Origin of the sequence: Helicobacter sp. MIT 05-5293 (assembly GCF_000765665.2) — a bacterium.
Lineage (GTDB): Bacteria > Campylobacterota > Campylobacteria > Campylobacterales > Helicobacteraceae > Helicobacter_C.
The window spans coordinates 634,120-691,790 of record NZ_JROZ02000001.1; the positions used below are offsets into that span (position 1 = coordinate 634,120).

Sequence of the window (57,671 nt, forward strand, 5' to 3'; positions counted from 1 at the left end):
TCTGTTTTTAGCTCATCAAGCGCATTGTAGGCATCTCTAGTGGGTCCAAATATCATCTCTATTTCATAAGATTCAAAAAGGTTATATTGGATATTTTTCAGCACCCTATCTCCGCAGACTAGCACGACTTTTTTGTTTTCAAAAATTTGTCGCAACATCTTAAAATGTCGCTCAAAATCGTATTCTTTATATGCAGCATATACTTGAGAGACATTAGTTGAGCCATAGATTTTGCCCTTTGTCAAGTATCGAGTGATATTTGCGTATTCGCCCAAAGCCCAAGTGTATTTGTAGCTCCCCGCTCTAAAATTTTTATCGGGTACAGAAAACCAAAGATTGCCAATGCCGATGAGGAGATTCTCATCGTTTGATACGATGATTTCTTGTAGGTTTCGTGCCAAGTTTTCATTGTATTTTTGGAATCCAATATCTTCTCCATTCATTATCATATATTCTCCATCGCCAAAACGGATAAAGCTTTTTTGTGTGTCTATCAATTCTTGCAAAGTCTCAAATTCATTTTTTATCTTTGGTGGAGTGATAATATCCCAATCATTTTTGATTTCATCACGCAACATTGCCGCGAAATTTTCTGCTATTTGGGGTGAGAATTGATAATTGCGTTGATTGTGATACATTTCTTTTATGTCGTATCGTGCGAGATAACGGAGATTTTTAAAGAATCTCTTAGGAGAGTAGGGAGGTTTTTTGTGTGGATTATCTTTTGGTTGCATAGGAGGGATAATATGCGGGTTTTTGGTAGATTCTATCTTTATCCATTCTTTGGGAATGATTTGATAACTCCCCTCAACCGGTATCCAACTGCTTGGTGCAATCACAATATCCTTTTGTCTGCCTAGATAAGCACCCCACCAGCTATAAGTGCTATTTGCGATAATACCATATTTACACGCACTCATAAGAAACATATCGTGATGTTGATTATCTGCTGTGATGTGTGATTCTCCGAGATTCTCAAAATTCACACCCAAATCTAGCTTGTGGATAAAGTCATTATCCGTAGCACCAAAGACAAAAAATGTCGGATTCTCTACACGCTCTTGTATATAACGCACTGCTTTTTGATAATAATCCATTTCTAAGCACCATGAGAGTTTGCAATAATCACCTCTTCTTATATGGATAAAAACGCTGTTTGTAGCTTTTGTAATTTTTGCTAATCTTTCCTTGACAGAATCATCATTGGTATATGGGGGGGGGGGGTAAATATTTGTTTAATCTCTGCTTCAATGCCTTCTAGATATTTTGGGTGTTGGAAAAAACCGATAAAATATTTCCATGAATTAGGTTTAAGATACGCTTCATGGAATTCAAAAGCCCCGCTTGTTGTAATGGCATATTTTTCTTTTTTTAGCAATTTACGCAAGAATCGAGGCAATCTCGTTTGCCTTTTTGTTGCTTTTTGAATCTGTGAGGGTGTTGCAAACTCCAAATCAAGATTAAAAATCTCCAAAGCGTATTTGTCGGGATAATCTTTAAACCATGCTTTATCAAGCAAGATTGTAGAATCTAAATGTTTGCTTAGGCTTTTAGCAAAGGCGTATTGGAACATTTGATTGCCCAAGCCACAGGTTAATTGCACAATTTTATAATTATTCATTACTTTCTCCTATCATTTTTAAAAACTCTTCATAGCTTCTGATATACTCATTCTCATCATAGTAATCACTCGCCAAAACTACCAACCTACAATCACGAGAAAAATTTTTCATTTCTCTCCATATATTTTTACCGATGTATAGCCCCACTTTGGGAGAATCTAAAATCACTTTTTCCTTACATTTGCCATCGTCTAAAACAAACTCGCAAGAACCCGCCAAGCATAGCATAAGCTGCTCAAGATTCGTATGTGCGTGTCCGCCTCTGTCAAATTCTGGCGAAGTGTCAAAGATATAATACACACGCTTTATCTCAAAAGGCACATTTTTACACGATTCTAAGGCGACCAAACTCCCCCTTTTATCACTAAAGGCGTGCAAGGGTAAGATTCTGTAATCCATACTATGCCACCCTTAAGCCACAAGGGGCAAATAATAATCTATCCCCCCCCCCCGCAGCATTACCGCGCAAAATTCATCGTAATCATTGATATATTCTTGTTTGTTGTAATAGCAATCGCTAAGCACGAGCAAAACGCAATCTTTCGAGAAATCATACATTTGCTTCCACAGCATTTTACCCAAATAAAGCCCCTGTCTTGGGTTGTTGAGCGTGAAAGTCTCTTGTGTTGTGGCATCATCGACTTTGATTTTGCAGCTCCCATTTAAAGCGACAAGCAAAAATGCAGAATCTCTATTGGCGTGGTTGCCCCTTATGCCATTTTGGGGGACATCAAAGATATAAAAGACTCTTTTAATCTCAAAAGGGCAATTTGCATCTTTTTGCAACGCGACAAGCACAGAATCTTTATCATTAAAAAAATCAAAATTAATCAGCTTATAATTCACTTTATTTACTCCTCTTGGTTGATTTCCTTAATGATTTTTAGTCAGATTCTTTTTAAATTATTTTATTGTATTAAAGTTTATGAAACCTTTAGATTTGCCATTAATTTTACTATTCAAAATTTTGAAACCGCTGCTTTAAATTTGTTTTATAAAAACTCACTATTGATAATATCAAGTGAAAGTTTATCCAAAGTTTTATTAAAACTATCATTGCGACATAAAATAGGGCATTTTTGACAATCAATGCTTTGATACACCTCTTTGATTCTCGCACCCCTCCAAATCTCCTCTAGACTTTGCTCTTTTAAATCTCCTAAAAAATGTTTTGCACTTTGTCTGAAATGCAAACATGCCCAGACTTTAAAATCCGCACTAATCACGGTGCTAAAAAACATTCCATGACATTTATCATAGCCACGATGAGTAATGTTTGCCATTTCGTTGTATTTTTGAAAACTCGCGAGAATCTTAAAATCTTCCTCTTCATACTTTGCCTTTAGATTCTCTAAAATCGGTGAAATATCAAAAGTATCCCCGATAAAGGGACGAAACTGCACGAAATTAATCCCTTTATGCTTTTTTGCAATCTCTTTAATGATAAGCACAAATTTTTCCATATCTTCTTGCGTTTCTTTGCTTGTCAAAAAGCCTATGCCAAAGCTTGTCTGTGAATCTAGCTCTGTCTTTATTTTTGCAAACATTGCGATATTCTCTAGTGTTTTTTCAAAATGATGAGGTTTCATACCATGGATTTTCTCATACATTAGCGCACTTCCTGCATCAAGTGAGATTCTAAAATACTCTAGATTCTTTGCGATGATATGACATTTTTCTTCATTGAGTAATCCGCCATTGGAATTAAGCCCGATATTCATTCCTGCGCGTTTCAAACTTTCCACAGCATAGCCAAAATGAAGACTCAAAGTCGGTTCTCCACCACCAGATAGAATCACACCTTTATTATCCATAGCTTTAAGATTCTCTACAATGGTTGTGATTTGGTCTTTGCTTAGCTCGGCATTGTTTTCATTATGCCCACAGCAGCCCGGACAACGATGGTTGCATTTGTTGGTTAAATCAAGCTCGGTTACGATAAGTGTTTTGTGTGCGTTGAGAAAATAATCGATTTTGTTTGTGTAGCGCAAAATCTTTTCACTTGAATTAAAATGATTGACTTTCATCTGAACTCCTTTTGATGAGATTTGAAGGGCAAAAGGAGTGATAAAAGACAAGAAAAGATTATTCTATCCCCCCCCCCCGCAGTATTTAGTGATATAGAATTGAATCGTTTGTGTGAGATTGGTCGCAAAATCACTTGGCGCAAAGCCAAAGGTTTTGGTGAGTTTGCTCATATCTATCGCATAGCGTCTGTCATGTCCCGCGCGGTCTTGCACAAAGGCAATCTGCTCTGCATAACTTTTCTCTTTAGGCAGTTTTTTGTCTAAAATCTCGCAAATGAGCCTCGCAATCTCGATATTGTTTTTTTCGTTGTTTCCGCCGATATTGAAAGTCTCCCCAAAATAGCAAGAATGAAAAACCGCATCAATCGCGCGGCAATGATCTTTTACGAAAAGCCAATCGCGGATATTTTTGCCATCACCATAGATAGGAATCTCCTTGTTTTGTAGTGCATTCCTAATAATCGTGGGGATAAGCTTTTCATCGTGCTGCTTTGGACCATAATTATTCGAACAATTCGTGATAAAAGTCTTTAGCCCATAAGTGTGATGATAGCTCCGAACCAACATATCACTTGACGCTTTAGAAGCAGAATAGGGGGAGTTTGGCGCATAAGGAGTAGATTCACTAAAATACCCACTTTCACCGAGTGAGCCAAAGACTTCATCAGTGCTGATATGGTGAAAAACGCAATGTTCTTTGCCAATTTTAGGCTTACTTGGTGCGTCAAACCAGCTCAAATACGCGCTGTGGAGGAGGTTAAAAGTGCCATTGACATTAGTTTGGACAAAAGCAGAGGGATTAGCGATAGAATTATCCACATGGGATTCTGCGGCAAAGTGAATGACGCCCTCAATGCAGTATTTTGCGAAAATCTCACGCATAAGGGATTCATCACAAATATCCCCTTGCACAAAGGTATAATGCGGGTATTGCTCCACACCTTTAAGATTCTCTAAATCCCCAGCGTAAGTCAGAGAATCCACATTGATAAGGTGATAATGCGGGTATTTTTCCAAAAAATAAAGGATAAAGTTGCTCCCGATGAATCCTGCCCCGCCGGTGATTAAGATATTTTTCATCGGTAATATCCCCTAAAACTAGGCTCTTTAGAATCTAAAAGATTTTTGAGATACGCTCCATAGCCGCTTTTGCTTAGTTTATCTACCCTGTCTAAGAGCTGCGCTTCGCTAATCCAGCCGTTATGATAGGCAATCTCTTCCAAACACGCGATTTTATAGCCTTGCCGCAATTCAATCGTTTGCACAAAAGTCCCCGCATCAATGAGACTATCATGTGTGCCAGTATCAAGCCACGCAAAGCCTCTCCCTAGCATTTGGGCTTTGAGTTTGCCCATTTTGAGATAGGCGATATTCACATCGGTAATCTCATATTCTCCGCGTGGGCTAGGAGCGAGATTTTTTGCAATCTCAACGGCTTGATTGTCATAGAAATATAGCCCCGTGGCGATATAGTGGCTTTTGGGCTCTAAAGGCTTTTCTTCTAAGCTTAGCACATTGCCTTCTGTATCAATCTCTGCCACACCGAAATGTTGGGGTTCATTGACGCGATAGGTAAAGAGCGTGGCAAAGCCTTTTTGGGCATTGTCTTTTGCAGATTCTAGCATAGGCGTAAATCCTTGCCCATAGAAGATATTATCGCCCAAAATTAGGGCAATCTCATCATTTTGTACAAAAGATTCTGCTAAACTTAGCCCTTGCGCTAAGCCTTCGGGCTTCTCTTGGATACAATAATCAAGCTTGATTCCTAGCCAATCGCCATTGCCAAAAATTTCTTTGAATCTCGGTGTGTCTTTGGGTGTAGAAATCAATAGAATCTCGCGGATTTGAGCCAACATCAGCACAGACAAAGGATAATAAATCATCGGTTTATCATAGATAGGCAAAAGCTGTTTGCAAAGTGCAATCGTGCTTGGATAAAGTCGCGTCCCGCTTCCCCCTGCTAAAATAATGCCTTTCATTGATAATCCTTATAAAGTTTTCTTGAACTAAGTCTTTAGAGAATCTTAGGATTATACTCAAAATTTATTAAAATTCTTTTATGTTATGTTTTTGGAGGAATATTTGGAGTAGTAATGCTTTCTAAAAGTAGGGTTTTGATCTCTGGATAGGTTTGGAAAATGGCTTCAAGTTGAGGAGAATTTTGTGTGATATTTGTGTCCCAAAGGTTGGGCGTTTCTTCCCATGCTACCACTTGAAGTTTGGGGTGATAAGAGGCGTTTTTGACAAGGACTTTGGGAGTATGGTTTTTCACACTCATTGCAAAAAACCACAAATCATCACCAATAGGAGCGATTGATGTGAAAACCTCATGGAGAAAAATATCTGGGTGTAAAGAGTGTGGAGGATAGAGTATGCCTCCTACGCCGATAGGAATCCCTGCGAGAAATGGCAAATCTTCACGAAGCTCAATATAAGTGTGTAGTAGTTTGTTGAGTAATTTTGCGTCTGCACAATGACAATGAATAGCCTGTGGGTATTTATAATAAGAATCAAGCAATAAAGTAAGCATAGTAGCGTCATAGAATTGGTCATCATCTATGGTTACTAAAATCGCATCGGGATAATCAGCAAGGGCATAAATAAGCTTTTTGTAAGCTTTATAATTTGGCTCTACGAAGTGGATTTCAATCAAAGAGAGGGATTCAAAGATTCTTAAACTCAAAGGCAAGCTGGATTTTTGCTTAGGAAATTCTTGAGAAGAGAGATAAAGAAGAATCTTATCGGGCTTTGTGTCTTGATAAAACATTGATAAGAGTGTGTATTTGACGAAACGGATTCTTGCAGGAAATGAAGTCAGTGTAACAATCAGCGGTGGATTATGCCCCCCCCCCCGTTGTAATTATTTGTCTGGATTTAGTCAAGAGATTTGATAAATGCGTGAAGATGTGCCAACATATTGCGATATTCCATTTGTATCGTTGGCGTTTGATTGTCTTAAGTTTTTGCATTTTATTCCTCTGTATTTTAGGTATTTGTGGATAAAACTGGGATTGTATCATTAGTTTATTTAATCTCTCCTGATGATTTTGCTTGCATTTCCTTGACTTTAAAATTTGGTTTTATTATAATACTTTTTAAGGATAGTCATTTTTTATTACTATCCTTAAAAATGCTATTTAATTTTAAATGGCATCACGCAAAACTTGGAGTGGGCTTATCAGTCTAAAGAGCAACACTAGCATAAGGCTAAAAACAACTTGAGAGAGAACAATAAAGGAGTGAAGGCTCGCCTCAAGTCTTTGCGTAAATGTTCAATGCAAATTTTACAAGGAGCAAGGTCAAATGAAAAGCAAAAATTCGCAAGATGTGTCAATCAACCCTGATATTTGCGAGTGTATCGGATTTTTAGCAACACAAATGCGGGATTGGATTTCTTCGACTTTTGATGAGGGTATTCGCACTTACAATTTGAATTATCAACAAGCGGGGATTCTGTGGCGGTGCTATCAAGAGCCTTGTTGTCAAGTGCGTTTGTGTCGTCTTGTAAAAGTGGATAAAAATTATGTTCGCTTTTTGATTGATGATTTGGAGCAAAAGGGTCTCGTGTATCGATTTAAGAATCCTAAAAACCGCAAGGAAAATCTGATTTGTCTCACCCAAAGAGGCGCGGAAGTGTGTCAAAAAACTTTTGCCTTGATGTTAAAAACGCAAGAGGATTTGTTGCAAAGTGCGCTCAATCAAGATCAAATCAAGACTTTGCATAGCTTGCTATTAAGGGTTTTTGAATCTATTAAATCTAAAAAAGACTAATTAATAAGGAGTTTGTTATGATAAAAGTATCTGTAAAAATGATAATAGCGTTGTGCTTGTGTGTCGGGCTTGGCTTTGCTAAAGATTATACTTTAGATTCGCGTTCTCATATTGGATTCAAAGTGAAAAAATTTGGTGTGATGAGCGTAGAAGGTGTTTTTAAGCAATCTAGTGGGAATCTGACTTTAGAAGGTGATGTGATTAAGCGTTTAAAGGGTGAAATTATCATCAAATCTGTTTTTACTGATAGTCAAAAGCGTGATAAACACCTTTTGGAGAGTGATTTTCTCGATGAGGCGAGATTTGCTAAAGGTGAATTTATAATGACAGACTATCAAGAGCAAAGCCGCACACAAGAGAGTATTAAGGGACAAGTGATAGGGAATCTGACTTTGCATGGCATCAGCCAACCAATCGTGTTTGAAAGTATCATAGAGAATCTTCAGGCTAATCCCACTATCAATCTTACCAGTGAGATTAATATCAAGGATTTTGATATTCAAGGCTCAATGATGAATAGCGACAAGGTCTCAATCACGCTTAAGACTATTTGGAATCCTTAGATTTTAATGAGCTTAGACTAGAGAAGTCTAGGCTCAAACTTGAAATTTGATTCAAATCTTAATATTCATTTAGACTGCAAATCATTAAAAATTATAATAAATTATTAAAAAATAAAATTAAAAAATTAATTTAATTTTTAAACTAAGTCAAAGATTTTTTAAATAAAATAAGCATTTTTGATTTATTTTGTCTTTCAGGTATAAAAAGGAGGTGTTTAATCATGAAAGATTTGAAATTGCAAACTAAGCTGGTTATGGCAATCGGATTAATGTTTATTGCTGGTATTTTTATCCTTGCTATCATCATTACAAGTATGGTCAGAGAGAATATGGAACGCGATGCGAGAAGTATTATTTCAAAGGCGGCAGAAGGAGATGGCGAATATGTCCAAGGTATTTTAGAAGAGCTCATTACTATCACACAAGCAGGTGCATCGGTATTGAATTATGTTTTTGAGACCGTAGATCCTGAACAAATGAGTTTGGCAAGGACAGTAAGTGTATTGGAAGGCGTCTTTGATAGTTCATTGTATGCGGATTACGCATTTCTGTATCTTGTCAATCCTCCCGCACATTTTAAAAATGACTCTAAGAATCTAACGCCAAGCGGTAAATTTGTAACGCTACTTTATGACACTGATACACATACAAAGGGTGGTGTCGTGCATAAAAAACCTTCAGATTCTCTAGTGCAAGATCTTATGGCTGTGCAAAATGCACTCAAGGAAGGTAAATACGGAAGCAATGAAGTCTTTTTTGGAAAAGCGACTAAAATTAAAATAGAAGAAGATGAATTTATAGGTTTTTCACTCACACTTCCTTTATTTGATAGTCGCAAACAGCTTGTTGGGGTAGTGGGATTTATCCTTAATACTGAACATACTATATTAGATTTTATAAATAACAGAGCAGAAAGCGTTTTTGATGGTGAGTTGAAAGTATTTTTTGATTCTGAAGGAAATATCATCGCAAATAACAATAAAGATATTTTATTGAAACGTTTATCTGATATTAATAAACACCCCGGAGTTCGAGAATTGGACGAAACTATTAAGGCAAATAAATCAAGCGTGGTAAGATACAGAACTCTTGCGGGTGTAGATAGTTATGCTGCTGCAAATAGCTTTTCTACCTCAAGTGGCTCTGCAAACTTCTCCTTTGCAGTCATCGCTCCAGAAGATTCTGTGCTTGCGCCTTTGTATCGTTTAGAAATGATCATTGCGGGTATTTCTTTGATATTTGTCATTCTTGCTATGTTGTTGGTCTATGTGTATGTTAAAAGAAATATTGGGAATCGTCTGCCTGTGCTTGTCGGGACACTTGATTCGTTCTTTAAATTTCTCAATCATGAGAGTAAAGAAGTGCATTTTGTGAAAATCCGCGCTAACGATGAGTTAGGCATTATGGGTAAATTGATCAATGATAATATCAAGCGCACACAAGATTCTCTAAAAGTCGATGAAGAAGCAATTGAGCAATCTGCACAGACAGCCAAGTGTATTGAAAATGGCGATTTGACTGCAAGAATTGTCAAACAACCTGCTAATCCACAACTTGCAGAGCTTAAAGATGTATTAAATAATATGCTTGATGTATTGCAAAGAAAAATCGGAAGTGATATGAATGAGATTCACCGCGTTTTTGAATCTTACAAAGCATTAGACTTTACGACAGAAGTCAAAAATGCTCAAGGCAGTGTAGAAACAATTACTAATACTTTGGGAGAAGAGATTCGAGAAATGCTTACTTCTACTTCAAATTTTGCTCAAGATCTTTCCGCGCAATCTTCAGAGCTTGAAAAATCAATGCAAAAACTCCTTGAAGGCTCACAAACTCAAGCAAATTCACTTCAACAATCTGCTGTTGCAGTAGAAGAAATCACTTCATCTATGCAAAATGTCAGTAATAAAACAAGTGATACTACAAGACAAGCAGAAGATATTAAGGGTATTGTGGGTGTGATTAAAGACATTGCAGACCAAACAAATCTCCTTGCGCTTAATGCAGCCATTGAAGCGGCGCGTGCAGGGGAGCATGGACGAGGTTTTGCAGTCGTTGCTGATGAAGTGCGCAAACTCGCCGAACGCACAGGTAAATCACTTGGAGAGATTGAAGCAAATGTCAATGTGCTTGTCCAAAGTGTCAATGAGATGAGTGAATCTATCCGAGAACAAAGCCAAGGCATCTCTCAAATCAACGAAGCGATCGCCCAACTAGAAGAAGTTACAAATGAAAATGTCGAAGTGGCAAACGCAACAAATGGCATCAGTAAAAATGTCAATGATATTGCGAAAAATATTCTTGATGATGCCAATAAAAAGAAATTCGCTTAATTTTGATTATTTGTCAGATAGGTGGATAACCTTACACTAAAATAAGCCCTTGCGATTTTGCAAAGGCTTGTTCCCGCTAAGATTTCTTTAGATTCTTAAATCTTTTTGTGTTTTTATTTTTACTCCTTTTATCCTTTTTCAGATTATAGAGTTTGTGTTTCAAAATCGTTTTTTTTTTTTTTTGATAGAATGTTTGTGTTTGGAGGAGTGCTATGAAATTTTTAGAAGTTATTAAAAATATTTTTGCCAATAAAAATAATCAGAGCAATACAAGGGATTATGAATCTATTCGTTTTATTATGGATTTTTTGCAATGTCCTTGTGAAGTGATTAAAGGTGGCACATACACGAGTGAAAGCCTTATGAAACGAATGACAGAAGAGCTTGAAAAAGTAGCAAAAGCAAGAGAGGCAGGCGAGGATTATTCACTCCCGCTTTTGATTATCCCTAGCTCATACCTTGTCGAAAGCCTAGAATCTTTCCTTGAGGAACACAAAGTAAGCCTTGCAGATTCTCTTATAGCCGTGCGTAAAGAGGTAGCGCGTATTCAAAGCCTTGAAAATGAGGCGAGAGCATTTCTTGCTCAAGATTTGATAGAGATTTGGGGAGAGGAAGAGCGAGCATTTGTGCAAGAGCTAGAATCTGATTTGCAAAGCCCCGCGACAAACAATCAAAGCAAAGGTTTGCAGGAGTTAATCATTTTTCGTGAAGATGAGCATCAAGATTTGATTTTGGCACAAATCCCTGCCCGTGAGCCATACGAGCTTGCATGTTATGTGCCTATGGGTGATTTTAATGAATGTCCTGCGCCGAGTTTGCAAGCTGCGATTTTTAAGGAATGGAGTAAGAGATTCTATCCTGCGGTTGTGAGCTATTGTGAGTGGCAATGTATGATACTTCCCTCAAAAAAAGAGGACTTTATCTCTGATGAGCAGACTTTAAGTCAGTTAGCAAGAGAACATCTTATTTTTAACCCAGATATTTTGCAAAGTTGTGAGAATCTGCAAGAATACAAAACAATGCTCAAATACTCGTCAGTATGGTATTTTTGGTGGGATTAATTGCTACACGAAGCTTGTTTTGATACATTTCTCGCAAGGATTCAAAAAAAAAAAAACGATTGTAGGAGACACAATGAAAACAAGAGAAGAGATGAAAGCATTGAGCTTTAAAGAAGCAGACAAAATAGAAAATGAAGTGCTTGAAGCTATAGATGATAATGACTTAGCTAAGGTAAAGGATATTTTAAAAGATTATTCTGCAGAGATAAACTGCTACGGAGAGAAGATTTTCAAATATAAAAAATAAAGACAAGTTGATGAGAACAGCATAATAGTTAAGTCTCCATTGCTTGATCCTTATCCTATCATACTCAAGGCAGCTTTGATTTGAGGGGAAAATGATAATGACTTTTCTATACTGAATTATTTATTTAATGAGTATGGCTTAAGTCTAAAAGACCTTACGAGCAATTTTTCATTTCATGAAGCAGATAGAATCATAAAGGCTGATGAAAACATTCTTACTACAGAAGACATACTTAAATAGAATAACATCAATTTGTGGTATAAGTTCGGTAGAAGACCATGTAGAAGAAGCCAAATTTCTTATTGAATTGCCTTATCACGCCTAGACATACAATTTTTGATCTCGCTTATTATAGCAGAATGAAAGAGCTTCTTATAGATTCAGGAGTTTTAACTTATAAAGAGCTATGTGAGAAAAATAATCTAGAATCTGCTAAAATGAGTCAATCTATTGGTATAGAAGTGGTGGGGAAAGCAAATAACTTACAAAAATGCCTATTGATAAGAAATACCCACAAATTACTTCTTATACCGCTAGTTGGGACATTCCTACACGAGCACAAAAAGATTCTATTAAAAACCTGATAGAAATCCTCAAAAAAGAATATAATCTCACAAATAATGATATTTATGAGCACGATGATATTTCACCGCAAAAACTAGAGGAGAAGCAAAAGATTTGTATGAGAAAAATTAAATTAATTTGGCTTTTGTGTTGCAATATTATCTTTGCCAATCCGATTCCACCTTATGCGCATTTGTGGGAGATTCAACCTATAGAAGTGCTAGAAGTGGATACCGAAATAAATTGGAAAAATAGCGGTTTGAGCAATCAAGAAGCATTGGAATATTGCAAAAATACGCAATCTCTACCAAAAGACTCAAAACAAATGGAACAATATTTGAAAAAACATATTGTTGTGTGGAGTTTGCATTATTTTGGTGGTGCTGGTTGCACCTACAAAGGCAAGGTAAAATTTGCTGGTAAAATATGGAATTTCGTCAGTATTGGTGGCATCACTAGGCTTACAACAGAATCTGAATGGATAGAACTTGTTTGCATTTCTAAAGACTGCTATCCACAAGCTTGGAGTGATGGTGAATGAAATATATGGCGTAGAAATAGGCAATAATGGCAATATCATAGGAGAGAAAACAAAGCAATATGAATATTATAATCCAAATAACCTACCTACAAATAATCCTTATGCCTATATCTTAGAAAGAAATGGACATGATAGTATAGGAGGAGAAATTAAGCTTAGAATCCCAGAGGGAAGATATAATACAACTTGGCATAGAGGAAACATATTCACAAATGTTTTAAAACTTCATAATGGGTTTATAGGTAAAGGTAGGGAGATTTTAATTCATAATGGAAAATCTCCAAAGCATTCCGCTGGTTGTTTGTTGATTGGGGATAAAATTGCGTTAAATATCATAAACGGCGAGACAATGAGGGAAATTTTAGCAAATTTATTAAAGAATAACACTATTAATAACGATGAACAAGATATAAAAGAATTTATCGCAAGAGATGTAGAAGTAAGGATAATCAATAAGTTTAAGGAAGAAAGCAAAAAAATAGAGCAGAAGAACGAAAGGCTTTATACCTTAGATGATGCAAAAGAAGCTTTAAAGATTATTTATCATAAATATGGGGAAGAAATGGCAAGAATTATTGAAAAAATGTATAGAAGCGAAACAGCACATTTTGATTCAGGACAATATAAACATACAGGAACAGGTGGTATGGAAGCATTTGGCAATGCTCCCTATTATGGTTGGGATAGTAAATTCTTTGACCAAAATCCAAACTATAAACCAATAGGAATATGGTCGGCTTATGAAGGTAAGGGGATTAAGTGAGCAAGGAGGAAACGCTCAAGTTAAGGATAGAAAGAAGCAATTTATAGTAATGCCTTCAGTTTTAGCAGGAATGGCATATAAAGCTTATTATATCAATAAGCATAATGGAAATTGGGCAAGATGGCACTCAGTGCAAACGCAAGCACAAGAAGCATATAAAAAAGCTATTGAGCCGATTAAAGCCCGAATAGTTGATGAAATTGTAGGAGATAAAAAATGAAAAGAGTCTTTATTGTTTTTATATTATCTTTAATTTCGACTTTTGCTCAAAATCCCAAAGAAACAAGAATCTATTTTTCTGAAAATCTTACACAACCAAATCCGCAATGTGTAGAGATTTTTACTAAAATTGCAAAAACGAGCAATTATGAATTTGAAACTTATAGAGGGGATAAAAATATACAATGGGTAAAGGAATATATCTCATTTGAATTTGATACTTGGAATAATGATAAGATTCTAGTAAAACTATTTTTTGATTGGGGAGATAAAAATAACAAAGAATTTCAAGGCACAGGCACTATCACTTGGTTTGAATATGATATAAAGACGCAAACACTTAAAGATAGTATGCAAGAGAAAGAATTGGTTATAAATCAGAATCTAGCAAATAAATTCAATGACTGCTTGAAATATTGTAATTTTGCTCAAACTTCAGCTTTGCAAAATCAATATAAGTATTTAAATGTGGATTTTCTAATGCAAAATGAAATCATTGGTGCAAATTCAAAAGAAAGAGCTTACTTTTATTCTGCTCCCGATGAAAAGTGTAAAATCAATGATTTATTTTTAATTCCAAAAGATAAAATCAATCTCTTGCAAAATAAAGGAGAATTTAGCTTTGTTGCCTATAAGCGTCAAAATGGCGAATTTATTAAGCTATGGATTAAGAGCGATAGAGTAAGATGAAACAATACTTACTATTTTTCATTGCTTTAGCTTTTGCAAATGATTTTAATTTGAGTGATGAATTTTATAAAAATAAAGGGGGAACTATGCAGTCGTTATATCTAATTCCGGATACTGAAGAGAGCTATCTTGTTAAAGATTATAGAGAAAAATTAAGAGGCGACACTCTTAAACTCAAAGGCAACTTAGAATCTCTTGGGCTTTTGATATAAATTATAATAAAAACATTGATTTAATCTTTTTTCCAGAAGAGGGTAATTCTATGTATTATGCTATATTGTATGCTAAGGATTTTTCTAAAAAAATAGCCAAAAATGAATTAGATAGAGAATTAAAAGAAATCAATCCTCCTTATAATTTAACTATGACCTTGTAAAGGAAATCCTCTCTCAAAGTGATTTAAGTCAATCCCAACAAGAGAGATTCTTTAATTCACGATTTGGAAGTGTGTTTGTGCCTATGGAAATAGAGTTTGAATGGTATATTGCACATTGGTATCCATATCAAGGCATTTCGCAGACAAATTTTAGCAAAACAATTACCTTTCCCCATTATGATAAATATTTACAACCAAGCGAGGATACAGGGGGAATGATATTTATTGCGCTTTGTCTTGGTATTATTAAATCCTATCAAATTTTACCAACAAATACAGCTTTAAATATTATTGAAGAAGAACCACTTGGATATGACCTTGCTACTGACAGACTCATCACCTACAAAGACCTCTTCACCCCTCTCCCTACTGCTGCATTAGCAACTACAATGACAAACATTAATGATTTTATTGTAAATCTCCGTGATAAACCCGATACCAAAGAAGGAAAGATTATTGCACAACTCTTCTCACAAGAGTTTAGTTATGCCCTCCTTGAACCTAAATTCCAAAAACTCCAAGAAGAAAATGGTTGGGGAGATGAAACACCATTTAGCTTTGTATATGAAGAGTTAAGCACATATTATTTAGCTCAAAAATCCTATTATGAAAAAGAAAAACAAAATCTCATCTTAGTATGGAATATAGAATCCAATAATTGGGCTAAAGTATGGGTATTAAAAATGCCTGATAAAAAAAGTGTAGGCACAAATGAAAAAACATTCGAAGAATTAATGGAGTATTATGATATAAGAGATAGTGTCAGAGAGATTATCTCTACTTATTCCCAAACTTTCTTAGAATCTCCCTCACAACTTAAACTCTATGAAGGTTATATCCATTGTAGTGGCTTACAATATCTGTTACCTTTTACACAAAATTATATTAAACGATAATCTCATCTGCCAAAGGATTTTATGCTTCATATTTTTTTTAGAAATAATAGCTTAGAGCGCGTATCCTCAAGAGCAAGATTCTTTTATAATCTAGCACTAAAGACTTTTTGGGTATAAACAATGTAGGGGGTGATGGCACTTGAAGACTTAAATATCGCAAGGATTCTAGATTTCACCCTCATAATGTTGCAGGAGCTCCTACTTCTTGCACCGAAGTTGTAAGTATCCAAACTGATAAGGTTGTCTTATGCGAAACATTGAATGCAGGTTTAACAATAAAGGTTTTCCTTTATTTTTTGTAGGGTGAAGCGTTTTTAAAACAAAATAACAATCTAATCATAAAATTGGGCTAATCAAAATCCATTAATGCCACACTCAAAACTAACCCCAAAATCGCACAAAAAAGCACAACCACACTAAAGACAAAAGCGAGTTTTAGAAATTTAAAAAGTGGAATCTTCACCCCATATCGCCTAAGGTTTGCAAGCCACAAAAGTGTCGCAAGCGAACCAATGGGGGTAAGCTTTGCGCCAATATTACAACCCAGCAAATGCGCAAAAACGAACGACAAATCATGGTTATCTTTCAAAGCTAAATCACCCAACATGACCATAGGTAAGTTATTGATAAGGCTACTCCCTAGCGCACTTAAAAACCCAATACACAAAAGGCTCATTTCCTTTCCGAGTGTCGTTATATCTATAATCCAAATACGTATATCATCTAGCAAACCTGCATTCTTTAACCCAAACACAACCACAAATAATCCAACACTAAAAACCACCACACTAAAAGGAGAATCTTTAAGCAAAGAAAATAGCATAATTTTTTGGATTTTTACCCCATAGCCCAAAGCTAAAATCGCACAAACCCCGACAAAAAGAGAAAGTGGGATTTTAAAATATGCCCCAACAATCGCAAAAATTGGCAATAAAATTAACAGCAAAAAACAAAAGAAAATACCAAAATTGCTAATAGAATCTGCTTTAAAATTGCTTGTCATCATGAGTGTTTCAGGCAACTTTTTGCCCAAAACTACCCAAAAAATCAATAACGATGAGAGAATCGCAAAAAGCTGTGGCAAAGCCATAAAGCGCACAAAATCAACAAACGAAATCCCAAAAACAGAAGCGGTTAAAATATTGGTAAGATTTGAAAGCACAAAGAGATTTGAGGCAAAGTCGCTAATAAAACTCATAAAAAGCAAAAACAAGATTAAAGGTGTATAAATACTCTCGTTTTTATAGGGAAACAGAGCAAACATCAGCGGGGTTAGAACTAAAATTGCACCATCGTTTGCTAGAAATGTTGCCAAAAATGCTCCAAAAAATACTAAAAAGACAAAGAGTTTCGCGCTTTTACATGGGATTTGTAATAAGTCTTGCGTAGAATCTAAATCATATTGCCTAGAAAAACGATTCTTTTCCCTCTTTTCTGCTGCAAAAATTATAATCTTATGTGCCAAATAGGCAAAAAATCCAATGCGCTCCATTGCAAGCGTTAAAACAATAAGCCCGACTAAAACCAAAGTTGAATCCCAGACCATTCCCCACACAAACCAGACATCGCCCACACTTACGATTCCAAGCATAAGCGCAATACCCGCACCCAGTGTGCTAACAGCCCAAAGTGGGATATTAAAAGGTCGCCAATAAATCAAAAGCATTACAATCACAAATAAGCAATACGCCATGATTTGTCCTTTAGATTCTGAAATATAAAGTTTCTTTAAAGATTATCATTTTTAGCTCGAGATTGATTTACTAAAAAATTTGCAAAATTTTAATGAGATACTGCAGATTCTCGCACAGGAATGCGCAGAATAGTTTTAAGCTTTTGCGGGGCAGTTTTATTAGGATTGCTCAAATAAATTTCGTGATGTGCTCTTTGGAATCCATCTTTGATGTTGCCAATATCGTTCTGAAGAGAAAAAGAAGCAATAAATTCTTCCATTTGCGCAATACTTTTGGGTTCATCATCATAGCAACCAAGATGCAACATCTGCACACATAATCCTTCTTCAAAACTTATCAATTGTGCTTGATTGCAATCTAAATGCTTTTTATTCAAAACTTCTTCACATGCCCACTTAAAAACTTCTAAAGTTACAAATTTTGGTTGGGCAATCATTGCTTGCCATTGAAAATTATCTTTGTTTTTCACATCTTCATTATTCCACCATAGTGATTCTAAAGGAGGCACAACATATTCAAAATAATCTTGAATCTTTTTGCCCTTATCCATTTTTATTGTATAGGAAAGAGCATATAAAATCTCTAAAGCCTTTTGATATGCACCAGCACTATCATTTGGGTTGCCCTCGCCTTTTATAGCAATAAAAGACATTTGTGGCACAAAAACGCGCGTTGGAATCGGCTTTGGAGCATATAAATCTTTAAAGGCTTTTTTAAAATCAAATTTTTGCATTGTTTGGTTCATTTTTATCCTTTTGTGGCATATTATAAGACACATTCAAGCTGACAATCATAAGGTTCTGCGCGAATATGTTCTTGGTGGGCAAACTTTGCCTCGACACAACCCATTTTGCGATAAAAATTTTGTGTTTCAAAGGCTGAATGGGTTGAGAGATAGAGCTTTTTTGCTCCATTTTTCTTTGCCCATTCTTTTGCTGCACCAAAAAGAATGCTGCCAATACCATGATGCCGAAAATCTTTAGAAACATGCAGTTCAGTCATATCTAAATAAGCTTGCTCACCACCAAAAAAATTTGCAGCAACCGACACAAAACCTTTAAGTTGATTCTGATAAAAAGCCGCATAAACAAAGCCATTTGTTTTAATGATTTGTTTGAGGTGAGTAAGCAAATTTTGATAATCTTTTTGCGTCCAATCATCGATAAAAGGGTCATCTTTGAGAATCCATTGATTATTTTCTTTTCGCCAACATTTTGTAACTTCTTGGTGTCGCACAAAAGCCAAAAACAACCCACTATGAATTTCATCGGCACAAAGATTGCGGTATTGGATTGTTTTCATAGCATATCTTTTTATTTCTTGCTTGTTTTCTTTGCCTTTTTGGGCTTAGGCAGCGGCAAAGTTGGCGCAAGAACAAGCGTAACTTCTCGCAAAAGTTCTGCCGAATCGACATCAAGAATGTAAGATTCTTTAGCACCCTGATAAGGAAAACCTTTGGGGGAAGAATCTAAAAGAGGTTTCAAAACTGCATGCTGTTTGACAAAAAGTGTCTCATCACAAAGCAAAAAAATAGGCTTTGGCAGAGCTTCTAGACAAGAAGTCTCAAGCACATAAATGCAATACTCACCAAACATCTTTTTTGCACTAAAGCGATACTGCGTGTCGTGCAACGCGCTATCAAGAATCTCTAGCACAAAATCTTTAAAGCCCTCACTCGTTGCCATTTGCCCTCCTTGTCTTATCATTCATTATAACACAGAATCCCCGCTCAAAAATATATTAATCATAAATTTTTGCCCCTTACTTGCGAAATTATGTTTTTTTTTTTTTGATACAATACACTCCAAAAGTCTAGGGGGCTGGCAAATGAGCCTTGAAACCTTTCTTTCGTTTCTTATCTATTCAAGCATTACCGCCACGACACCGGGTCCAAATAATATCCTTGCCCTAAATAGTGTTGTGAATTATGGTTATAGAGAGAGCAAAAAGCTTATTTTAGGAATCTACGCGGGCTTTGCATCTATTATGATTTTGTGTGGGTTTGGGTGTAATGTTTTGATTGAACTTTTGCCCGATGTCTTGGGGGTTTTAAAGATTTTGGGTGTGGGGTATGTGCTTTATCTTGCCTACAAAGTCGGCATCAGCAAACCCCAAAACCTCGAAAAAACGCACAATCAGAGGCTCGGGTTTTTCAACGCCTTTTTCTTGCAGTTTGTGAATGTCAAAATCATTTTATATGGAATTACTATACATATTTCCTTTGTTTTACCCTATTATCAAAGCCTTTTTTATACAAGTGTGTTTATCTTGCTTTCTATTATCATTGGATTTATGGGAATCTTTTTGTGGGTGATAGCCGGCGCTATGCTCAAGGCTTTTTTAATCAAACATTATAAAGCCGCAAATTTGACAATGGCAGCTTTGCTTGTCTTAAGCGCGGTGCAGATTCTTTTAGGATAATCATTTGTGTGATTTTAAAGCTTTTTTAATTGTCTTTATTGCCCAATCATAATGGCTCGAGGTCGCACTCACACAATAGCTCCCAAGACTCGTTGTGCCACACCAAGCATAATGCTTTTTCACAAACAGCTCATTTTCTGCGAGATTTTCTATCATTTCTATACAATCACGATGACTTTTGTGCAACATTGTCTTTGCGTCATCTAAAGATGTCTTTTGGTGTTTGTGCCATATTTCTTGGTTCATTTTGGGATAAGTCCTAAAATTATAAGGTGCGGGCAAAAAAGGCACAAAATCAGTCGTTTTGCTAAGATTTGTTTGCACAAAATGAAGCAGCAACTTTTGCCATTCAACCAAATGCACAAGAATATCTCGCAAAGTCTTGTCGCGCTCATTATAATCAAACTTTGCAGTTTGCCGTGCATCAGGCATAGAATCAATGAGCGCAAAGAGCTGTTCAAAATGTGCTTGGCTTTGGCATAATAGGTCGGTTTTGGTATTGGGGCGGGGCATGGGTAGTCCTTTGTAAGCAACTAGGCATTTTCTGCTATTTCAAGTTTTTTAATACAATATTCATTTACTCTATCTATTTTTGGCTTTAAGGTTCCACATTCATATTTGATAAGACTTTGTTGATTAAATTCATGTATCCATTCTTGATTAATCTTAATTGCTTCCTTGCTTTCATCTATTCCTATAAATTTGCGTTCTAATAAAAATGCCTCTTTGAGGAATCCTCCACTACCACAAAAGCAATCCATTACCATAGAATCTCTATTGGAAGACATTTGGATAATTCTTCTTAGCATTGCGTTATTTTTTTGTGTGGGATAGATTGGATTTTGCATATCTTTAAACTCCCAAATATCTTGAATCTTCTTTCCCTTAGAATCTTGTGCATAAATCTTCTTTCTAGGAACTCCATTTTTACTCCATTCAATCAATCCTTCTTCATTTAGTCTATCTAATTCAGCCAAAGAGCAACGCCAATGCCTCCCTTGTGGAGGTTTTAAACCATTCCATTCTTGCCCACTTTCGCCATTTTGTGTAACACCCGGTGCGTGAAGAGGAATAGTCGTATAGAATCCTTTATTATCTTGTTTTTTAAATCGTTTATTGATTTCAAGTGGCGAAATCTCTTCATAAACTTCATTCCAAATATATTGACTAGTTTTTGCGTAAAATAAAATCATATCTTTAATGTTTCCATAGCCTCTTCTTGCAAAATTCTTTGGATTACATTTGATGCGTGTAATATCATTAATGAAGTTTTCTCTACCAAAAATCTCATCACATAAAATTTTGACATAATGTCCCATTTTTATATCAATATGGATATAAAAGCTTGCTTTTTCACTCATTAACTCTTTGATTAAAATCAAACGATAATAGAGAAATTCTAAATAAGATTCTAAACTAAACTTATCCTTATAAGCGATTTTTGAATCTAATCTCGCACTCATTGTGCTGCCCATTCTAAAAACATTATTTGTCCCAAAAGGAGGGTCAATGTAAATTAAATCAATGCTATTTTTAAAAGTCTTGCCTTGATTAAAATTTTGGTTTTGCAAAAGATTTTGCATAGCATTAAGATTATCATCAAAAACCAGAAAGTTTTCTTGATTAAAATCTCCCTGCAGCTCATTCTTAAAATGAAGTTGTAAAAAATCTTGTGGGGATTTGAAATGATTAAAAAAATCAAACATTCTCTACACCTGATAAAGAAAATCTCTTAAAAGCAAAGCGGATAAAATATTATCATCTTGATAGCTATTCGTTAGTGTCTCAAACATCTTATGTTTTCCTTGAATATAGCACACACCATCTAAAATCGCAATTTTTATAATATTTGAATCTAGGGGGCTATTAAGCAGACTTATTGCATCTTCGAGTTGGGCATTTTGATGTCCGCCAAAATCACTCAAAAACTTTGCTTCACCGATGATAATTTTTCCATTGAATTTTGCGATAAAATCCAAGCCTTTTAAGCGAGTATAGCCTAAATATTCCCTTGCAAATTCTTGCATAGCTAAATCAGAAGCATTTAAAATAGCATTATCGTTTGTATTTTTGAATATTTCTAGGCTAACAGGCTGGATTCCTAAAATACCACTATTCACCCACCGCTTGAAAAGTGGTCCAATTTGGCGATTAGTTTCTTTGGGTTGGGAAAGACTTTTGTAAATTTCATCTAATCCCATTTCTTGCAATCTACCGCAGATTCTTGCTATGGTTGCGGGATTTCGTTTGATAGCACTTCTGTCGCGCCTCAAATAGGCAATATAAGAATCTTTAATGGGAAATAAATCAAAATTAAGCAGAGATTCTATAATTTGTTCTTGCTGATTTGCACTAAAGGCTTGTTCAAAGATATTCCATTTGATAGAATCTATCTCCCTGATATTATCAGGACACATAGGATAAACTCTAAAAAGTTGGTCTAAATAATCCCTTTGGTTTGCTAGTTCTATGCTTTGGTTAAGAAAGTAATTCATTATGCCTCAATCTCCTCTAGAATCTCATCAAATTCATCAAAAATATTAGTGCCTTTTTTAAGTGTGATTAGATATTCTTCATCTCCATAAATAATTTTAGTTTCTATGCTATTACATAAAACTTTTTTGTTATTAAGAGTGAAGTGAGGTTCTGATTCATATGTCTTACCATATTGTCCATTATTATCCTCATAATCTGAAATATTTAATTCTTTTTTGGAGCAATATTTATAAAATCCATAATCTAGTAAATCTTTAGCATTTTTTGTGCTTTTAGTAGCTGGGAGCAACTCGACTTTATTAACGCTTTTGATATTGCTCAGTATTGGCTTCATTTTGCTATCAAAATATCGAATTCTAAGAAATTTTTCAAAAATAAATTCTTCTTTATTAATTAAAAGTTGCTCCCACCATTCCTTGGTAGATAAATTGCAACCATCAACAATCTCTTGCATTTTATCTTTTAAATTTTCTTTTTTAGATTCTAATAATAAATCTAAAAATTTTTTAAAATATGGAATTTTTTTGCTATTTTTTATACCGCTTAAAAGCCAATTGAGCATCTCTCTGTCTCTGATAGCATCTGTAGTGTAATTACCATAAAACCAATTAGTAGAATAAAAGCTGTAATCTCCCACGCATAGCAATGCTCTTTGAAACGAACCATTATCCCAAAATTCCTTTTTTTCTAGAATTTGCATTGTCAATTGAGCATATTGCTTGAATTTTTCAAGATTGGGTTTGTGATATAGTGAATTATACCCATATCTCTTGCTTTCGTAGTATCTGCTTTTAGAATAACTTTCATATTCAAATTCTTCATCGCTAAAATCAAGGAGGAAATCCACCCAACCTTTTAGGATTTTATGCTCACTTGTGTGATTGAGTATTTCTTCCCAATTTTCCCCACCATTGCGACTTTCTAAAATGAATTTTGCTTTTTTTGATTCTAAACTATAAATATTAGAGTGAAAGCTATAAGAGGAGTTATTTACTAGGAATTGATAAATATCATCACAACCTCGTGATAAATGTCTAAATAAGAAAAAAAATGATGGGATTTCTTCTGCGTTGTCCAAACGATGATTTTCAATCAAATGCCTACATACTCTTAACCAATCATTTAGAGTATTTTTATTTTTGTCATTAATGTCTATATTTTTAACAAAAAATAAAATGGAGAAAAAATAACAAATATCGGGATAGCTCAATGAGCTAGAAAAGAAGCTAGATTTTTGCGGTTTTAAAGTTTCACTGAGTCTATCTTTATCAAAAATCAAAAACAACTCAATAGTCCTATCAAGCAACTTGATATTTTCTAATTCCTGCAAAGGCTGATAAAACTCATCAATGGCATGATTTAAATTCTTTATGGCTTCTTCGATATTTTCACTAGTAAGTCTGTTTTCTTCCAATAAAAAGAATATATTAGCATAATGCAAAAAATTTTGCCCTCTAGTGTCAAACTCTTCTATTTTTTTATCTTCAAAGAAGTAATCTGTCCAATCATTATCTATTTTTGTTAGCAATTCTTTATCTGAAGAGATTTTCGAATCTTTTTGAATAAATGCTTTGAGATTTTCGTATCTACTGAGTTGTTTGCCTCTTGCATTCATTTTGATATACAGTTCTTCACCTAAGCCAAAATTTTCCATATCAAACAATTCAAAGGTAATCAAGCCTAATCGTTCAGCAAATTTTTGGCAATTATCTTGATTTTGTGTTTTTTCATAGATTAAATCAAGCATATGAAGCATCGCCTTGATAGTAGGGTCATTGTAGAGATTTTCTGCTTCTTCAAATTCTGACCCCATAGTTTCAATAGCTTTACTTGGTATTAAAGAAATATCAAAATCTTTTTTTAGCAAATTTTTACAAAAATTACGCGAACTTTTGCGAACGCTATATGAAAATCTTTGAAGCAGTGGTTTGATTTCTTCTAAATTCTCTGATTTTTTATACAAATAAAAGTGCAGTAGCCATAATGTAGTGATTCTTTGCTGTCCATCAATCAATAAAAATTTATTATTTTCTTGATAGCCAAATACAAAATCAATATGCAAAGATTTTTTATTTCCTTCCAACACTTCAAAGATAGAATCTAAAAATTCTCGCGCAACCTTTTCTTGGGACTTTCTACCCTGTGCATAATCCCTCTGTAACATAGGGATTTCTACTTGATATTTCTCCAATAATTCTAATAAAGTCATTGTTTATCCTTCATGTAGGGATTTAGCTTTTCACAGATAGCATTGAAATAGTCTTTTTGGTCTTGTGGCGTGAAAACATCGGGAGTATCTTTTTTATCTGAAAACACTTTATCAAAAACTTTTCCAGTGCAAATAGGAATCAGCTTATCTTCGTCGCCAAGTTTTTGAATTTCTTTGCGTTTTTGGCTAAAGATTTTATTACCAATCTTACTATTAGAATCTCTATCTAGCAAAGTAAGATTTTGAATCTTGTGCAGATTTTCATCAGTTTCAAAATTTTCATCGATTTTCTTAAACAGTTCTTCCTCAAAGTTATTTTTTTTCAAAGATTTGTCAATCTCTTTAATAATCTCTTTCTCTTGAATAATCTTTTTCTCTTGAATATATCCTTTTACCTCCTCAAGCCATTTAACAATCTCTTCATTATTTTTATTTTTTATTGCCTCTTTTATGCTTTGTGATTTTTGGGCATAGATATGTTCCAAGCTCCATTCTTCCAATACAAAACGATTAAATTTAAAGTAATCATTTGAGCTTTCATGACCTATCATATAGCTTAAGTTAAAGAGCAAAAGGAGAGATTTCAACTTTTTCTTGTCCTTATCATAGGTTAATTCTTCTATTTGATATGGCGAAACTCTTTTTTTAATTTTTTCGAAAAGATATTGCACAAAAATATCTTTATCTGTTGTTGTTTGCCATTGTTTATAGAGGGCATCAATTTTTTCACCATTGAAAATTAAAAACCCAAGATAATGAAAAATTTCCCTATCAATCTTTTCAACACCCTTAGAAGCAAACCCATAAAGCGTATTAGTTGCTTCTTCTAAAATTTCCCATTCTTTATTGAGCGTTTTATTTTTGTAAGATTTATAGAAGTAGTCAAACAAGCAATCTTTCTCCGAATGCGGGACAATAGCCCTTAAATAAACTTCTATTCGTGAAATATCGTCTTTTAAAACAGGTTTATCTTCTTCGTATTTAACAATATCTTGCTCATCGACCTTACTCAATACACAATACCTAAAGTCCCTTTCTTCTCTTGCTTTTAGCTCATTTTCATACCAAAACTCTGCCCTTTCTTTTAAGTCTTCAAAATTGAGTTCATCATTTTTACTTAAAAAAAGAGCTTTAATATTTTCAGCTTGAGTGAGGGGGATTTTTCCAATATTTAACCGCACAAAAACATCTTCTACTTTTTCATCTTTTATTTCATACCATAAAACTTTGCACTTATTTAAAAGTGTATCAAGAAATTCTTTTTGGTCTTTATCTTTATAAAAAAAATCTTTAATAACATCATAAGCCAAAACAAAATGATAAAAATCTATATTTCTTTCATCATTTTCACCTTTATTTTGGATATTTTTTAAAAAATCAACACTATTAAAACGAGTTTGATAATCTATGGTGAAGAAATCCTCATTTAAAATAAACTTAATAATCAAAAATATTGTTGTAAGTCTCTGCTGCCCATCAATCACATTGTATTGAGCATTATCTTTTTGCATAACGATAGGTTGCAAACAATAAAAATCTTGTTGGTTTTCCATCTGTGTGAAATCCCAAATATCTTCTAACAGAGCTTTAACTTCCCTTTCTCCCCAGCGATAACCTCTTTGATAACTTGGGATACAAAACTTGCTATCCTTAAGCTCATTGATTGATTTTAAATATTCATTATTAGCTTGATTGTTACTACTCATTAATTCTCCTCATTTTCAAATTATAAACTCTAATAACAATTTTACAAAAGCTCTCACTCCCACTCAATCGTGCCCGGTGGTTTGCTCGTGATGTCATACACCACGCGGTTAATGCCCTCCACCTCATTAATAATGCGGTTACTTACAGATTCTAAAAAGTCATGGGGTAAATGTGCAAAAGTCGCGGTCATTCCATCGATTGCCTCCACCGCTCGCACGCAAATCGTATTATCATAAGTGCGATTATCACCCATTACACCCACACTTCGGACATTTAGCAGCACGCAAAATGCCTGCCACACCTTATCATATAGCCCTTGATTTTGCAATTCCTCGATAAAAATAGAATCTGCCTCACGCAATAAATCTAAGTCTTTTTTATTCACCTCGCCCATAATGCGAATCGCAAGTCCGGGTCCGGGGAAGGGGTGGCGCATGAGCATCGACTCTGGCATTCCAAGCTCTTTGCCTAACGCCCGCACTTCGTCTTTAAAGAGTTCGCGCAAAGGCTCAATCAGCTCAAACTTCATCCACTCGGGCAAGCCCCCGACATTATGATGTGATTTAATCGTTTTACTGGGTCCTTTTACACTCACTGACTCAATCACATCAGGATAAAGCGTGCCTTGTGCTAAGAATTTTATCTCACCTTTTTGGTTATGTTTCTTTGCCTCTTTTTCAAACACTTCAATAAAAGTCTCACCAATGATTTTACGCTTTTTTTCTGGGTCTATCACACCTTTTAATCGTTGCAAGAATAGCTCACTTGCATCTGCAGTAATTAAAGGCACTTTGAGGTTTTCTCTAAACATCTTCTCCACCGCTTCTCTTTCACCCTTGCGTAAAAGCCCGGTATCGACAAAGACGGGAATAAGATTCTCACCAATGGCACGATAGAGCAGAGCGGCAACAACGCTAGAATCCACTCCACCACTAACTGCACAAAGCACTTTATTGGCTTGTCTTTTTAGCGTATTTTGCAGAGTTTGAGGCTCATTTCCTCGATAAACCTTGTGTTCTATCTCGTTATTCGCCTCTGCACAACCACAAAATCCGTCTAAAAATACTTCGCCATTTACAGATTCTACACTCGCATAATCATTGCTAGAATCCACAATCTTAGAATTTTCTATTTTCAAATTTGCATTCTTTTTTGCCCCCACAGAATCTAGCACTTCATCTTTAGCGATTTTAGTATCTTGCGTAAGAGACAAATCGCTACAAGCTGAATGCTTAAAGCACGAAGTAAGATGATCATTGACTATCCCCGCACTTTGCATATACGCATACATAATTGTAGTCCCCACAAACTTAAACCCACGTTTTTTTAAATCTTTAGCTATCTTGTCTGATAATGGTGTAGAAGCGGGCAAATCTGAAATTTTCTCAAAAGCATTGATAATAGGCTTTCCACCCACAAAACCCCAAATATAACTATCAAAGCTCCCAAATTCGTTTTGAATCTCCAAAAACAACTTTGCATTAGCAATCGCTGCCTCAATTTTGGCACGATTACGGATAATGCCCTCATTTTGCAATAGCTCATTGATTTTTCTTTCATCATAATTTGCCACAATTTTTGGGTCAAAATTATCAAATGCCACCCTAAAAGCCTCGCGTTTCTTTAATATCGTAATCCAGCTTAGCCCCGCTTGCATTGCCTCTAACACAAGCAATTCAAAAAGTTTATTATCATCGTGTAGCGGCACTCCCCACTCATTATCGTGATAATCCTCATAAAGTTTGCACGCTTTTTTGTCCTTATCTGTTGCCCAAGCACATCGCTTGGTTTCTAATTTTTCTCCAACTCCAAGTCCTAAAGATTTTTGCAAAACTTCTTTTTCAATCCTTAGCGGAGTAAGCCAAATCTTGCCTGTATCCCCTGCTAAAAAGGGTTCTGCTATTTTTGCAAATCCTAGTTTTACATAATATCCCACAGCCCACTCGCGACTATTAAGCATGATTTGGGGATAATCTTTTAGATATTGCACAAACGCAAACTTTAATAATGAAATGCCGACTTTTTGCCTAAAATATTGAGGATTGACAAAAAGCAAGGTAATTTCATTGCCTTTTGTTGCGATAAAGCCTAGCCACTTTTTACCCCTTTTTGCAATGATAATTTGTTCAGCTTGTAGAATATAATCTTTTTTTATCTCTTCTCGTCTATCAGCAATCAGTTTTTTACTCATTTTTTGGGTTGCCTTGACAGAATCTTCCCAAATTTCTAAAAGCCCATTAATGGCTTGTTTTTTGCCTATCTCTTTGCAAGCCTCTTTAAATGTGATAAAAGTTTTAGGCGATTCACCCCCAACAATCGCTCGCAATTTAACAATCTCATTTTCGGCAAAATTGCGCATATTCCAAGAAGTATCACTCCTGCAAATGCCCACAGCAAAGTTATACAACATCTGCCCTCCACATTCGCTATGCACAACCTCGGGGTGAAACTGCAACGCATAAATCTTGCGTTTAAAATCTGCAATCGCACAATAATGCGTATTGCCACTTTTTGCAAGCTCGACAAAGCCTTTTGGAATACTCTCTACCTTATCAGCGTGGCTCATCCATACAATAGAATCTTGCTTCACACCCGCAAAGATTCCACTTTCTTTTTGGTTGTTCCAAGCATTTTTTTCAAGCTTAAAAACAAGATGATTGAGTTCTTTGCCTTGATAGTGCTTGATAAACTCATCTATTTTGTGCATTCCAAGTTTTTTTGCAACCTTTTGAGACGCTAAATTATCTTCTTTGACTAAGCAATAAATCTCATCTAGCTTCAATATCTCAAACGCATATTCCAAACAAGCCTTTGCGCACTCATTAGCCAGCCCTTGCCCCCAAAAATGATGGTCAAGAATATAGCCAATCTCAATGATTTTTTGTGATTCTTGCTTGTTTTTATCCAAATAAATTGTCGTGCAATCTAGCCCAGCATTGCCAATAATCTTGCCGCTTTTTTTATCGATAATTGCCCAGATTCCAAAGCCATATTTATCATAATTTGCAACTTGTTTGTCTAGCCATTCTTGGCTTTCTTGTCGTGTAAATCCATGCCCCCAAGCGTACATTGTTTTTTCATCACTCAATATCAAATGCAAAGCATCAAAATCTGCTTGGGTATAGGGGCGCAAAAAGGTGCGATTGGTTTCAATCAGCCCTTTAGAATCTGCAAATTTTTCTAAAAAAACTGCCTTAATCGGAAAGCCTTTAGGCTGCTCAACCTTAAAGCGCACAAAGCCCAATTTTTCATAAAGTGCAATATTTTCAAAGCTTCTTTCGCTCGTAAAAAGCTCATATCGTTTTGCAGGGAGCTTGGCACAAAGTGTGTGAATCAGCGCACTTGCAATGCCTTTTTTGCGATATTTAGGATTCACAAAAAGTTTGCGAAGATAGGTTGAATCTTCTTGAGTAAATCCCCGCACAGAACCGACAATCTCGCCACTTTCAAGTGTGCATTTAAAAAATATTTGCTCCTTAAAATCTTTTTCTATACTTTGCAAATCTTGAATTAGCGGTTCAATATCCATTTTGCCAATTCTCTTTGCCTCATCAGCAAAAGCGGTATGTTGCAGGGCAAGAATTGCTTCTAAATCTTGTTTTTGTGCGACTTCTATGTGATATTTTAAGTGATTATCTTGCAAAGTTTTAGCAAAACTATCAGCCTGCACCGCTAAATGCACAATCGGAAAATCTCTCCCCATAGAATCTTTAGGGTTTTTACCTACAATCTCAAAACCAAGATGTTGATAGAATCCTAACCCTTGTGGGTTTTGTTCATTACAATCCACTTTAATGCTTGGATAATCTTTTAAAAATCTTTTAAATGCTTCATTGATTAACGCCTTGCCCACACCTTTTTTAAACGCATTGGGCGCAACAAAAAGCATTTCGATTTGGTTTTTTTCTATTCCAATAAAGCCCAAAAACTCATCTTGATTTTTGGCAATGATAATCTTTTGAGAGCTTTGAAACGCCTTTTTAACTTCGGGGCGAATTTCTCTAATATCTTTTTCGCTCAAAAACAAGTGGCTTGCGCGCACAGAATCTTCCCACAAATCTACCAATATTTTTAAATTTTGCGGAGACTTTTGATGATTAAAAAGTTCAAAATTTATGGTTGGTTTGGATTCTAAAATCTCTAGCACCGCCTTGCCAAACTCTTGTGCATCCGCGCGTATCACCCGCCCGCCAAAAAAATCAGCGATATATTGCATACCATAGCAGATACCAAGAATGGGGATTCCAAGCGAAAAAATCGCACTATCGGGCTTATAAGCATCTTTTTCATACACGCTTGCGGGTCCGCCGCTTAAAATAATGCCTTTGGGGTTTTTGGCTCGTATGGATTCTATGCTTTCAAAATACGGCACAATCTCGGTATAAACACCATATTCGCGCAATCTCCGCGCAATGAGTTGCGTGTATTGAGAGCCAAAGTCTAAGACAAGGATTTGAGGATTATTCATTGCTAAATGTCCTTTGTAGTGAAAAATACAAGTTTTGGTTGAGATGATTGAAACAATCAATGAGAACAAAATTCTTGTTTGATTTTGTATTATATCGAAAAACTTATTAGAGAAATCCTTGTATTGAAAACAGTAGAATTAATGTGTTTTGAGAATCTTAAATAGCTTTTAAGAATAGATTGTTTATAAGGATTTGGATTTTGCTTACCGCGCTCCCGTAGGAGCAGCGGCGTAAAGTATTAGGATTCTTTAAAGGATTGTTTGAAACCAAACCAAGCAGATAGAGAGACCACACCAAAGAAGAGCACCATAAAGGCAAACATAAAGCCGATAGCAAATCCTCCAATTGCAGGATAAATGATAAAAATCACTGAAGCAATGATGCTTAAAATTGAAGCAATTAACACCCACACCCAGCTTTGCTCTTTCTTTTTGAGTTCAAACGCATAGCCAACGCCTAAGATTCCCTTAAACATACTCATAAACGCAACAAATGCAATCAGCGTTAAGCTTGTAATATCAACACCTATGGCAAAGAAGATGATTGCAAATAAAAAGCTTAGAATCGCATCAATGATGAGCAAACGCACACCATCGGGGTCTTTGTCTTTGAAAGAGAAATAGTAGGCGACATTGACAATTGCTCCAAAAAGCAATAAAAAAGGTAAAAATACGACCAATGAGGCAAAGACTTCAAGCGGTATCAGTAATCCTAATGCACCTACAACAATAGTCAGCACAGAAAAAATCAACCATAAAATACTAGATAATGTTTTCATTTTAATCCTTAATAATGATAAAAAGATATGCCTTATATGACAAATGATTGATATTCATTGTTCATAAATTGAGCATTTGTATTGTAATGCAAAATATTAACGATAGAGATATTTTTTATAGATTCTTTAAAAAATTTAGTGCTAATGTTTTATGGATATGAGAATCTATAGAGCAAAATGAGAGATGATGCAAAGTTAAGCAAGCTTTTACATGAATCTATGGTAATATTTAGGCTTTAAAAATTATTTAGGGAGTTTGGAAAATGCTTACATTTTCGTTGGTTGTTTTAGTATTAGGCGTAGCAGTTGTTTTTTATGGTGTAAGAATTATTTCGCAAACAGATGTAGCGATTGTGGAGCGTTTGGGAAAATTTCACAGAGTCTTAGAGGGAGGATTTCATATTATTATCCCTGTGATTGATCGCATCAGTGCAAAAGTAACCGTGCGAGAGCAAATCATTGACATTAAGCGTCAGCAAGTAATTACAAAAGATAATGTGAATATCAATATTGATGGGATTGTCTTTTTGAAAGTCTTTGATGCTAAGGCAGCAGTGTATAGTGTGAGTGATTACAAACAAGCAATTGCGAATCTTGCAACAACAACTCTTCGAGGGGAAATAGGGAGAATCAGCCTTGATGATTCGCTCTCTAGCCGCGATCAGCTTAACGCCGCACTACAAGTTGCGCTCGGTGATGCAGCGAATAACTGGGGTGTAAAAATTATGCGTGTGGAGATTAGCGATATTTCTGTGCCAAATGATATTGAGAAGGCAATGAATCTCCAAATGAAAGCAGAGCGAGAAAAACGAGCGATTGAGCTTAAGGCTCAAGCTGAAAAGGAAGCTTTGATCCGTAATGCAGAAGCCCTCAAACAAGAGAAAGTTTTGCAAGCTGAAGCGATTGAAAGAATGGCTGATGCGAGGAAATATGAGCAAATTGCACTTGCGCAAGGTCAAAGTGATGCGATGCAATTGATTGCTATGCAAATGGAGAAAAGCGCGCTTTCAGCGGAGTTTTTACTTGCTAAAGAGCGGATTCTCGCGTTTAATGAAATGGCAAAGAATCCAAGCAAAGATAAGGTTATCGTGCCTTATGAAGTCAATGAATTTATCGGTAGCTTGAGTGTGATTAGTGATTTTCTGGCGCATAAATCAAAAGCCTAGAATCATCTTGAAAGCGAGCAAAGGAGAATTTGTTTTATGTCATTTTGGATTCTTTTAAGCATAGGTGTTGTGCTAGTTGTCGCCGAGATGTTTTCGGGGTCATTCTTTTTATTGTTTGTGGGCTTTGGTTTTGTGCTTACAGGTATTTTAGAGTGGTTGATAGGATTTGAAAATCTCGGTATGAATCCAATTTTTATACAAACTGCATTGATTTGTCTTATCTCGATTTTATCTTTAATCTTTATTAAGCCTTCAATCAAGCGTTTGTTGCAGAAGTCTGAAGAATACAAAGAGGATTTTTTAGATGAGCAAGGCGAGGGTGAAATCAAGCAAGGAATGGTATATTTTAAAGGCACTTTATGGAGTTTTGAGGGTGATAGGCATTATGATGAAGGGCAAAAGGTGCGTGTTAAAGGGGTCAAAAATAATCATCTTATCCTCGAATAGAATTAGGTATTTGCAATGATGATTAAATATATCCATTTATTTCTTTTTCTTGCGACATTTGCTCACGCATTCTCTCCTTATTCTAAACATACCTTGAGTTTGACACACGAAAATGATGCTTTCATTGCAGATTCTCCTGATCGCTACTATACATCGGGGTTAGGTTTGATTTATAGCTCTTCAGAAATGGATTTGCAAAATAATCAAAAATGTAAAAATGATATTTGCAAACCCTACAAATTACACTTTTTGACTTATATTGATCCTTTATTGTGGGCGAAAAAGCATCGGACAAAATTTACACGCTATCAAGTTGGATTAACGCAAAAGCTTTTTACACCTTCGAGTAATTCCAAAGAATTTGCGCGAGACGATCGTCCTTTTTCTGGAATCTTGACAGGATTTTTTAGTGTGCAACATCGGAGAGAGAATTCTTTAGAAGACATTAGTCTTTCTTTAGGCGTGGTGGGGAAAAATGCACTAGGCAAACAAACACAAAATGGCGTTCATCATCTTATCGATGTGGCTTCTTGGGAGTGGAATAATCAGATTCCTAATGATATTTTTATACTGCTTTCTTATGATTATTTGCATCGATTCTATCTTTTTGATACTCCATTTGTCAGTATGGATATTGCACCTTTTGGAGGATTTGAGCTAGGCAACTACAATGCTAATATGTCAGTAGGAAGTTATGTGCGTGTGGGTTATCATTTGAGTGAATCATTATTGCCTTCAAGATTGCATCACGGAATCCCTAGTGCGAGTATTGGAAATGGATTATATATTTATGCTTTTGGTAGTGTGAGAGGTCTAGGTATCGGTTATAATCGTCTCATCACGGGTGTAACATCATCTTTTAACGATGTGAGTATCAGACATTTGAATTATGCCTTTGAATGGGGCGTTGCAGTGGGTTGGAAAGGGTTTAGTGTGATATTTTCCCGCATTTATCAAGGCAAAGAGTTTGAAAAACAGCCTAAATTTAATCCCTATGGCTCATTGACTTTAAGCATAGCTTTTTAGATTACTCAACCGTAACGCTTTTAGCAAGATTGCGTGGCATATCGACATCATTGCCTAAGCGGATAGCAATTTCTAAAGCAAAAATTTGCAAAGCCACCATCATTGTAAAAAATTCTTCCATATAGCTTTGGCAAGATTCAAGCATCAATACATCATCAACGCCATCAATATGCTGTGTGCTGATTGCACAAATCGTGGCATCGCGCGCACTAAGCTCTTGGACATTGGATTTGATTTTATCAAAAAGTAAGTGAGTAGGCATTAATGCGACAGCGAAAAGTTCAGAATCTGCTAAGGCGATAGGTCCGTGTTTCATCTCTCCGCTAGGATAACCTTCAGCATGGAGATAGCTAATTTCTTTAAGTTTCAATGCTCCCTCTAATGCAAGGGGGTAAAAAATATCACGCCCGATAAAAAAGAATCCATGCCCATGCAGATAGCGTTTGGAAAGGCGTTTGATATGTTCGTGTAAATGTGAGCTGACACGGGTTTTTTTGGCAGATTCTACCATAGAGGCAATGTGAGATTTGAGCTCTTGAGATGAGATATGTCCGCGCTGCTTGCCTAAATAAACGCTTAGAATCCATAAAAGCATCATTTGTGTAGCAAAAGCTTTAGTGCTTGCTACACCTTTTTCGATACCTGCGCGTGTGAGCAAACTTGCGTGAGATTCTCGCACGATTGAGCTATTATCGACATTGCAAATCGCCAATGTTTTTAATCCCTTTTTTTTCACAAGTTTGAGTGCTTCCAAAGTATCCGCAGTTTCACCACTTTGAGAAATGACGATAAAAAGCTCATCGTCATTGATGACAGGCAAGGCATAACGAAACTCGCTTGCAATCACGACATTGGTTTTGATTTTTGCTAATCGTTCAAAAAGATATTTTGCGCTAAGTCCTGCATGATAGCTTGTCCCGCACGCACAAATGGTGATTTGCTTGATGTCGGTAAAAAAATCAGAGCTAAGCTCATTGAGGGTAATATCCCCTTCACTTACTCGTCCCATCATAGTTTCTAAAAGCACTTTGTGTTGTTCGTAGATTTCCTTTTCCATAAAATAGCGATAACCTTCTTTTTGAGCATAACTCTTTGTGCCATCGAGTTTTTTTGCATTTTTGAATCTTGCAAAATCACCAAGCTTCATCACGCCCATATCACCATCTTCCAAATACACGACACGATCAGCAAGCCCGATAAGTGGCGCATCAGAGCTTGCGAAATAAATCTCATTAGCATCATCGCAAGAGCGTCCAATGATAAGTGGCGAGCCATTTTTAGCATAAAAGATAGAATCTGGAGCTTTTTTTGTGATGAGCAAAATTGCAAACGCTCCTTTGAGTTGCGCAATTGTTTGCTGAAAGGCTTTCAAACAATCATATTCATTTTTGAGTGATTCTTCAAATAAATGCACAATGACTTCCGTGTCGGTTTGAGAAAGGAAAGTATGTCCTTTTGATATGAGAGTAGATTTGATTTCTTGATAATTTTCGATGATGCCATTATGCACGACATTACTAAAGTCTGCGATATGCGGGTGAGCGTTGGCTTCGGTAGGCTTACCATGTGTTGCCCAACGCGTATGTCCGATGCCTACACCTAAATCGGTCGAGCTAAAATCTTTACATTTATTTTCAAGTTGAGAAAGCTTACCTACCGCACGAAAAGTTTGGAGTTCATTGTGGCTTAAAATCGCGATACCTGCACTATCATAACCTCGATATTCAAGCTCTTTTAGTCCATTGAGCAAGAGCTGTTTTTTTTCATTTTTACCAATATATCCTACAATCCCACACATTTTTACTCCTCATAACACGACTTTATGGCATTTTACTATAAAATATTTACAGAATCTGCAATATTTTTTCAAAGGAATATGATTTTATCCAAAGGTATATAAATGCGTTTTAAAAGTTTTTTGATTATTGGCTTAGGGTTAATGTATTTTAATGTATGCGTAATGGCTGATGAGGGAGAATCACAAGAATCATCACAAACCACACCGCAAAAATCGCAAACAATGCTAGGAGATAATCAATCTCGGAGAATTGCGCTCTATCCGCATCGTTCTGTGTATATTTTGCCCTTTTATCATTCGATTTCTGCTCCTACGGAAAACAATATCCGTGATGAAACGAAGTTCCAATTTAGCTTTAAATTACCAGTGATAAGTCATTTGTTTTCACCTTATGGGAAGTTTTATTTTGCCTATACACAAACCGCGTGGTTTCAGAATTATAACAAGAAAGATTCTCGCCCATTTCGCGACCTTGACTATCAACCCGAGCTTTTTTATTCTTACGAGAGGGCGTTAGGATTCTTAGGAGGAAGATTTAAGAGTATTTCAGCGGGTTATAATCATATCTCTAATGGTGAGCGAGAAGCGCGTTCAAGGACGGAGAATCGTTTGTTTGTGAGTGCTAATTGGGAACATCAGATGTTTAAAAATGGTGTATTTGGTGTGCAAGCAATGGCATGGGTGTATTTTGGCAAGCATAATAATGGATTCTTGCATGACAATGCGGATTTACCAAAATATCGAGGGTATAACGATTTGTGGATTTATTATAAAGGCTCTAGGCATTTGTTGGAGTTTTATGCTCGTCCTGTGATTGCACGCAAATATTATCCTTATTTTGAGCTTGGTTGGACGATTAGAATCTCTAAAAATATGGGACTTTATGCGCAATATCTTAATGGTTGGGGAGATAATATTTATGAATACAATATCCGCTCTCAACGCGTAGGGGTAGGCTTAAGGCTATGGAATTATTAGGATTTTGCACTCATAAGCCTTGCATTTAGTTCGTAGAATCATTATTTTCATATTTACTTCTTAACGCCTTTATGGTCTCAACCATTGCCTGATAGTCAATTTCTTGATAGGGAGTTTCTAAAATTTCACGCCACAACTGCCCCATACGATGTAAATCTTCTCTGCTTTGTGGGGTATCATCTGTAACAAGCCACCCAAAACTTACATATTCTAAAAGCACATCTTTTTCCATAATTGTTGCCATTGTTGCTCCTTTGGTTGGCTATTGTCAAGTTTGATTTAGGGATTTGTGAGAGGGTAGGGGATTATTCCCCATAGCCATATTTTTCGACTACAAAATCAATATCTTTATCACCGCGTCCGCTCAAATTCACGAGAATCTTTTTACCCTTAAGTGTAGGTGCGATTTTTAATGCGTATGCGAGTGCGTGGCTAGATTCTATTGCAGGGATAATGCCCTCATTCTTGCTCAACTCAAAAAAGGCGTTAATCGCTTCTTGGTCGCTGATAGCGGCGACTTTGGTGCGTCCGATACTATGGAGATAAGCGTGTTCTGGTCCTACGCTTGGGTAATCAAGCCCACTTGCGACACTATGGACAGGGGCGGGTTCACCTTGAGAATCTTTTAGCATAATGGATTTGAATCCGTGCATAATCCCCTCATTTCCATAGCTTAAGCTTGCAGCGTGTTCGCCTATTTTTTCACCTATGCCTAGAGGCTCGACACCTATAAGCTCGACACTATCATCAATGAATCCGCTAAAAATTCCCATAGCATTGCTTCCACCACCGACACAAGCAACTACGCTATCGGGTAGTTCGCCCGTCATTTCAAGGAATTGTTCTTTGGATTCTATGCCTATGATTGCTTGAAAATCACGCACCATTTTAGGGAAAGGGTGAGGTCCTACAACCGAACCAATCGCATACATAGAGTTTTTAGGATCTTTGAGATAAGATTCAAAAGCTGAATCCACCGCTTCTTTGAGTGTCTTTGCACCAAAACTTACGGGGACGACATTTGCGCCAAGTATTTTCATACGCACGACATTAGGGTGTTCTTTGGCAATATCCACTTCACCCATGTGAATCTCACATTCCAAGCCAAAGTAAGCCGCTGCTGTCGCAAGGGCTACGCCGTGCTGTCCTGCGCCTGTCTCTGCAATGAGCTTTTTTTTGCCCATAAATTTTGCGAGTAATGCTTCGCCCATACAATGATTGAGCTTGTGCGCACCGGTGTGATTAAGATCTTCTCTTTTGAGATAGATTCCTGCACCGCCGTATTTTTTCGTGAGATTGTGAGCAAAATAAATCGGCGTAGGGCGTCCTTGAAAATGTGTCCTGATTTTGCGTAATTCTGCGATAAAATCGCTATTTTGTGCGATGAGATTATAGCTCTCCTCAATTTCTTTCATCGCCTCTGCGATTTGTGGAGGGACAAAGCTCCCGCCAAAAGCTCCAAAAAAGCCTTGAGAATCTGGAAATGATTTAAGATAAGGCTTATCCATTTTTACTCCTTTGTGTATAGTGTTTGTTTTGATTTTAGGGTATTTTATCACATTTTGTTTTGAAAAGTAGTGCTGATTGGGATTAATAACGAGGGTAAGGATTTGTGATAGTTTAGATTCTATAATAGGCAGAATCTAAACTACAAAGGCTAAGACTTCTTAGAATGTAAGATTGTAGCCCACTTGCACGATGTAAGTGCGGAGTGTAGCTGCTTTTACATCTCCTATAACAGGTTGTGTAATTTGATAATCAAAACCTAGTAAAGGAATTTTTGCTCCGAGTAGAATCTGATGTGCATCATTGAAATTATAAGTTAGCCCGACATTTAAAGGCACGGCAAGACCTCCTTTAGCTTCGGTAGGCATAGGAACAACCCCGCCTATTTTCCAAGTAGGATTATATTGTTGATAACCTACACCGATACCGATATATGCGCCAAAAGCGCGAGTGAAATTTACCCAATAATCGATATTTGCAGTAATAAGATGTTGATTAATATCAGCTTCTGCTTTTCCCGCTAGACCATTATCTTTAGAACCTTTACTTTGATTGTAATTGTAAGAAAGGTAATAGCGTAACCCCATATTGTTGCTTAATGCCTGTCTGTAACCTAAATCTAAGCCTATTGCCCAACCAGTTCCGGTTGTAGGTAATAAACTCTTCATTGTTTGCAAAGCAGGACCATAAGTAGGTGTGGTGATAGGCACACCTGCATTGATTCCCACAAACAAACCGCTGCTTTGAGCACTTGCTACGCTTAATAAACTCGCACTCAACGCGACTGATAATATTATCTTTTTCATCTTTAATCCTTTTTTGTCCCTTAAAATTTAACATGTTGTTATATGGGATACTTTTGATTATAAAGCACACAATCAAAAAAAAAAAAAAACGAAAAAATTTTTTTGATAATTTAATATTCGTTGTTACAAATAGTTGCATATACAAGTATTTTTGCTTGTGATTGAAGTAAATTTTGAGTGAGAATCTTTCTTAGCTTTTAGAAGATTTATCAGATTCTAAAACAGGGAAAATTTGTGTGCTACAAAGCCAATCGTGGAAGCATTTGCCATCACGGCGAAGTATTCCCATAACTAAGCCAAAGAGAAAAGTCGTCCCCACAATCCATAAAAGATAGCGCACAAAAGCGCGTATGAAGCCGACTTTTTGCTCATCATCTTTAAGGAGTTTGATGCGCATATATCGATAACCGGGCGTTTGTGCGGAAAATGCTAAAAATAAAGCGATGATGATTCCATAGCACAAGCCGCAAGCCAAAATCGCACTTTGATTCTGTGTGAAAGCGTCCTTGCCATCGAGAAAAATATAAGTCGTGAGATACAAAATAGGCATATTGATCATAAACATATCAGTGATAAATGCTTTGATTCTCTCTGTGGCGTAAATGCTTTGGAGTTTTGCTTTGAGGGGCATTCCGCCGAAAATACCTTTGGGTAAGTCAGGCTGCTTGGAAGAAGGGGATTTTTTGACTTCACGCCACCTTTTGGTTTTTGCCATTGTGTGATCTTTGTTAATTGCCGCGACTACCGGGCTTAATCGCTTCTTGTCCTTGTTTGCAAAGTGGGCAATCTTTGGGATCATACATATTGAATACAAAATCTTCTAATGCAAAAAAGGGAATATGTTCGGGCAGTCTTGCTTCGGGTTTGCGAGGGAGTGATGAGCCTACTCTTTTACAAAAGCCACGATTTGCTAAGCCTGCATAAGCGACTACTTCTCCACCTTCAAATTCTACACATTGCGCAGATTCTAAAGCAGAGCCACCAGTAGTGATGATGTCTTCACAAATGAGAATCTTCTCTCCTAATGAGACTTGAAAGCCTCTCCTTAGAGTCATTCTCCCCTCTACGCGTTCGGTGAAAATAAATCGCACCCCCAATGCTCGTGCGAGTTCATATCCGGCTAAGATGCCACCAATCGCCGGAGAACAAACACAATCAATCTGAATCTTTGCTGCATTGATTTGTTGTGCTAGGGCAGTGGCAAGTTCTTGTGCGATTTTTGGATTCTCAAGCACTTTGGCGGATTGTAAATAATGATCCGAGTGATTCCCGCTGCTAAGTAGAAAATGACCCTTTAAAAGCGCGTTTGCTTGGGTATAGTATTTTTCAATGTCCATAAAGTCTCCTTGTCAAAAACGAAGTGAATATTTGAGATAGTTAATCGTCATATCGCGTTTTGATTGGTAATCAATCAAATCAAAGCCTACAAAAAGCTCGTGATGTCTTTTATAATAAAATATAGGACCAATGGCGATTGTAGGATAAAACCATTTTTTGCGTTGGCTCTCAAAAGTAGGGTTAAGGCTGTCGCTTGTGCGTGAAAAGCTTGAAGCACCTAGAGAGGCAAGTCTGACGCGGAAACCTAAGAAAGATGAGGCATAAATGCGATATTCAACAGAAATCCCACCGCGATAAATTTGCATTCGATTGGGCTTGGTTGAATCAAATTCAAAATCTGCAAATGCGCCGTAATTTGTTCGATCAAAGAATCCAAACACGCGCAATGAATGGATTCTGCCTAAGATAAAGTCATATCCTGCTTCGACACCTAATATACTGCTTGTGCCAAGATTAGGTGTGTAGGCTACTCCTACATTGACAAGGGCGTAGAGTCCTTCTCTTGGGTCTTTGACTTTGGGGAATTTTTTACCTGCTACATTATAGAGTAGCTGTTGCCTTGTTTGCATAACATCGCCTAGTGCTTCTTGAATCGGTTTGTCCCTAATCTCTTGAGCAGATAATCCTTGTGTGCTAAAAATAAATACACTACAAATCGTGATTAAGGTAATCCTTGTTAATACTATATATCGTTGCTTACGCATTAATATCACCCTCGTTTTGAGATTCTTAAATTTATTTTTGAGGTAAAAATTATGATATTCTAATATAATTTTGTTACACTTGCAAAGTATAATGCGAATTTTTGATGATTTTTAAAAAATAATTTTTCTCTAAAGTTAAGGAGTGTTGATGCGTAAATTGTTGAAATATAGTATCATTGTTTTTTTGTTTGGTCAATGTTTTGCCCAAGATTTGGTAGGGTATTATATGACACATAAGGGTGAGAGTGGGCGACAGGCGATTGTGGAGTTTTTCAAAAAGGACAATAAATACTATGCTTATGGTTTTGCGAATCTTGACGGAGCTCCTCCTAAGAAAGACATACACAATGAGAATCCAGCTCTAAGAGATCGTATTGATAAAACAACGGTGTTTATTTTTGATCTTGTGCGTGATGGTTCAAGTAATACTTACAAAGATGGCAGAGTCTATAATTTTGATACCGGTAAAATTTACTATGCCAAAATCACTCTCAAAGATAATGGTTTAGAATTGCGAGGGAGCGTTGATAAAATGGGTTTGGTAGGTGAAACAAAAGTTTGGAGACGCTTGAGTGATGAAGAGATTAAACATTGGTTACCCGAAAAGCCGGATTTTGCTCCTGTCGAGGCAAGCATCAAAGATTATCAATAAAGTATTTGACAAGTAAAGCGTAAGGGTCTGAATGGAAGAGAAGATTCAAAATCATATCGAACTTGCTCTCCAACAGCTCAATCCCGCCCAAAGAGAAGCAGCGCAACACATTGACGGGGCGATGCTGATTCTTGCAGGTGCAGGGAGTGGGAAAACAAAAACGCTCACCACGCGTTTGGCATATTTGATAGATGAGGTGGGTATCCCTGCAAGCTCGACATTGACATTGACTTTTACAAATAAAGCCGCACAAGAGATGCGAGATAGGGCTTTGGGATTACTGGAGCATTCTCGCAGTATGCCACCGCCTTTGCTCTGCACTTTTCACAGATTCGGATTGATGTTTTTACGATTATATATTGATAGGCTTTCGCGTTTGTCAAACTTTATCGTGCTTGATACGGAAGATAAACGAGCCATTATTAAGGATTTGTCCAAGAAATTACCCACTTCGCAATTTGATTACTATATCTCAAATATGAAAAATGCTTCTCTCTCACCCGAAGAAAGTAAGGCATATATTGCAAACGAAAAAGATGCGTTGCTTCATCGGATTTATCAAGAATATGAAGCATTTTTGCTCTCTAAGAATCTGCTTGATTTTGATGATTTGCTTTATCTTACTTTTAAGATTCTTGATACTTGTGAGGATATTGCTCAAAATATCAGCCAAAAATATCAATACATTATGGTCGATGAATATCAAGACACTAATGAGATTCAGTATAAAATCTTAAAGCGTCTTGCCCTCACTCATCAGAATCTCTGTGTTGTGGGAGACGATGATCAAAGTATTTATGGTTGGCGTGGTGCAAATGTTCACAATATTCTCAATTTTTCTAAGCAATTTGATAATGTTAAGGTTGTCAAGCTTGAAGAAAATTACCGCTCAAGCACACAAATACTTGATGCAGCGAATAAACTCATCAGTCATAATCATAACAGGCTTGGTAAGATTCTCCATAGTGTGAAAGGTGAGGGCGAAGCAGTGCGTGTGATTGAAAACGAAGATGAGACAAGCGAGGCGCAAAAAGTCGCACAAGAAATCAGAGGTTTGCTTGATCAAGGCGTAAAAGCAAGTGAAATTGCCATTCTTTTTCGTGTGAATGCGTTGTCAAGAAGTATTGAAGAAGGGCTTAATCGTGCAAAGATTCCCTATAAATTAATCGGTGCGATGAGATTCTATGAGCGGTCAGAAATCAAAGATTTGCTTAGTTATTTGCGTCTTCTTGTGAATCTTGATGATGATTTTTCTTTTATGCGCATTGTTAATCGTCCTAAACGCGGTATTGGCAAGATTACTCAAAATAAACTCACTGCCTTAGCGCAAAGTTTGCAGAAGTCTTGTATAGCGTGTGTGCGAGAGAATCCTTTAGAGACAGCACAACAGATTGGAGAGAAAAATTATCAAGTGATTAAGGAATTTATTGACCAGCTTTTAGGTTGGCAGATTCTTGCTAAGGACCGCTTGGAAGATTTGATTGAAGAGATGGAAAATAATCTACATTTTGAATTCAGCATACTTGATGAAGTCGATAGAGAGGGCAATATTAACGAGTTTTATGCTCTCTTTCGAGAATATGCAATGAAGAATCCACGAAGTCATTTGGAAGATTTTTTAAATGATCTTGCATTGAGTAATGCAACCGATGAGATTGAGGGTGAGGCAGTGTATTGTATGAGTGTGCATTCTGCAAAGGGATTGGAATTTCAACATCTTTACATTATTGGCTTTGAGGAAGGGTTTTTTCCTTTGATAAGGGGTGAAGATGAGGGTGATATTGAAGAAGAAAGGCGGTTAGGCTATGTAGCTTTTACGCGAGCGAAAGATTTTTTGAATATCTCTTATGCTAAAAGTCGATTTTATCGTGGTAAGCGAGAAAGAATGCGCAAATCACGATTTTTAAAAGAATCAAACAATATGCGAGATTCTCATTATTCTTTAGATTCTAACAAAGAATCAGACGCAGATGTCAAGTATTGCAAGGGTATGAAAGTGCAGCATAAAATCTTTGGCATAGGTATTGTGCAACACATACAAGGCAAGGGTAGTCAGTGTCAGCTTCAGATTAATTTTGCGGGATTAGAACGCAAGATTTTGGCTTCATTTGTGCAGATTGTGGAAAGCTAAATCGTATTAAGAATCCAAAATATTTAATCAAATATAGTATAACTTAGAAAGTGTGATTTGAAAGGAAGGGTTGAAGAGTGCGTTTTTATTGTTTGAAATTATGTGCATTCGTTTTGATGATTTTTGGTGCGTGTTACGCGCAAGAATCGATTCAAAATTATGACATTCCTCCCAAACAGCTTTTTTTGGCAAAGCACTATGGGGTTTCTCATTCAGAGGTTTATTCTACAGATATTTTTCCTAAGATTCAAAAACATTTCAAAATCGCTACGATTCCGCCAGATCGTTTTACATTACGACTTAAGAGTGTCGATGTAAAGTTGATTTTTGCGCGGTATGGGTATGATCTAAGCTTTGAAGATATTTTTGTAGAATTTGAATTTGTGAGTGATATGCGTGAAAGTGCGCCTTTAGAATTTCTTGAAAAAATGTATATCCAGTATTATGGAGATAATATTGAGATTAAACAGATTCAGTTGCGTCCATTGCATGATTTGCCAAAGCATTATACGCCTGATGATTATGATTTCAATACAAGTGCCTTAAAAAAAAATAGTGGCACTTTTGTGATGAAATATCACACATCTTCTGCAAATAAGCAAGCTACTTTTCTTTATCAGATTCACGCTTCACTTAAAGTCGTTAAAAGCACACAAAATATTAGTATCAATGAGAATCTAACCTTGCAAAATACGAAAATTGCCCTGATTGACTTTGAAAAAAACAGAGGCGATTTGATGACACCTGATGATGTGGGTAATAGCGGGGCAAAGAGTTATATTCGTGCCGATTTAGTAATCACAAAGGATAAAATCAAGCCCAGAATTATCGTCAAAAAAGGTGATAAAATTGTCGTTTCAAGTCGTCAAGAGGGTGTGCTGATGGAGGCAGTGCTGATTGCTAAACAAAATGCAATTCAAAATGAAATCATTAATGCCCAAAATCCTATCAGTGGAAAAATCATTCGTGTGAAAATCACCAATGAGGGTAAAGGTGAGATTTTATAGATTCTAAAACGAAGAGCAAGAGGACAGAATGCGCACAGACATCAAAAAAATAGTAATAGGTATTAGTGGGGCAAGTGGTGTCCATTTAGGACTTAAATTAATCCAATCTTTACCAGAATCTATGGAGCTTTTTATTATCATTAGTGAGGGTGCGAAAGAGGTCGCCTATCATGAAAATAAAAAAGACATCAAAAAAGAGCTTGAGATTCTCTTACAAGGCAGGTCATTTTATATTTTTGATGAAAATGAAATGAGCAGTTGCATTGCTTCAGGGAGTTTTGGAATCGATGCGATGGCGATTGTGCCGACAAGTATGAATCTTCTTGCAAAGATTGCTAATGGGTTATGTGATGATTTGCTTTCGCGTTGTGCGAGTGTGATGCTGAAAGAAAGGCGCATTCTTTTACTTGCTCCGCGTGAAATGCCTCTAAGTGCGATTGCATTAGAGCAAATGTCTAAGCTTGCGCAGCTTGGCGTGATTATCGCCCCACCTATTGTGGCGTATTATGCAAAGGCACAAGATATAGATTCTATGGAGTTTTTCTTTATCGGTAAGTGGCTTGATGCACTAGGGATTCAGAATAATCTTTATAAGCGTTGGGAGAATCTTTATACAAACACATCAATAAAAAGGTAAAAAATGAGAAAGTTAGCAATTTATCCGGGCACTTTTGATCCTATTACAAATGGACATTTGGACATTATCAAACGTTCTGTGGAGATTTTTGATAAAGTCATTGTTGCCATTGCCAAATCTAATGCTAAAAATCCAATGTTTTCTCTTGAACAACGCAAAGAAATGCTTTGTCTTAGCACTAATACAATGCCTAATGTCGAGGTAGAAGGTTTTGAGAATCTCCTTGCGGATTTTGCAAAACAAAAAGGTGCAAAAATGCTTATTAGAGGTTTGCGTGCGGTGAGCGATTTTGAATATGAATTACAAATGGGCTATGCTAATGCGTCTTTAAACGCAAATCTTGAGACTATTTATTTTATGCCAACCTTGCAAAATGCGTTTATTAGCTCTTCTGTGGTGCGTTCTATCATCGAACATAACGGAGAATTTGGGCATTTAGTGCCAAAAAGTGTGTATGGGTATATCCAAATGCTTCGCGAAACACACAGATAAAAAACAAAATACAAATCAAGCAAAATATCATTAAAATGAAAGGAAAGACTGATGTATGTTGCGATTGAAGGCATAGATACTTGTGGTAAAAGCACACAGATTGAACTTTTAAAGGCGTGTTATCCTGATGCGACTTTTACAAAAGAGCCCGGCGGTAGTGCGTTAGGAGAGCAGATTCGGAATCTGATATTGTATCCTTCGCATAATGCGCCACTTGATTCTCGTGCAGAATTATTTTTGTTTCTCGCTGATAGGGCGCAACATTATCACGAAGTCTTGTCTCATCATCGGCATACACAAACGCTTGTGATTTCTGATAGGAGTTTAGTCTCTGGAATCGCGTATGCAAAAGATGTCGATAAAGAATGGAATCTTGCTTTGAACATTTTTGCCTTGCGTGAGATGTTGCCGGATTTAGTTGTGATTCTAAAACTTGATAGGGATACGCTTTGTGATCGTATGCGTCAAAAATCACATGATCATATCGAATCACGGGGTATAGATTATATGCTTACAATTCAAGATCAATTTATCTCTATCGTGCAAATGATGAAAGTAAAGTTTGTCGTTCTTGATGCAAAGCAAAGTCAAGAAGTGATTTTGGAGCGCATTTGTGCGGAGATTGGAAACTTGATGTAATGAAATGTCTAGTGTGTGGGGCTTTTAGCTGGAAAGCGATTTGTGCAGTATGCTTAGAGCAAGTCCCGCTCACGCCTCGCCACAGAATCTTATCCTACGATACTAAAGTTTATAGTTTTTACCGATACGATGATGTAGCGTATTTGATGCAGTCAAAATATCATTTAGTAGGCTCACGGATTTTGCGATGCCTCTCACAAAAGGCTGCAAAGTATTTTTTTGCACAAGGAGAGTTGCCTTTTAAAGCAGATGCCATTGCTCTTGATGATTATCCTTATACTTTTTACTCTCATACCGGCGTGATTCTTAAAACCTTTGCTGATGCGAGTCAGGGTAAACTCACGCCCATTTTTGGCTCTCTTAAGGCACGAAATAATGTCAAATATGCGGGGCAAAGTCTTGCGTTTCGGCAATCCCACCCTAAGAAATTTGACTATAATGGTAAAAGTCAAGATGTAGTGATTTTTGATGATATTATCACGACAGGCACGAGCCTTAATGAGGCAATTGCAGTTTTGCATAAACATCAATCTCGTGTGCTTTTTTGTCTCACATTATGCGATGCAAAAGCATAGAAACTTTCTATCAATTAGGTAAGGATTAGGCATCTGCTTGAAGCCGATATTAGAATCTGCGCGTTTAGGGCTGATACAGATACATATAAATCGCAGTGATTTCTTCATCGGTCAGATAATATTGAGGCATCACACCTTTTTGTTTATTAAGAGCGCGTTGGAAGACACTAAATTCGACATTATTAATTTGCGGGGCAAAAAGTATTTTATTCACACCCTTATGTTTATAGTCTGCAATTTTGCCTCCTTCACCTTTTTGCCCATGACATTTATTGCAAGCAATACCGCGTGGATTCTCATAAAGATTTTTGCCGTATTCATTTTGCGAGAAAACAGGAGCAGAAGATTCTGAATCTTGAAGAATTTCTTCTGCGTTTAAAAGACCATAAAGCACAAATATGCTCATAAATAAAATACTTTTCTTCATAAAATACCCTTCAAAACATTCATTCTTTAATATATTTTATTATAATAGCGTAATGATATTTCCAAAGGCTTTAAATATGACATTACTTGATGGCAAATCTTTGAGTGCAAAAATCGAAAAAGATTTGGCAGTAGAAATTCAAAAAATCTCTGAAAAGGGTATCACACCCGGACTTGCAGTGATTTTGGTTGGCAATGATCCCGCAAGTTGTGCTTATGTGGGTATGAAGGCAAAGGCTTGCAAACGTGTAGGAATCTATTCAGTAACACATGAAATGCCCTCTACAATCACTCAAGATGAACTTTTATCCGTGATTGATATATTAAATCATAATCCTAATATTGATGGTATATTGGTGCAATTGCCCTTACCTAAGCATATTGATAGTGAAAAGATTCTCGAAGCAATTGATCCTAAAAAAGATGTCGATGGATTCCACCCTTTCAATATCGGGCGTTTGAGCGCGAATCTTGATGCTTTTATCCCTGCTACACCATTGGGTGTGATGAGACTTCTTAAGGCTTATGAGATTGAAGTAAGCGGTAAAGATGTCGCGATTGTCGGTATGAGTAATATCGTAGGCAAACCTTTGGCAAGTTTGATGCTTAATGCAGGTGCGACCGTGAGTTTGTGCCATATCCTTACGCGTGATGTCGCTGCCTACACGAGAAATGCGGATATTGTGTGTGTGGGAGTGGGCAAAGTCGGACTGATTACTGCTGATATGGTAAAGCAAGGAGCAATTGTTATAGACATTGGAATTAATCGTTTAGATTCTGGAGCAATTGTCGGTGATGTGGATTTTGCTAATGTCGCTCCTAAGACAAGCTATATCACGCCTGTTCCCGGAGGCGTTGGACCAATGACGATTGCTACTCTTTTGCAGAATACACTTAAAGCTGCCAAAAATCGTTCGGATTCACGCAAAGGGATATAAAGGAATATAATGTTTAAAAAAATTTTTCAATCAATATGGGCTTTTGTTTCAAGTTGGGTAGGCACGATTATTATTGTTTTGTTTTTGATTTTTTTCATAATGCAGGCTTTTGTGATTCCTACTCGTTCTATGGTAGGGACACTTTATGAGGGTGATTTTTTGTTTGTCAAAAAATTCAGTTATGGTATCCCCACACCCGTTATTCCATGGCTTGAATGGAAAATTTTGCCTGATTTTAATGGTGATGGGCATCTTATCACGGGTAAGCGTCCTAAACGCGGTGATGTCGTTGTATTTGTCCCACCTCATTTAGAAAAAATCTATTATGTCAAACGCACTTTTGCAGTGGGTGGTGATGAGGTGATTTTTGATGAAAGCGGGTTTTATTTGCGACCTTTTGAGGGAGACGAGTATATCAAAGAGCATTATTCGGGCTATGTCCTTGTGGAAAAGCTTGGCAAACTTTTTGTAAAAGAGCCTTATATGGGAGAACACCCGGGTATTTTTTATCAAGATATGTATCAAGATATGCGCACAGGTGAGATATATTTAAGTGATGATGAAGGGAAACTTTACCAAAAAGTATGCGTGTCAAGCAGCCAAGAAGGCAGAAATATTGGCGATGGTGAAGAATATTGTGATTTATGGAAGCGTGAATATACCGATAAGAATCCTAGCGAGCTTGTTGTCAATCACAATAGTGCTTATAACAGAATGTTGAGTATGAATCCTTTTTCTTTGAGTATGAATAGAATCAGCGATAGTGCGTCAAAAATCGGCAATATGTTTTATAAAAAGATTGATGATGATGAGTTTTTTATGATTGGGGATAATCGCAATAATAGTCAAGATTCTCGATTTTGGGGCAGTGTGCCTTATAAAAACATTATCGGCACGCCTTGGTTTATTTATTTTAGTATCAATCAAGCCAATAGTCAGGAATCTCGCGCCGATGAAGATACTTATAAACGCTATACGATTCGATGGGAGCGAATGTTTCAATCTGTGGGATCTTTGGAAAAGCATATGCGTGAAGCAATGCCAAAGTAAGGGGGTAGAATGGTTTATATCATTGGGACAGATCACGCAGGCGTGAATCTTCGGGATTTTATTAAACAATATTTGCAAAGCAAAGGTTTTGAAGTGATTGACCTTGCTCCAACTGATACGCAAAGAGTGGATTATCCAGATTTTGCTCAAAAAGTGTGTGAAAAGATGCGTGAATATGACGATGCGCGAGGGATTCTCGTCTGTGGAAGTGGGATTGGAATGAGCATTGCTGCTAATCGTTACGAGTATATTCGTGCTGCACTTTGCACCGATGCGTATATGGCGAAAATGGCACGAGCTCATAATGATGCTAATGTGCTTTGTATGGGCGAACGAATCAGTGGTATAGGCGAAGTCGAATCGATACTTGAAGCATTTATCGATACGCCTTTTGAAGGTGGTAGGCATTTGGCAAGAATTTCTAAGCTTAAATCGCATTAGGCGTAAGATCAATTTAATGTAAAGGGGAACAAATGACTTTTATTGCGCAATGGTTTTTCTTGACAGGATTTATTTTATTTGTGCTTTATATGATCGTGCGGACATTTTTTTATCGCAGTGTTGCTCAAAAAGAAGAGCGCAATTCTGCCGCGATGAAATTAACCCTTAATGAAGCAGAGATTCTTATTCGCAAACATCAATTGCAACTTCAAAGGGCTTTGGGAAATATTGATATATTAACCCAAGAAATGAATGCTCTTAAAAATGAAGTAAAAGTGTTAAAATCAAGAAATTCTCAATACAGAATCGAGACAGACAAATATAAAGCGCGTATTAAAGATTTAGAACAAAAAATCGAGGCATTACTCTAAAAATAGGAGCAAAAAATGGATAAATCAAAAATTATAAGTGCAATTCGTGAGATTAATGACTACCCTAAACCGGGTATTGTCTTTTATGATATTACTACCCTTATTGGCAATGCAGAAGTTTTTTCGGAAGTAATAGAGGCTTTTAAACAACGTTATGAGAATCAAGAGATTGATTTTATCGCGGGGATTGAGGCGCGTGGATTTATTTTTGCCTCCGCTTTAGCTTATGCGTTGGGTGTAGGATTTGTGCCTATACGCAAAAAAGGTAAGCTCCCTTATACAACAAAAAGTGAAAAATATAGCCTTGAGTATGGTTTTGATGAGATTGAGATTCATACTGATGCTTTTGGCGATAAAAAAAATGCAAAAGTCGTTTTGATTGATGATTTGATTGCCACAGGAGGCACAGCGGAAGCAAGTATAAAGCTGATTCAGTCAATGGGTGCGCAATGTATAGAAGCGGGTTTTTTAATTCACCTTAAGGGCTTAAATGGAGCAAAAAAACTTTCTTCTTATACAAAAGTATTCAGTATGCTTGAGCTTGATGGTGAGTAGTTGTGATGAACAAAGTTCAAAAGATACTGCATTTTTGTCAAAAGAATACTAAGCGTGTTATTACATGGGCAGTTATTTTTCTTTGTGTTTTAGGTTTATTTGCTTACTATCAGCATTCAGGATTTTCTTTAGAAGAATTTATCACACAATTGTGGGAAAATCATGTCGAAGATTGGGGATATGTCATTTTATTTTTTTGGGGTATCTTGGAGGGTGAGTTAGGATTGATTTTTGCCGGATTGGCTGTCCATGATGGGAAAATGACAATGCTTTTGGCGATTTTTATCGCAGGACTTGGGGGGTTTGTGGGTGATCAGATTTATTTTTATATCGGGCGGTTTAACCGCAGAATGATACAAGAAGAATTCGCTTCCCAAAGGCGAAAGTTTGCTCTCGCACACTTGTTATTAAAAAAATACGGCTGGCCTATTATTTTTTTGCAACGTTATATGTATGGTATGCGCACGATTATTCCGATGAGTATCGGCACAACGCGTTACAGCGCGCTTAAATTCGCTATGATTAATCTTTTATCTGCTTGGGTATGGGCGAGCATTACAATTGTGCTTACATGGATATTTGGAGAAGAGATTTTCATTGTGCTTGATTGGTTTAAATCGCACCCTTATTTGTTGATACCTTTAGCAGTTGCAATTGCTGGAGGAGTATGGTGGTATTTTTATACACAGACAAGAAAAGTAGATGCCAAGATTCAGAAAATCACAGATGAACTAACACAAAAGGAGTTGAAATGAAAGTGAGCATTGCTCAAGGACAAAATATTAAGATTGATGCAAATGTGTGTATCGCAAAGAAAAGTGATTTTACTAAAAGTGCGAGTTTTAAGAAGCTAAAAGCTTTTGGATTCGAGGGTGAGGGGAAGTTTTTTTCTCAAGAAGAAAAAACATTATATGTGTGTCTTGAAACACTTGATAGTGAATCTATACGCGAGATTGGAGCGCAGATAGTGCGATATTTTAAGGCATTGCCTTATAAGAGTGTCGGCGTAAATCTCGAAGGCAAATGGAATGAGAAAAATGCCTACGCATTGTTGATAGGGGCATTGCTTGGGGCTTATGAATGTATCGTTTATAAAAGCAAAAAACCTCCTTTTGTCCTTAAAGAATTAATCTTGTGTGATGAAAAGGCGATTTTAAAAGATACTCAAAATATGGTAAATAAGGCTACAATCATTGCCGAGAATGTGAATTTTGTGCGTGAAATTATCAACACAATCCCTCAAGTTGCTACGCCTAAATATCTTGCCAAAATTGCTAAACAAGTAAGTAAAGATTCTGGGCAAATCGAATGCGTAGTGTTAGATGAAAATGATTTGGAAAAAGAAAAAATGAATGCGTTTTTAGCTGTTAATCGTGCTTCTAATAACCCGCCTCGTTTGATACATCTAGCCTATAAACCAAAAGGCGCAAAAAAACGCATTGTGTTGGTAGGCAAGGGTTTGACTTATGATTGTGGAGGATTGTCGCTTAAGCCTGCGGATTATATGGTTACGATGAAGGCTGATAAGAGCGGAGGCTGTGCAGTCATGGGGATCATTCAAGCAATCGCAGCATTGGGAGTAAAAATAGAAGTGCATAGTATTATTGGTGCTGCAGAAAATATGATCGGTGGTAATGCGTATAAACCCGATGATGTGCTTGTTTCGCGTGAGGGTAAAACGATTGAAGTGCGTAATACTGATGCAGAGGGGCGTTTGGTATTGGCTGATTGTCTTAGTTATGCACAAGATCTTAATCCCGATGTGTTGATTGATTTTGCGACATTGACAGGGGCTTGTGTCGTGGCTTTAGGAGAATACACAAGTGGGATTATGGGACATAATACAGCTTTGAAAAATCGTTTTGAAAGTATTGCGCTTGAAAGTGGTGAGCTAATGGCGACCTTACCTTTTAACCGACATATTAAAAAATTAATAGAATCTAAAATTGCTGATGTGTGTAACATCTCTTCAAGTCGCTATGGTGGAGCAATCAGCGCAGGATTATTTTTGAGTGAATTTATCCGCAAAGAATATCAAGATAAATGGCTGCATATCGACATTGCAGGACCAGCGTATGTAGAAAAAGAGTGGGATATTAATCCTTTTGGAGCAAGTGGAGCAGGTGTGAGAGCAGGGGTAGAGTTTATCCTTGATCTTGCATCAAAGGCATAATATGGGATTATCAATAGGTATCGTAGGTTTGCCAAATGTAGGCAAATCAACGACTTTTAATGCCTTGACTAAAGCGCAAAATGCGGAAGCTGCAAACTATCCTTTCTGCACGATTGAACCAAACAAAGCAATTGTGCCTGTGCCAGATTCTCGACTCGATGAACTTGCTAAGATTGTGAATCCCCAAAGGATTCAGCACTCTACCATAGAGTTTGTGGATATTGCCGGGCTTGTGCGCGGTGCAAGTAAAGGTGAAGGGCTTGGGAATCAATTCTTAGCCAATATTAAAGAATCTGATATGATATTGCATATTGTGCGTTGCTTTGATGATTCTAATATCACACATGTTGAGGGACGCATTGATCCTATTGGTGATATTGAGATTATTGAGTTAGAGTTGCTTCTCGCGGATATTGCAAGCCTTAATAAGCGCATTGAGAAACTTCAAAGGGAAAGTAAGGCGCAAAAAGGAGCAAATGCCCAGCTTATGGTTGCTCAAGAGCTTCTCGCCCATTTAGAGAGTAATAAACCCGCGCGGAGTTTTGCTAAATGTGATGATGAGAGTTTTATCGCACTCAACCAAAGTTTGCGTTTTTTGAGTTATAAATCTGTGATTTATGGTGCGAATGTTGATGAAACAGGTTTAGAATCTGACAATGAATGGGTGCAAAAAGTGCGTGAATATGCGCAGCAAAATGGTGCGATTGCTATAAAACTTTGTGCAAAGATTGAAGAAGAAATGGTCGGAATGGAGGATAGTGAAAGAAAAGAGTTTTTGGAATCTCTAGGTGCGCAAGAAAGTGGATTAGAATCTATCATACGCGAGGGTTTTGCAAAACTTGGATTGATTAGTTATTTTACAGCAGGTGTCAAAGAAGTGCGTGCTTGGACAATACATAAAGGTGATAGCGCACCCAAAGCTGCAGGTGTGATTCACAAAGATTTTGAGAAAGGTTTCATTCGTGCTGAAACAATCGCATATACGGATTTCGTCAAATACGGCGGCGAGGCAAAGGCAAAAGAAGCAGGAGCAATGCGCATTGAGGGAAAAGATTATATTGTCCAAGACGGCGATGTGATGCACTTTAGATTTAATGTATAATTTTTGCAGTGAGGATTGCCCCACTGCTAGATTCTAGAATCGGTATTTTGCTCCCATTGTGAGGAGTTGGAGTTGTCCCATTCCGTCTTTACTTTGGACAAAACTTTTGGAGTTATCTTTAAGCGCGATATTATACGCGATGCCTACATCACCCTTTCCATTCCATATTTGATACCTTAGCCCTGCGCCAAAGACATAGGCATTTGCATCGGGGATACCAAATTGCCCTTGTGGAGCGGGAGTTTTATCATAAGCAAAGCTCCCCATAAGTTTGAGCTTAGGTGAATAATTGAAAGTCAAACCTAGGCGATACGCCATCGCATCTTTCCAGCCATTACCATAAGCGACTGCGCTATAATCCGCTGCCCCAAGCATTTGGGCAGGGTCAATATAAGAAGCTGTATCTACCCAAGTTGTGCATTTACCAAATAGATAGAGACCACAAACTTTTCCGCTTACATTGTTAGTGAATCTTTGATTAGAATAAGAGAATTCGAAAATATCCGCACTGCCATAGTAGGTCTTCTCAATCACAAATTCTGTCTGCAAGCGTCCAAAGGATTTCATAAAAGCGATATTAAGGATTGGTGGTAAGTCTGCTGAAAGTGTCAAGTCTGCGTCCATACCGATTGTGCCTGAAGCCATTTGTCCCATATCGACATATGAAGTCGCGCTAAGAGAGCCCTTCATATCCATATGGATATTAGTGCGGTAGGTTACAGCAATGCGAAAATCACTTTTGGTAAAAGGGCGGATTGTAAGGGCGAAATTATACCCCAAGCCAGAAGCGGCAGCATTTGAGCTTTGCGTTACTTTAGTCGTGCCTTTGGCATCAACGGTAGCATTTTGACCCATCATTCCCTGTGTAGTTGTATAAGCAATGGGAACATAAAGGGTATTATTAAATTCTCCTGAAGAATATAATCCTCGAATCCCAACCGCAAAAGAAAAGTGATCACTTAGCTTGAAAGAAACGACAGGATTAAGCTCTAGCATCATAATCATCACATCATCAAGGAATCCCCCACCTTCACCGTCCCAATCCATCGCAAGCCCTGATGGTGTCGTAAAGGATAGCCCAAAATTTGTCTTGATTCCAAAGAGATTGTAAGAACGTGTTTTGTAGAAAATCTTTGGCACGGGTTGCAAGGTTTTATTACCCTTTCCTTCCACTTCTGCCGCACCACCTCCATAAGAACCTCGAATATCACTACAAGCACTATCCGTCAAAGCACTTCCTGTGCAAGTCAAAGTCATTCCCTTATCGCGTCCTTCTGTAACGAAATCAAAAGCAGGGATATAAATCATTGTTGCATTAATTTCAAGCTCATGCTTGTTATTATCATCCCAACCCATATTGGCAGGATTGTAGTAAGTGCTGTCTGCACCATAAGCTCCTGCGATATAGGCAGAGCTTAAAGCCGTGCCATTAAGGCTTTGTTCTGTGAGACGAAAACCCGATGAAAATAAAGATGAAAAGAGCAGAGAAGAGAAGAAGAAAATGCCCAAAATCAGGCTAGAAAATGAGTGATACCCCCCCCCCCGGCTGCTTTCTCAAACGATGATTCATTGTCTCCTCCTTTTTGTATTTATAGTAGAGCCATCGCGGTTTTAGTTGTATATACAACTAAACTATAAAATTCTATCAAAGAATATTTAACTTCCCATAAAATCGGTTTGTTTAAATTTCTTTCAAATGCTTTAAGAACAAGATACTATCAAAAAAAAAAAAAACGCAAATTTTGGACTTGAGAATCAAAAAATGTTAAGTGTCTAAAGTGTCATAAGGTATCAAATCTCTAAAAAGTTAGAATCTTGGTGAGATTCTAGACAAAAGGTCGTGAGGTCGTTAAAAGCGTTGATTGTTGTAAAAGGTAGGGTGTAGATTCTACAACCAACCTTTTTTCTTGAAATATACGATAGGGAAGATTGTGGAAAGAATCATAATCAAAAGCACCACAGGATAGGCGTATTCCCATTGTAATTCTGGCATATGTTCGAAGTTCATACCATAGATTGTCCCAATAAGTGTAGGAGGCATCATCGCCACGGTTACGACCGTAAAGAGCTTGATCGTTTTATTTTGTTCGATATTGATTTGATTAGTAAGAATCGTTTGGATATTATCGAGCGCATTCATATTCACGGTGGTAAATTCAACGAGTGAATTGAGGTCTTTTAAAATGATTGTATTGTTTTTTTTCACATCTGCATCAGCCTTGTTACTTTTTAACACAGCAGTAATAGCGCGCCGTTTATCAAAAAGAGAATCTCGCACACTCATATTAAGCTCTTGGAGTGAGGATAGTTCTTCAAGCATATCTTCATAATCAATCACTTGAGAATTAAAGACGCGTTTGCGCAATGCACGAGTGTTTTTTGCTGCAGTTTCTAGCAAATCCGCATCTTTTTCTACGCGAATCTCAAAAATCTTGCTGATGAGATCAAATCCATCTTCAAAAACCTTTGGAGTAGCAAGAACGATTTGCTGAATCTCATCAAACACACGAAACTCACTATAACGAATTGTGAAGAGAATATTTTTGCATAATAAAAAGGTGATAGTTTCATTGTGTAACTCTCCCTCTGAAGAGCGCACAAGAAAGTAAGTATTAATCGTAATGCTGCTACTATCTTCCCAATATCGCGCTGATTGCTCAATCTCTTCTCTTTCTTCTTTGGTAGGCACATTGAGCGAGTAGGTTTGAGAGATATAATTTACTTCTTCAGCGGAGGGCTGGAACAAGTCAATCCATAAAATTTTCTCTATTTTTTGGGGGATTGATTGAATATTTTGCAATTTTTCACGCACAATAAGTCCGTCTTGTCTGCTAAATATATTGATCATTGCACAACCTCCTTGCGTTTTAAAATGTGTAAAAGTGAATGATGAGTCTCGAAATATTTTGTGATTGTAGCAAAAAAGTCGCAAAACTTAGCCTATAATTAAAGATTTCGTTATAGAATTTCTAAAATATTTTCAAAAACAAATATTTTAATGATAATAATTAAAGAATCCATAAGGCAAGGTTTTGAAACATTTACCAAACATTCTTAGTATTTCGCGTATTTTTTTGGCAGTCTTATTACTCTTTGTGGCATTGCATTATGAGGTGATTCTCCCTGCGTATGTTGATCATAGTTGGGTAAATTATCTCACTTGTTTGATTTTTTGTATAGCGTCTTTGACGGATTTTTTTGACGGGTATATTGCAAGAGTATATCATTTGGGTTCGCGCTTTGGTGAAGTTTTTGATCCTTTAGCT

General features: G+C 36.7%; 61 protein-coding genes (2 of these 61 only partly in view). 32 read left to right on the top strand and 29 right to left on the bottom strand.

Translation table 11 applies throughout. From position 1 onward, the window contains the following. From LS68_RS03250 to LS68_RS03285, 8 genes are all read right to left on the bottom strand, one after another. Positions 1-1,229: the 5' portion of a GT-D fold domain-containing glycosyltransferase gene (locus LS68_RS03250; protein WP_347232418.1), read on the bottom strand. It extends 193 nt beyond the left edge of the window; only the first 1,229 of its 1,422 coding nucleotides appear in the window; the start codon lies at positions 1,227-1,229; its stop codon lies beyond the left edge, outside the window. Then, the gene (locus tag LS68_RS03255) at positions 1,178-1,621 is read right to left on the bottom strand and encodes an alpha-1,2-fucosyltransferase (RefSeq protein ID WP_138090939.1); all 444 of its coding nucleotides are present in this window, start codon (positions 1,619-1,621) and stop codon (positions 1,178-1,180) included. The genes LS68_RS03250 and LS68_RS03255 overlap by 52 nt, the downstream gene beginning before the upstream one ends. Further along, complete coding sequence (locus LS68_RS03260; RefSeq protein WP_034371483.1) at positions 1,614-2,021, bottom strand: FdtA/QdtA family cupin domain-containing protein; 408 nt, start codon at positions 2,019-2,021, stop codon at positions 1,614-1,616. Before LS68_RS03260 ends, LS68_RS03255 begins: the two co-directional genes overlap by 8 nt. A gap of 12 nt (positions 2,022-2,033) precedes the next feature. Continuing rightward, positions 2,034-2,468, bottom strand: coding sequence for an FdtA/QdtA family cupin domain-containing protein (locus LS68_RS03265; RefSeq protein ID WP_138090942.1), 435 nt, complete (start codon positions 2,466-2,468; stop codon positions 2,034-2,036). A gap of 146 nt (positions 2,469-2,614) precedes the next feature. After that, positions 2,615-3,649, bottom strand: a complete 1,035-nt coding sequence (locus tag LS68_RS03270; RefSeq protein WP_034371489.1) for a radical SAM protein — start codon at positions 3,647-3,649, stop codon at positions 2,615-2,617. A gap of 63 nt (positions 3,650-3,712) precedes the next feature. Beyond that, on the bottom strand, positions 3,713-4,729 hold the full coding sequence (gene rfbB, locus LS68_RS03275; protein ID WP_034371492.1) for a dTDP-glucose 4,6-dehydratase: 1,017 nt from the start codon (positions 4,727-4,729) through the stop codon (positions 3,713-3,715). Further along, complete coding sequence (rfbA, locus tag LS68_RS03280; protein ID WP_034371495.1) at positions 4,726-5,628, bottom strand: glucose-1-phosphate thymidylyltransferase RfbA; 903 nt, start codon at positions 5,626-5,628, stop codon at positions 4,726-4,728. Before rfbA ends, rfbB begins: the two co-directional genes overlap by 4 nt. An 83-nt stretch (positions 5,629-5,711) precedes the next feature. Beyond that, positions 5,712-6,416: a hypothetical protein gene (locus LS68_RS03285; protein WP_052100339.1), complete on the bottom strand. Its 705-nt coding sequence runs from the start codon at positions 6,414-6,416 to the stop codon at positions 5,712-5,714. Between the two features lie 536 nt (positions 6,417-6,952). Here LS68_RS03285 and LS68_RS03290 point away from each other — a divergent pair. The 11 genes from LS68_RS03290 (at position 6,953) to LS68_RS03330 (ending at position 15,673) form a co-directional block, all read left to right on the top strand. Next, positions 6,953-7,420: a MarR family transcriptional regulator gene (locus LS68_RS03290; RefSeq protein ID WP_052100341.1), complete on the top strand. Its 468-nt coding sequence runs from the start codon at positions 6,953-6,955 to the stop codon at positions 7,418-7,420. Positions 7,421-7,437: 17 nt separating this feature from the next. After that, a complete protein-coding gene (locus LS68_RS03295) occupies positions 7,438-7,983 on the top strand; it encodes a YceI family protein (RefSeq protein WP_034371503.1) in 546 nt (181 codons plus the stop codon). A gap of 221 nt (positions 7,984-8,204) precedes the next feature. Beyond that, positions 8,205-10,316 (top strand): methyl-accepting chemotaxis protein, encoded by a 2,112-nt coding sequence (locus LS68_RS09890; RefSeq protein ID WP_138090945.1) that lies wholly within the window; start codon positions 8,205-8,207, stop codon positions 10,314-10,316. Positions 10,317-10,528: 212 nt separating this feature from the next. Then, positions 10,529-11,377, top strand: coding sequence for a DUF4253 domain-containing protein (locus tag LS68_RS03305; RefSeq protein ID WP_034371833.1), 849 nt, complete (start codon positions 10,529-10,531; stop codon positions 11,375-11,377). Between the two features lie 73 nt (positions 11,378-11,450). After that, a complete protein-coding gene (locus tag LS68_RS09555; RefSeq protein WP_158621815.1) occupies positions 11,451-11,624 on the top strand; it encodes a hypothetical protein in 174 nt (57 codons plus the stop codon). Positions 11,625-12,114: 490 nt separating this feature from the next. After that, the gene (locus LS68_RS03315; RefSeq protein WP_241993659.1) at positions 12,115-12,729 is read left to right on the top strand and encodes a hypothetical protein; all 615 of its coding nucleotides are present in this window, start codon (positions 12,115-12,117) and stop codon (positions 12,727-12,729) included. Beyond that, positions 12,722-13,492 (top strand): DUF5675 family protein, encoded by a 771-nt coding sequence (locus LS68_RS03320; protein ID WP_034369166.1) that lies wholly within the window; start codon positions 12,722-12,724, stop codon positions 13,490-13,492. The genes LS68_RS03315 and LS68_RS03320 overlap by 8 nt, the downstream gene beginning before the upstream one ends. Positions 13,493-13,541: 49 nt before the next feature. After that, positions 13,542-13,712, top strand: a complete 171-nt coding sequence (locus tag LS68_RS09560) for a hypothetical protein (RefSeq protein WP_158621816.1) — start codon at positions 13,542-13,544, stop codon at positions 13,710-13,712. After that, positions 13,709-14,401, top strand: a complete 693-nt coding sequence (locus tag LS68_RS03325; RefSeq protein WP_034369172.1) for a hypothetical protein — start codon at positions 13,709-13,711, stop codon at positions 14,399-14,401. Before LS68_RS09560 ends, LS68_RS03325 begins: the two co-directional genes overlap by 4 nt. 86 nt (positions 14,402-14,487) lie before the next feature. Further along, positions 14,488-14,613, top strand: coding sequence for a hypothetical protein (locus tag LS68_RS09895; protein WP_277872294.1), 126 nt, complete (start codon positions 14,488-14,490; stop codon positions 14,611-14,613). 247 nt (positions 14,614-14,860) lie between these two features. Further along, positions 14,861-15,673: a hypothetical protein gene (locus tag LS68_RS03330; RefSeq protein WP_138090947.1), complete on the top strand. Its 813-nt coding sequence runs from the start codon at positions 14,861-14,863 to the stop codon at positions 15,671-15,673. 349 nt (positions 15,674-16,022) lie between these two features. Here LS68_RS03330 and LS68_RS03335 read toward each other — a convergent pair whose 3' ends face one another. The 4 genes from LS68_RS03335 to LS68_RS03350 form a co-directional block, all read right to left on the bottom strand. Next, positions 16,023-17,366 (bottom strand): arsenic transporter, encoded by a 1,344-nt coding sequence (locus tag LS68_RS03335; RefSeq protein WP_034369179.1) that lies wholly within the window; start codon positions 17,364-17,366, stop codon positions 16,023-16,025. Positions 17,367-17,455: 89 nt separating this feature from the next. Then, positions 17,456-18,112: a GyrI-like domain-containing protein gene (locus LS68_RS03340; RefSeq protein ID WP_241993660.1), complete on the bottom strand. Its 657-nt coding sequence runs from the start codon at positions 18,110-18,112 to the stop codon at positions 17,456-17,458. 20 nt (positions 18,113-18,132) lie between these two features. Continuing rightward, positions 18,133-18,669, bottom strand: coding sequence for a GNAT family N-acetyltransferase (locus tag LS68_RS03345; protein WP_034369182.1), 537 nt, complete (start codon positions 18,667-18,669; stop codon positions 18,133-18,135). A gap of 11 nt (positions 18,670-18,680) precedes the next feature. Further along, the gene (locus LS68_RS03350; protein WP_034369184.1) at positions 18,681-19,052 is read right to left on the bottom strand and encodes a transcriptional regulator; all 372 of its coding nucleotides are present in this window, start codon (positions 19,050-19,052) and stop codon (positions 18,681-18,683) included. A 142-nt stretch (positions 19,053-19,194) separates the two neighbouring features. On the opposite strand from LS68_RS03350, the gene LS68_RS03355 reads away from it, so the two are divergent. Beyond that, the gene (locus LS68_RS03355; RefSeq protein ID WP_034372056.1) at positions 19,195-19,788 is read left to right on the top strand and encodes a LysE family transporter; all 594 of its coding nucleotides are present in this window, start codon (positions 19,195-19,197) and stop codon (positions 19,786-19,788) included. On the opposite strand, the gene LS68_RS03360 is transcribed toward LS68_RS03355, so the two are convergent. From LS68_RS03360 to LS68_RS03410, 7 genes are all read right to left on the bottom strand, one after another. Next, positions 19,789-20,301: a ClbS/DfsB family four-helix bundle protein gene (locus LS68_RS03360; protein WP_034372060.1), complete on the bottom strand. Its 513-nt coding sequence runs from the start codon at positions 20,299-20,301 to the stop codon at positions 19,789-19,791. A 20-nt stretch (positions 20,302-20,321) separates the two neighbouring features. Continuing rightward, the gene (locus tag LS68_RS03365) at positions 20,322-21,494 is read right to left on the bottom strand and encodes a site-specific DNA-methyltransferase (protein WP_138090953.1); all 1,173 of its coding nucleotides are present in this window, start codon (positions 21,492-21,494) and stop codon (positions 20,322-20,324) included. 3 nt (positions 21,495-21,497) lie between these two features. Next, positions 21,498-22,283 (bottom strand): restriction endonuclease, encoded by a 786-nt coding sequence (locus tag LS68_RS03370; protein ID WP_034370643.1) that lies wholly within the window; start codon positions 22,281-22,283, stop codon positions 21,498-21,500. After that, positions 22,283-24,493, bottom strand: a complete 2,211-nt coding sequence (locus tag LS68_RS03375) for a DUF262 domain-containing protein (RefSeq protein ID WP_034370646.1) — start codon at positions 24,491-24,493, stop codon at positions 22,283-22,285. The genes LS68_RS03370 and LS68_RS03375 overlap by 1 nt, the downstream gene beginning before the upstream one ends. Beyond that, the gene (locus LS68_RS03380) at positions 24,490-26,199 is read right to left on the bottom strand and encodes a DUF262 domain-containing protein (RefSeq protein ID WP_034370649.1); all 1,710 of its coding nucleotides are present in this window, start codon (positions 26,197-26,199) and stop codon (positions 24,490-24,492) included. The genes LS68_RS03375 and LS68_RS03380 overlap by 4 nt, the downstream gene beginning before the upstream one ends. A 53-nt stretch (positions 26,200-26,252) precedes the next feature. Further along, positions 26,253-30,668, bottom strand: coding sequence for a glutamine-hydrolyzing GMP synthase (gene guaA, locus LS68_RS09900; protein ID WP_277872295.1), 4,416 nt, complete (start codon positions 30,666-30,668; stop codon positions 26,253-26,255). A 239-nt stretch (positions 30,669-30,907) separates the two neighbouring features. Further along, positions 30,908-31,447 (bottom strand): DUF308 domain-containing protein, encoded by a 540-nt coding sequence (locus LS68_RS03410; RefSeq protein ID WP_034370652.1) that lies wholly within the window; start codon positions 31,445-31,447, stop codon positions 30,908-30,910. Between the two features lie 263 nt (positions 31,448-31,710). Between LS68_RS03410 and LS68_RS03415 the strand changes: the two genes are divergently transcribed. Genes LS68_RS03415 through LS68_RS03425 form a run of 3 tightly spaced genes read left to right on the top strand, consistent with a single transcriptional unit; the run spans position 31,711 to position 34,086 of the window. Further along, complete coding sequence (locus tag LS68_RS03415) at positions 31,711-32,613, top strand: stomatin-like protein (protein ID WP_034370655.1); 903 nt, start codon at positions 31,711-31,713, stop codon at positions 32,611-32,613. A gap of 36 nt (positions 32,614-32,649) precedes the next feature. Then, a complete protein-coding gene (locus tag LS68_RS03420) occupies positions 32,650-33,060 on the top strand; it encodes an NfeD family protein (RefSeq protein ID WP_034370658.1) in 411 nt (136 codons plus the stop codon). A gap of 15 nt (positions 33,061-33,075) precedes the next feature. Continuing rightward, the gene (locus LS68_RS03425) at positions 33,076-34,086 is read left to right on the top strand and encodes a lipid A deacylase LpxR family protein (protein WP_034370660.1); all 1,011 of its coding nucleotides are present in this window, start codon (positions 33,076-33,078) and stop codon (positions 34,084-34,086) included. A gap of 1 nt (position 34,087) precedes the next feature. On the opposite strand, the gene glmS is transcribed toward LS68_RS03425, so the two are convergent. Next, a complete protein-coding gene (glmS, locus tag LS68_RS03430; protein ID WP_138090956.1) occupies positions 34,088-35,884 on the bottom strand; it encodes a glutamine--fructose-6-phosphate transaminase (isomerizing) in 1,797 nt (598 codons plus the stop codon). A 102-nt stretch (positions 35,885-35,986) separates the two neighbouring features. On the opposite strand from glmS, the gene LS68_RS03435 reads away from it, so the two are divergent. Beyond that, positions 35,987-36,862 (top strand): phospholipase A, encoded by an 876-nt coding sequence (locus tag LS68_RS03435; RefSeq protein WP_052100386.1) that lies wholly within the window; start codon positions 35,987-35,989, stop codon positions 36,860-36,862. 25 nt (positions 36,863-36,887) lie between these two features. Here LS68_RS03435 and LS68_RS03440 read toward each other — a convergent pair whose 3' ends face one another. From LS68_RS03440 to LS68_RS03465, 6 genes are all read right to left on the bottom strand, one after another. After that, the gene (locus tag LS68_RS03440; protein WP_138090959.1) at positions 36,888-37,106 is read right to left on the bottom strand and encodes a hypothetical protein; all 219 of its coding nucleotides are present in this window, start codon (positions 37,104-37,106) and stop codon (positions 36,888-36,890) included. A 61-nt stretch (positions 37,107-37,167) separates the two neighbouring features. Continuing rightward, the gene (gene trpB, locus LS68_RS03445) at positions 37,168-38,370 is read right to left on the bottom strand and encodes a tryptophan synthase subunit beta (protein WP_034371750.1); all 1,203 of its coding nucleotides are present in this window, start codon (positions 38,368-38,370) and stop codon (positions 37,168-37,170) included. Positions 38,371-38,529: 159 nt separating this feature from the next. Then, positions 38,530-39,174 (bottom strand): outer membrane beta-barrel protein, encoded by a 645-nt coding sequence (locus LS68_RS03450; RefSeq protein ID WP_052100384.1) that lies wholly within the window; start codon positions 39,172-39,174, stop codon positions 38,530-38,532. A gap of 190 nt (positions 39,175-39,364) precedes the next feature. After that, complete coding sequence (locus tag LS68_RS03455; RefSeq protein ID WP_081950941.1) at positions 39,365-39,889, bottom strand: RDD family protein; 525 nt, start codon at positions 39,887-39,889, stop codon at positions 39,365-39,367. Positions 39,890-39,902: 13 nt separating this feature from the next. Then, positions 39,903-40,511, bottom strand: coding sequence for an orotate phosphoribosyltransferase (pyrE, locus tag LS68_RS03460; RefSeq protein ID WP_034371747.1), 609 nt, complete (start codon positions 40,509-40,511; stop codon positions 39,903-39,905). Between the two features lie 12 nt (positions 40,512-40,523). Next, positions 40,524-41,216 (bottom strand): hypothetical protein, encoded by a 693-nt coding sequence (locus LS68_RS03465; protein WP_138090962.1) that lies wholly within the window; start codon positions 41,214-41,216, stop codon positions 40,524-40,526. Between the two features lie 148 nt (positions 41,217-41,364). On the opposite strand from LS68_RS03465, the gene LS68_RS03470 reads away from it, so the two are divergent. The 7 genes from LS68_RS03470 (at position 41,365) to LS68_RS03500 (ending at position 47,349) form a co-directional block, all read left to right on the top strand. Beyond that, positions 41,365-41,868 (top strand): DUF2147 domain-containing protein, encoded by a 504-nt coding sequence (locus tag LS68_RS03470; protein WP_052100382.1) that lies wholly within the window; start codon positions 41,365-41,367, stop codon positions 41,866-41,868. Positions 41,869-41,899: 31 nt separating this feature from the next. After that, on the top strand, positions 41,900-43,999 hold the full coding sequence (locus tag LS68_RS03475; RefSeq protein ID WP_081950940.1) for a UvrD-helicase domain-containing protein: 2,100 nt from the start codon (positions 41,900-41,902) through the stop codon (positions 43,997-43,999). A 77-nt stretch (positions 44,000-44,076) separates the two neighbouring features. Continuing rightward, positions 44,077-45,006, top strand: a complete 930-nt coding sequence (flgA, locus tag LS68_RS03480) for a flagellar basal body P-ring formation chaperone FlgA (protein ID WP_241993661.1) — start codon at positions 44,077-44,079, stop codon at positions 45,004-45,006. A gap of 28 nt (positions 45,007-45,034) precedes the next feature. Beyond that, a complete protein-coding gene (locus LS68_RS03485) occupies positions 45,035-45,643 on the top strand; it encodes a UbiX family flavin prenyltransferase (protein WP_034371745.1) in 609 nt (202 codons plus the stop codon). A gap of 3 nt (positions 45,644-45,646) precedes the next feature. Beyond that, positions 45,647-46,135, top strand: coding sequence for a pantetheine-phosphate adenylyltransferase (gene coaD, locus LS68_RS03490; RefSeq protein WP_034371742.1), 489 nt, complete (start codon positions 45,647-45,649; stop codon positions 46,133-46,135). A gap of 51 nt (positions 46,136-46,186) precedes the next feature. Next, positions 46,187-46,774, top strand: coding sequence for a dTMP kinase (gene tmk / locus LS68_RS03495; protein WP_034371740.1), 588 nt, complete (start codon positions 46,187-46,189; stop codon positions 46,772-46,774). Beyond that, entirely contained in the window at positions 46,747-47,349 is a 603-nt protein-coding gene (locus tag LS68_RS03500; RefSeq protein ID WP_241993662.1) for a phosphoribosyltransferase family protein, read from the top strand. Before tmk ends, LS68_RS03500 begins: the two co-directional genes overlap by 28 nt. 64 nt (positions 47,350-47,413) lie before the next feature. Here the strand turns inward: LS68_RS03500 and LS68_RS03505 are convergent, their stop codons facing one another. Next, positions 47,414-47,776: a c-type cytochrome gene (locus tag LS68_RS03505; protein ID WP_034371737.1), complete on the bottom strand. Its 363-nt coding sequence runs from the start codon at positions 47,774-47,776 to the stop codon at positions 47,414-47,416. A 76-nt stretch (positions 47,777-47,852) separates the two neighbouring features. On the opposite strand from LS68_RS03505, the gene folD reads away from it, so the two are divergent. From folD to ychF, 8 genes are read left to right on the top strand one after another with little or no spacing between them, the layout of a single operon-like run. Further along, positions 47,853-48,713: a bifunctional methylenetetrahydrofolate dehydrogenase/methenyltetrahydrofolate cyclohydrolase FolD gene (gene folD, locus LS68_RS03510; protein WP_034371735.1), complete on the top strand. Its 861-nt coding sequence runs from the start codon at positions 47,853-47,855 to the stop codon at positions 48,711-48,713. A 9-nt stretch (positions 48,714-48,722) separates the two neighbouring features. Beyond that, positions 48,723-49,763, top strand: a complete 1,041-nt coding sequence (gene lepB / locus LS68_RS03515; RefSeq protein WP_138090965.1) for a signal peptidase I — start codon at positions 48,723-48,725, stop codon at positions 49,761-49,763. A gap of 9 nt (positions 49,764-49,772) precedes the next feature. Further along, positions 49,773-50,204 (top strand): ribose 5-phosphate isomerase B, encoded by a 432-nt coding sequence (rpiB, locus tag LS68_RS03520; protein ID WP_034369733.1) that lies wholly within the window; start codon positions 49,773-49,775, stop codon positions 50,202-50,204. A 32-nt stretch (positions 50,205-50,236) separates the two neighbouring features. Further along, positions 50,237-50,575: a hypothetical protein gene (locus tag LS68_RS03525; protein WP_034369736.1), complete on the top strand. Its 339-nt coding sequence runs from the start codon at positions 50,237-50,239 to the stop codon at positions 50,573-50,575. A gap of 15 nt (positions 50,576-50,590) precedes the next feature. Then, a complete protein-coding gene (locus tag LS68_RS03530) occupies positions 50,591-51,130 on the top strand; it encodes an adenine phosphoribosyltransferase (protein ID WP_034369737.1) in 540 nt (179 codons plus the stop codon). 5 nt (positions 51,131-51,135) lie between these two features. Further along, positions 51,136-51,885 carry a DedA family protein gene (locus LS68_RS03535; RefSeq protein ID WP_034370958.1) on the top strand — a complete coding sequence of 250 codons (750 nt, stop codon included), beginning with the start codon at positions 51,136-51,138 and terminating at the stop codon, positions 51,883-51,885. Next, on the top strand, positions 51,882-53,303 hold the full coding sequence (locus tag LS68_RS03540) for a leucyl aminopeptidase (RefSeq protein WP_034369739.1): 1,422 nt from the start codon (positions 51,882-51,884) through the stop codon (positions 53,301-53,303). The genes LS68_RS03535 and LS68_RS03540 overlap by 4 nt, the downstream gene beginning before the upstream one ends. Before the next feature lies 1 nt (position 53,304). Next, the gene (ychF, locus tag LS68_RS03545; protein WP_034369741.1) at positions 53,305-54,405 is read left to right on the top strand and encodes a redox-regulated ATPase YchF; all 1,101 of its coding nucleotides are present in this window, start codon (positions 53,305-53,307) and stop codon (positions 54,403-54,405) included. Between the two features lie 33 nt (positions 54,406-54,438). On the opposite strand, the gene LS68_RS03550 is transcribed toward ychF, so the two are convergent. After that, entirely contained in the window at positions 54,439-55,914 is a 1,476-nt protein-coding gene (locus tag LS68_RS03550; protein WP_034369743.1) for an outer membrane protein transport protein, read from the bottom strand. 379 nt (positions 55,915-56,293) lie between these two features. After that, positions 56,294-57,253 (bottom strand): magnesium/cobalt transporter CorA, encoded by a 960-nt coding sequence (gene corA / locus LS68_RS03555; protein WP_034372143.1) that lies wholly within the window; start codon positions 57,251-57,253, stop codon positions 56,294-56,296. A gap of 184 nt (positions 57,254-57,437) precedes the next feature. Here corA and pgsA point away from each other — a divergent pair, with 184 nt between their 5' ends. Beyond that, a protein-coding gene (pgsA, locus tag LS68_RS03560; protein ID WP_034372146.1) for a CDP-diacylglycerol--glycerol-3-phosphate 3-phosphatidyltransferase crosses the window boundary here: on the top strand, positions 57,438-57,671 show its start. It continues 312 nt past the right edge of the window; the window shows 234 of its 546 coding nt (coding positions 1-234); its start codon is at positions 57,438-57,440; its stop codon lies beyond the right edge, outside the window.

Excerpts from the sequence above, each read along its gene's own strand:
- LS68_RS03255 (WP_138090939.1), bottom strand. The coding sequence starts at position 1,621 with ATGAATAATTATAAAATTGTGCAATTAACCTGTGGCTTGGGCAATCAA.
- LS68_RS03260 (WP_034371483.1), bottom strand. The coding sequence starts at position 2,021 with ATGGATTACAGAATCTTACCCTTGCACGCCTTTAGTGATAAAAGGGGG.
- LS68_RS03270 (WP_034371489.1), bottom strand. The coding sequence starts at position 3,649 with ATGAAAGTCAATCATTTTAATTCAAGTGAAAAGATTTTGCGCTACACA.
- rfbB (WP_034371492.1), bottom strand. The coding sequence starts at position 4,729 with ATGAAAAATATCTTAATCACCGGCGGGGCAGGATTCATCGGGAGCAAC.
- rfbA (WP_034371495.1), bottom strand. The coding sequence starts at position 5,628 with ATGAAAGGCATTATTTTAGCAGGGGGAAGCGGGACGCGACTTTATCCA.
- LS68_RS03285 (WP_052100339.1), bottom strand. The coding sequence starts at position 6,416 with ATGTTTTATCAAGACACAAAGCCCGATAAGATTCTTCTTTATCTCTCT.
- LS68_RS03290 (WP_052100341.1), top strand. The coding sequence starts at position 6,953 with ATGAAAAGCAAAAATTCGCAAGATGTGTCAATCAACCCTGATATTTGC.
- LS68_RS03295 (WP_034371503.1), top strand. The coding sequence starts at position 7,438 with ATGATAAAAGTATCTGTAAAAATGATAATAGCGTTGTGCTTGTGTGTC.
- LS68_RS09890 (WP_138090945.1), top strand. The coding sequence starts at position 8,205 with ATGAAAGATTTGAAATTGCAAACTAAGCTGGTTATGGCAATCGGATTA.
- LS68_RS03305 (WP_034371833.1), top strand. The coding sequence starts at position 10,529 with ATGAAATTTTTAGAAGTTATTAAAAATATTTTTGCCAATAAAAATAAT.
- LS68_RS09555 (WP_158621815.1), top strand. The coding sequence starts at position 11,451 with ATGAAAACAAGAGAAGAGATGAAAGCATTGAGCTTTAAAGAAGCAGAC.
- LS68_RS03315 (WP_241993659.1), top strand. The coding sequence starts at position 12,115 with ATGCCTATTGATAAGAAATACCCACAAATTACTTCTTATACCGCTAGT.
- LS68_RS09560 (WP_158621816.1), top strand. The coding sequence starts at position 13,542 with ATGCCTTCAGTTTTAGCAGGAATGGCATATAAAGCTTATTATATCAAT.
- LS68_RS03325 (WP_034369172.1), top strand. The coding sequence starts at position 13,709 with ATGAAAAGAGTCTTTATTGTTTTTATATTATCTTTAATTTCGACTTTT.
- LS68_RS09895 (WP_277872294.1), top strand. The coding sequence starts at position 14,488 with ATGCAGTCGTTATATCTAATTCCGGATACTGAAGAGAGCTATCTTGTT.
- LS68_RS03330 (WP_138090947.1), top strand. The coding sequence starts at position 14,861 with ATGGAAATAGAGTTTGAATGGTATATTGCACATTGGTATCCATATCAA.
- LS68_RS03335 (WP_034369179.1), bottom strand. The coding sequence starts at position 17,366 with ATGGCGTATTGCTTATTTGTGATTGTAATGCTTTTGATTTATTGGCGA.
- LS68_RS03340 (WP_241993660.1), bottom strand. The coding sequence starts at position 18,112 with ATGAACCAAACAATGCAAAAATTTGATTTTAAAAAAGCCTTTAAAGAT.
- LS68_RS03345 (WP_034369182.1), bottom strand. The coding sequence starts at position 18,669 with ATGAAAACAATCCAATACCGCAATCTTTGTGCCGATGAAATTCATAGT.
- LS68_RS03350 (WP_034369184.1), bottom strand. The coding sequence starts at position 19,052 with ATGGCAACGAGTGAGGGCTTTAAAGATTTTGTGCTAGAGATTCTTGAT.
- LS68_RS03355 (WP_034372056.1), top strand. The coding sequence starts at position 19,195 with ATGAGCCTTGAAACCTTTCTTTCGTTTCTTATCTATTCAAGCATTACC.
- LS68_RS03360 (WP_034372060.1), bottom strand. The coding sequence starts at position 20,301 with ATGCCCCGCCCCAATACCAAAACCGACCTATTATGCCAAAGCCAAGCA.
- LS68_RS03365 (WP_138090953.1), bottom strand. The coding sequence starts at position 21,494 with ATGTTTGATTTTTTTAATCATTTCAAATCCCCACAAGATTTTTTACAA.
- LS68_RS03370 (WP_034370643.1), bottom strand. The coding sequence starts at position 22,283 with ATGAATTACTTTCTTAACCAAAGCATAGAACTAGCAAACCAAAGGGAT.
- LS68_RS03375 (WP_034370646.1), bottom strand. The coding sequence starts at position 24,493 with ATGACTTTATTAGAATTATTGGAGAAATATCAAGTAGAAATCCCTATG.
- LS68_RS03380 (WP_034370649.1), bottom strand. The coding sequence starts at position 26,199 with ATGAGTAGTAACAATCAAGCTAATAATGAATATTTAAAATCAATCAAT.
- guaA (WP_277872295.1), bottom strand. The coding sequence starts at position 30,668 with ATGAATAATCCTCAAATCCTTGTCTTAGACTTTGGCTCTCAATACACG.
- LS68_RS03410 (WP_034370652.1), bottom strand. The coding sequence starts at position 31,447 with ATGAAAACATTATCTAGTATTTTATGGTTGATTTTTTCTGTGCTGACT.
- LS68_RS03415 (WP_034370655.1), top strand. The coding sequence starts at position 31,711 with ATGCTTACATTTTCGTTGGTTGTTTTAGTATTAGGCGTAGCAGTTGTT.
- LS68_RS03420 (WP_034370658.1), top strand. The coding sequence starts at position 32,650 with ATGTCATTTTGGATTCTTTTAAGCATAGGTGTTGTGCTAGTTGTCGCC.
- LS68_RS03425 (WP_034370660.1), top strand. The coding sequence starts at position 33,076 with ATGATGATTAAATATATCCATTTATTTCTTTTTCTTGCGACATTTGCT.
- glmS (WP_138090956.1), bottom strand. The coding sequence starts at position 35,884 with ATGTGTGGGATTGTAGGATATATTGGTAAAAATGAAAAAAAACAGCTC.
- LS68_RS03435 (WP_052100386.1), top strand. The coding sequence starts at position 35,987 with ATGCGTTTTAAAAGTTTTTTGATTATTGGCTTAGGGTTAATGTATTTT.
- LS68_RS03440 (WP_138090959.1), bottom strand. The coding sequence starts at position 37,106 with ATGGCAACAATTATGGAAAAAGATGTGCTTTTAGAATATGTAAGTTTT.
- trpB (WP_034371750.1), bottom strand. The coding sequence starts at position 38,370 with ATGGATAAGCCTTATCTTAAATCATTTCCAGATTCTCAAGGCTTTTTT.
- LS68_RS03450 (WP_052100384.1), bottom strand. The coding sequence starts at position 39,174 with ATGAAAAAGATAATATTATCAGTCGCGTTGAGTGCGAGTTTATTAAGC.
- LS68_RS03455 (WP_081950941.1), bottom strand. The coding sequence starts at position 39,889 with ATGGCAAAAACCAAAAGGTGGCGTGAAGTCAAAAAATCCCCTTCTTCC.
- pyrE (WP_034371747.1), bottom strand. The coding sequence starts at position 40,511 with ATGGACATTGAAAAATACTATACCCAAGCAAACGCGCTTTTAAAGGGT.
- LS68_RS03465 (WP_138090962.1), bottom strand. The coding sequence starts at position 41,216 with ATGCGTAAGCAACGATATATAGTATTAACAAGGATTACCTTAATCACG.
- LS68_RS03470 (WP_052100382.1), top strand. The coding sequence starts at position 41,365 with ATGCGTAAATTGTTGAAATATAGTATCATTGTTTTTTTGTTTGGTCAA.
- LS68_RS03475 (WP_081950940.1), top strand. The coding sequence starts at position 41,900 with ATGGAAGAGAAGATTCAAAATCATATCGAACTTGCTCTCCAACAGCTC.
- LS68_RS03485 (WP_034371745.1), top strand. The coding sequence starts at position 45,035 with ATGCGCACAGACATCAAAAAAATAGTAATAGGTATTAGTGGGGCAAGT.
- coaD (WP_034371742.1), top strand. The coding sequence starts at position 45,647 with ATGAGAAAGTTAGCAATTTATCCGGGCACTTTTGATCCTATTACAAAT.
- tmk (WP_034371740.1), top strand. The coding sequence starts at position 46,187 with ATGTATGTTGCGATTGAAGGCATAGATACTTGTGGTAAAAGCACACAG.
- LS68_RS03505 (WP_034371737.1), bottom strand. The coding sequence starts at position 47,776 with ATGAAGAAAAGTATTTTATTTATGAGCATATTTGTGCTTTATGGTCTT.
- folD (WP_034371735.1), top strand. The coding sequence starts at position 47,853 with ATGACATTACTTGATGGCAAATCTTTGAGTGCAAAAATCGAAAAAGAT.
- lepB (WP_138090965.1), top strand. The coding sequence starts at position 48,723 with ATGTTTAAAAAAATTTTTCAATCAATATGGGCTTTTGTTTCAAGTTGG.
- rpiB (WP_034369733.1), top strand. The coding sequence starts at position 49,773 with ATGGTTTATATCATTGGGACAGATCACGCAGGCGTGAATCTTCGGGAT.
- LS68_RS03525 (WP_034369736.1), top strand. The coding sequence starts at position 50,237 with ATGACTTTTATTGCGCAATGGTTTTTCTTGACAGGATTTATTTTATTT.
- LS68_RS03530 (WP_034369737.1), top strand. The coding sequence starts at position 50,591 with ATGGATAAATCAAAAATTATAAGTGCAATTCGTGAGATTAATGACTAC.
- LS68_RS03535 (WP_034370958.1), top strand. The coding sequence starts at position 51,136 with ATGAACAAAGTTCAAAAGATACTGCATTTTTGTCAAAAGAATACTAAG.
- LS68_RS03540 (WP_034369739.1), top strand. The coding sequence starts at position 51,882 with ATGAAAGTGAGCATTGCTCAAGGACAAAATATTAAGATTGATGCAAAT.
- ychF (WP_034369741.1), top strand. The coding sequence starts at position 53,305 with ATGGGATTATCAATAGGTATCGTAGGTTTGCCAAATGTAGGCAAATCA.
- corA (WP_034372143.1), bottom strand. The coding sequence starts at position 57,253 with ATGATCAATATATTTAGCAGACAAGACGGACTTATTGTGCGTGAAAAA.